General features: G+C 64.4%; 55 protein-coding genes and 1 tRNA gene (1 of these 56 running past the window's edge). 21 read left to right on the top strand and 35 right to left on the bottom strand.

All coding sequences use genetic code 11. The annotated features are described in order from the left end of the window. The first annotated feature begins 96 nt into the window (after nt 1–96). Entirely contained in the window at nt 97–774 is a 678-nt protein-coding gene (locus H0A72_RS06590; RefSeq protein WP_180154274.1) for a DUF2238 domain-containing protein, read from the top strand. A gap of 37 nt (nt 775–811) precedes the next feature. Then, entirely contained in the window at nt 812–1,567 is a 756-nt protein-coding gene (locus tag H0A72_RS06585) for an SDR family oxidoreductase (protein ID WP_180154273.1), read from the top strand. Here the strand turns inward: H0A72_RS06585 and H0A72_RS06580 are convergent. Genes H0A72_RS06580 through H0A72_RS06555 form a run of 6 tightly spaced genes read right to left on the bottom strand, consistent with a single transcriptional unit; the run spans nt 1,564 to nt 9,353 of the window. Continuing rightward, on the bottom strand, nt 1,564–2,928 hold the full coding sequence (locus H0A72_RS06580) for an MBL fold metallo-hydrolase RNA specificity domain-containing protein (protein ID WP_180154272.1): 1,365 nt from the start codon (nt 2,926–2,928) through the stop codon (nt 1,564–1,566). The two genes, H0A72_RS06585 and H0A72_RS06580, sit on opposite strands and share 4 nt — an antisense overlap. 16 nt (nt 2,929–2,944) lie before the next feature. Beyond that, complete coding sequence (locus H0A72_RS06575) at nt 2,945–5,347, bottom strand: phosphoketolase family protein (RefSeq protein ID WP_180154271.1); 2,403 nt, start codon at nt 5,345–5,347, stop codon at nt 2,945–2,947. A 12-nt stretch (nt 5,348–5,359) separates the two neighbouring features. After that, nucleotides 5,360–6,532, bottom strand: a complete 1,173-nt coding sequence (locus H0A72_RS06570; RefSeq protein WP_180154270.1) for an acetate/propionate family kinase — start codon at nt 6,530–6,532, stop codon at nt 5,360–5,362. 37 nt (nt 6,533–6,569) lie between these two features. After that, nucleotides 6,570–7,526, bottom strand: a complete 957-nt coding sequence (locus tag H0A72_RS06565) for a Bug family tripartite tricarboxylate transporter substrate binding protein (protein WP_180154269.1) — start codon at nt 7,524–7,526, stop codon at nt 6,570–6,572. 49 nt (nt 7,527–7,575) lie between these two features. After that, nucleotides 7,576–8,451 carry an endonuclease/exonuclease/phosphatase family protein gene (locus H0A72_RS06560; RefSeq protein ID WP_180154268.1) on the bottom strand — a complete coding sequence of 292 codons (876 nt, stop codon included), beginning with the start codon at nt 8,449–8,451 and terminating at the stop codon, nt 7,576–7,578. Next, nucleotides 8,448–9,353 (bottom strand): alpha/beta fold hydrolase, encoded by a 906-nt coding sequence (locus tag H0A72_RS06555; RefSeq protein WP_180154267.1) that lies wholly within the window; start codon nt 9,351–9,353, stop codon nt 8,448–8,450. The genes H0A72_RS06560 and H0A72_RS06555 overlap by 4 nt, the downstream gene beginning before the upstream one ends. Nucleotides 9,354–9,417: 64 nt before the next feature. Between H0A72_RS06555 and H0A72_RS06550 the strand changes: the two genes are divergently transcribed. Further along, nucleotides 9,418–10,770, top strand: a complete 1,353-nt coding sequence (locus H0A72_RS06550; RefSeq protein ID WP_180154266.1) for an FAD-dependent oxidoreductase — start codon at nt 9,418–9,420, stop codon at nt 10,768–10,770. Nucleotides 10,771–10,775: 5 nt separating this feature from the next. Beyond that, nucleotides 10,776–11,462 carry a GntR family transcriptional regulator gene (locus H0A72_RS06545; RefSeq protein ID WP_180154265.1) on the top strand — a complete coding sequence of 229 codons (687 nt, stop codon included), beginning with the start codon at nt 10,776–10,778 and terminating at the stop codon, nt 11,460–11,462. A gap of 18 nt (nt 11,463–11,480) precedes the next feature. On the opposite strand, the gene H0A72_RS06540 is transcribed toward H0A72_RS06545, so the two are convergent. Continuing rightward, nucleotides 11,481–12,404 (bottom strand): Bug family tripartite tricarboxylate transporter substrate binding protein, encoded by a 924-nt coding sequence (locus tag H0A72_RS06540; protein ID WP_180154473.1) that lies wholly within the window; start codon nt 12,402–12,404, stop codon nt 11,481–11,483. 79 nt (nt 12,405–12,483) lie between these two features. Continuing rightward, nucleotides 12,484–13,347, bottom strand: a complete 864-nt coding sequence (locus H0A72_RS06535; protein WP_180154264.1) for a MurR/RpiR family transcriptional regulator — start codon at nt 13,345–13,347, stop codon at nt 12,484–12,486. A 185-nt stretch (nt 13,348–13,532) separates the two neighbouring features. On the opposite strand from H0A72_RS06535, the gene H0A72_RS06530 reads away from it, so the two are divergent. Together H0A72_RS06530 and iolB are read left to right on the top strand one after the other, a co-directional pair. Continuing rightward, nucleotides 13,533–15,497, top strand: a complete 1,965-nt coding sequence (locus tag H0A72_RS06530; RefSeq protein ID WP_180154263.1) for a bifunctional 5-dehydro-2-deoxygluconokinase/5-dehydro-2-deoxyphosphogluconate aldolase — start codon at nt 13,533–13,535, stop codon at nt 15,495–15,497. A gap of 10 nt (nt 15,498–15,507) precedes the next feature. Then, a complete protein-coding gene (gene iolB, locus H0A72_RS06525; RefSeq protein WP_180154262.1) occupies nt 15,508–16,320 on the top strand; it encodes a 5-deoxy-glucuronate isomerase in 813 nt (270 codons plus the stop codon). Here iolB and H0A72_RS06520 read toward each other — a convergent pair. Genes H0A72_RS06520 through H0A72_RS06485 form a run of 8 tightly spaced genes read right to left on the bottom strand, consistent with a single transcriptional unit; the run spans nt 16,317 to nt 23,326 of the window. Then, nucleotides 16,317–17,177, bottom strand: a complete 861-nt coding sequence (locus H0A72_RS06520) for a M90 family metallopeptidase (RefSeq protein WP_180154261.1) — start codon at nt 17,175–17,177, stop codon at nt 16,317–16,319. The genes iolB and H0A72_RS06520 overlap by 4 nt on opposite strands. Nucleotides 17,178–17,232: 55 nt before the next feature. Further along, nucleotides 17,233–18,546: a four-carbon acid sugar kinase family protein gene (locus H0A72_RS06515; protein WP_180154260.1), complete on the bottom strand. Its 1,314-nt coding sequence runs from the start codon at nt 18,544–18,546 to the stop codon at nt 17,233–17,235. Nucleotides 18,547–18,550: 4 nt separating this feature from the next. Further along, nucleotides 18,551–19,819 carry a ribulose-bisphosphate carboxylase large subunit family protein gene (locus H0A72_RS06510; protein WP_180154259.1) on the bottom strand — a complete coding sequence of 423 codons (1,269 nt, stop codon included), beginning with the start codon at nt 19,817–19,819 and terminating at the stop codon, nt 18,551–18,553. Between the two features lie 27 nt (nt 19,820–19,846). Next, the gene (locus H0A72_RS06505) at nt 19,847–20,386 is read right to left on the bottom strand and encodes a VOC family protein (RefSeq protein WP_180154258.1); all 540 of its coding nucleotides are present in this window, start codon (nt 20,384–20,386) and stop codon (nt 19,847–19,849) included. A gap of 17 nt (nt 20,387–20,403) precedes the next feature. Continuing rightward, complete coding sequence (locus H0A72_RS06500) at nt 20,404–21,201, bottom strand: transporter substrate-binding domain-containing protein (RefSeq protein WP_180154257.1); 798 nt, start codon at nt 21,199–21,201, stop codon at nt 20,404–20,406. A 27-nt stretch (nt 21,202–21,228) separates the two neighbouring features. Beyond that, entirely contained in the window at nt 21,229–21,957 is a 729-nt protein-coding gene (locus H0A72_RS06495) for an amino acid ABC transporter ATP-binding protein (RefSeq protein ID WP_281389266.1), read from the bottom strand. Between the two features lie 16 nt (nt 21,958–21,973). After that, nucleotides 21,974–22,645, bottom strand: coding sequence for an amino acid ABC transporter permease (locus tag H0A72_RS06490; RefSeq protein WP_180154255.1), 672 nt, complete (start codon nt 22,643–22,645; stop codon nt 21,974–21,976). 3 nt (nt 22,646–22,648) lie between these two features. Next, complete coding sequence (locus H0A72_RS06485) at nt 22,649–23,326, bottom strand: amino acid ABC transporter permease (RefSeq protein WP_180154254.1); 678 nt, start codon at nt 23,324–23,326, stop codon at nt 22,649–22,651. 354 nt (nt 23,327–23,680) lie between these two features. On the opposite strand from H0A72_RS06485, the gene H0A72_RS06480 reads away from it, so the two are divergent. The 5 genes from H0A72_RS06480 (at nt 23,681) to H0A72_RS06460 (ending at nt 26,904) form a co-directional block, all read left to right on the top strand. Next, nucleotides 23,681–24,757, top strand: a complete 1,077-nt coding sequence (locus H0A72_RS06480) for a substrate-binding domain-containing protein (protein WP_180154253.1) — start codon at nt 23,681–23,683, stop codon at nt 24,755–24,757. A 123-nt stretch (nt 24,758–24,880) separates the two neighbouring features. Further along, the gene (locus H0A72_RS06475; protein WP_180154252.1) at nt 24,881–25,309 is read left to right on the top strand and encodes a VOC family protein; all 429 of its coding nucleotides are present in this window, start codon (nt 24,881–24,883) and stop codon (nt 25,307–25,309) included. An 18-nt stretch (nt 25,310–25,327) separates the two neighbouring features. Next, on the top strand, nt 25,328–26,197 hold the full coding sequence (locus H0A72_RS06470) for an alpha/beta hydrolase (RefSeq protein ID WP_180154251.1): 870 nt from the start codon (nt 25,328–25,330) through the stop codon (nt 26,195–26,197). A 106-nt stretch (nt 26,198–26,303) separates the two neighbouring features. Continuing rightward, on the top strand, nt 26,304–26,603 hold the full coding sequence (locus H0A72_RS06465) for a type II toxin-antitoxin system RelB/DinJ family antitoxin (RefSeq protein ID WP_180154250.1): 300 nt from the start codon (nt 26,304–26,306) through the stop codon (nt 26,601–26,603). Next, nucleotides 26,590–26,904 (top strand): type II toxin-antitoxin system mRNA interferase toxin, RelE/StbE family, encoded by a 315-nt coding sequence (locus tag H0A72_RS06460; RefSeq protein ID WP_180154249.1) that lies wholly within the window; start codon nt 26,590–26,592, stop codon nt 26,902–26,904. Before H0A72_RS06465 ends, H0A72_RS06460 begins: the two co-directional genes overlap by 14 nt. Here the strand turns inward: H0A72_RS06460 and H0A72_RS06455 are convergent. Beyond that, on the bottom strand, nt 26,876–27,853 hold the full coding sequence (locus H0A72_RS06455) for a tripartite tricarboxylate transporter substrate-binding protein (protein ID WP_180154248.1): 978 nt from the start codon (nt 27,851–27,853) through the stop codon (nt 26,876–26,878). The genes H0A72_RS06460 and H0A72_RS06455 overlap by 29 nt on opposite strands. Before the next feature lie 244 nt (nt 27,854–28,097). On the opposite strand from H0A72_RS06455, the gene H0A72_RS06450 reads away from it, so the two are divergent. After that, nucleotides 28,098–29,651 carry an AMP-binding protein gene (locus H0A72_RS06450; RefSeq protein ID WP_180154247.1) on the top strand — a complete coding sequence of 518 codons (1,554 nt, stop codon included), beginning with the start codon at nt 28,098–28,100 and terminating at the stop codon, nt 29,649–29,651. A gap of 40 nt (nt 29,652–29,691) precedes the next feature. On the opposite strand, the gene H0A72_RS06445 is transcribed toward H0A72_RS06450, so the two are convergent. Beyond that, nucleotides 29,692–30,600 carry a LysR family transcriptional regulator gene (locus H0A72_RS06445; RefSeq protein WP_180154246.1) on the bottom strand — a complete coding sequence of 303 codons (909 nt, stop codon included), beginning with the start codon at nt 30,598–30,600 and terminating at the stop codon, nt 29,692–29,694. A gap of 100 nt (nt 30,601–30,700) precedes the next feature. Between H0A72_RS06445 and H0A72_RS06440 the strand changes: the two genes are divergently transcribed. Next, the gene (locus H0A72_RS06440) at nt 30,701–31,864 is read left to right on the top strand and encodes an acyl-CoA dehydrogenase family protein (RefSeq protein ID WP_180154245.1); all 1,164 of its coding nucleotides are present in this window, start codon (nt 30,701–30,703) and stop codon (nt 31,862–31,864) included. A gap of 45 nt (nt 31,865–31,909) precedes the next feature. Here the strand turns inward: H0A72_RS06440 and H0A72_RS06435 are convergent, their stop codons facing one another. The 4 genes from H0A72_RS06435 to H0A72_RS06420 all read right to left on the bottom strand — a co-directional run bounded on the left by H0A72_RS06435 (nt 31,910) and on the right by H0A72_RS06420 (nt 35,312). Continuing rightward, the gene (locus H0A72_RS06435) at nt 31,910–32,761 is read right to left on the bottom strand and encodes an amidohydrolase family protein (RefSeq protein WP_180154244.1); all 852 of its coding nucleotides are present in this window, start codon (nt 32,759–32,761) and stop codon (nt 31,910–31,912) included. Further along, nucleotides 32,751–33,572, bottom strand: a complete 822-nt coding sequence (locus tag H0A72_RS06430) for an HpcH/HpaI aldolase family protein (protein WP_180154243.1) — start codon at nt 33,570–33,572, stop codon at nt 32,751–32,753. The genes H0A72_RS06435 and H0A72_RS06430 overlap by 11 nt, the downstream gene beginning before the upstream one ends. Further along, nucleotides 33,572–34,540, bottom strand: a complete 969-nt coding sequence (locus tag H0A72_RS06425; protein WP_180154242.1) for a Bug family tripartite tricarboxylate transporter substrate binding protein — start codon at nt 34,538–34,540, stop codon at nt 33,572–33,574. The genes H0A72_RS06430 and H0A72_RS06425 overlap by 1 nt, the downstream gene beginning before the upstream one ends. Before the next feature lie 64 nt (nt 34,541–34,604). Beyond that, on the bottom strand, nt 34,605–35,312 hold the full coding sequence (locus H0A72_RS06420; RefSeq protein WP_180154241.1) for a maleate cis-trans isomerase family protein: 708 nt from the start codon (nt 35,310–35,312) through the stop codon (nt 34,605–34,607). 248 nt (nt 35,313–35,560) lie between these two features. Here H0A72_RS06420 and H0A72_RS06415 point away from each other — a divergent pair, with 248 nt between their 5' ends. Next, the gene (locus H0A72_RS06415; RefSeq protein ID WP_180154240.1) at nt 35,561–36,340 is read left to right on the top strand and encodes an IclR family transcriptional regulator; all 780 of its coding nucleotides are present in this window, start codon (nt 35,561–35,563) and stop codon (nt 36,338–36,340) included. 7 nt (nt 36,341–36,347) lie between these two features. Here H0A72_RS06415 and H0A72_RS06410 read toward each other — a convergent pair whose 3' ends face one another. After that, nucleotides 36,348–36,920, bottom strand: a complete 573-nt coding sequence (locus tag H0A72_RS06410; RefSeq protein WP_180154239.1) for a carboxymuconolactone decarboxylase family protein — start codon at nt 36,918–36,920, stop codon at nt 36,348–36,350. 44 nt (nt 36,921–36,964) lie between these two features. Further along, nucleotides 36,965–37,987 carry a WD40/YVTN/BNR-like repeat-containing protein gene (locus H0A72_RS06405; RefSeq protein ID WP_180154238.1) on the bottom strand — a complete coding sequence of 341 codons (1,023 nt, stop codon included), beginning with the start codon at nt 37,985–37,987 and terminating at the stop codon, nt 36,965–36,967. A 209-nt stretch (nt 37,988–38,196) separates the two neighbouring features. On the opposite strand from H0A72_RS06405, the gene H0A72_RS06400 reads away from it, so the two are divergent. The 4 genes from H0A72_RS06400 (at nt 38,197) to H0A72_RS06385 (ending at nt 42,774) form a co-directional block, all read left to right on the top strand. Next, a complete protein-coding gene (locus H0A72_RS06400) occupies nt 38,197–39,168 on the top strand; it encodes a Bug family tripartite tricarboxylate transporter substrate binding protein (protein WP_180154237.1) in 972 nt (323 codons plus the stop codon). A gap of 33 nt (nt 39,169–39,201) precedes the next feature. Then, nucleotides 39,202–40,749, top strand: a complete 1,548-nt coding sequence (locus tag H0A72_RS06395; RefSeq protein ID WP_180154472.1) for an acetolactate synthase large subunit — start codon at nt 39,202–39,204, stop codon at nt 40,747–40,749. Between the two features lie 336 nt (nt 40,750–41,085). Beyond that, a complete protein-coding gene (locus H0A72_RS06390; RefSeq protein WP_180154236.1) occupies nt 41,086–41,631 on the top strand; it encodes a hypothetical protein in 546 nt (181 codons plus the stop codon). A gap of 78 nt (nt 41,632–41,709) precedes the next feature. After that, nucleotides 41,710–42,774 (top strand): sensor domain-containing diguanylate cyclase, encoded by a 1,065-nt coding sequence (locus tag H0A72_RS06385; protein WP_180154235.1) that lies wholly within the window; start codon nt 41,710–41,712, stop codon nt 42,772–42,774. Between the two features lie 88 nt (nt 42,775–42,862). On the opposite strand, the gene H0A72_RS06380 is transcribed toward H0A72_RS06385, so the two are convergent. The 4 genes from H0A72_RS06380 to H0A72_RS06365 form a co-directional block, all read right to left on the bottom strand. Then, a complete protein-coding gene (locus H0A72_RS06380; RefSeq protein ID WP_180154234.1) occupies nt 42,863–43,393 on the bottom strand; it encodes a hypothetical protein in 531 nt (176 codons plus the stop codon). Between the two features lie 89 nt (nt 43,394–43,482). Then, on the bottom strand, nt 43,483–43,887 hold the full coding sequence (locus H0A72_RS06375) for a PPC domain-containing DNA-binding protein (protein WP_180154233.1): 405 nt from the start codon (nt 43,885–43,887) through the stop codon (nt 43,483–43,485). After that, entirely contained in the window at nt 43,877–44,374 is a 498-nt protein-coding gene (locus H0A72_RS06370) for a PPC domain-containing DNA-binding protein (protein WP_180154232.1), read from the bottom strand. The genes H0A72_RS06375 and H0A72_RS06370 overlap by 11 nt, the downstream gene beginning before the upstream one ends. 159 nt (nt 44,375–44,533) lie before the next feature. Further along, nucleotides 44,534–46,393, bottom strand: coding sequence for a TRAP transporter large permease (locus tag H0A72_RS06365; protein ID WP_343060143.1), 1,860 nt, complete (start codon nt 46,391–46,393; stop codon nt 44,534–44,536). A 208-nt stretch (nt 46,394–46,601) separates the two neighbouring features. On the opposite strand from H0A72_RS06365, the gene H0A72_RS06360 reads away from it, so the two are divergent. Then, on the top strand, nt 46,602–47,384 hold the full coding sequence (locus H0A72_RS06360) for an IclR family transcriptional regulator (RefSeq protein ID WP_180154231.1): 783 nt from the start codon (nt 46,602–46,604) through the stop codon (nt 47,382–47,384). 15 nt (nt 47,385–47,399) lie between these two features. Here H0A72_RS06360 and H0A72_RS06355 read toward each other — a convergent pair whose 3' ends face one another. The 5 genes from H0A72_RS06355 to H0A72_RS06335 form a co-directional block, all read right to left on the bottom strand. Then, entirely contained in the window at nt 47,400–48,992 is a 1,593-nt protein-coding gene (locus H0A72_RS06355; RefSeq protein ID WP_180154230.1) for an acyl-CoA synthetase, read from the bottom strand. Continuing rightward, entirely contained in the window at nt 48,989–50,149 is a 1,161-nt protein-coding gene (locus tag H0A72_RS06350; protein WP_180154229.1) for an acetyl-CoA acetyltransferase, read from the bottom strand. The genes H0A72_RS06355 and H0A72_RS06350 overlap by 4 nt, the downstream gene beginning before the upstream one ends. Nucleotides 50,150–50,170: 21 nt before the next feature. Then, nucleotides 50,171–51,187: a TRAP transporter substrate-binding protein gene (locus H0A72_RS06345; protein WP_180154228.1), complete on the bottom strand. Its 1,017-nt coding sequence runs from the start codon at nt 51,185–51,187 to the stop codon at nt 50,171–50,173. A 66-nt stretch (nt 51,188–51,253) separates the two neighbouring features. Continuing rightward, nucleotides 51,254–52,051, bottom strand: coding sequence for an SDR family NAD(P)-dependent oxidoreductase (locus H0A72_RS06340; RefSeq protein ID WP_180154227.1), 798 nt, complete (start codon nt 52,049–52,051; stop codon nt 51,254–51,256). A gap of 78 nt (nt 52,052–52,129) precedes the next feature. Further along, a complete protein-coding gene (locus H0A72_RS06335) occupies nt 52,130–52,936 on the bottom strand; it encodes a phytanoyl-CoA dioxygenase family protein (protein WP_180154226.1) in 807 nt (268 codons plus the stop codon). 248 nt (nt 52,937–53,184) lie between these two features. Here H0A72_RS06335 and H0A72_RS06330 point away from each other — a divergent pair, with 248 nt between their 5' ends. Further along, nucleotides 53,185–53,859, top strand: coding sequence for a GntR family transcriptional regulator (locus H0A72_RS06330; RefSeq protein ID WP_246436865.1), 675 nt, complete (start codon nt 53,185–53,187; stop codon nt 53,857–53,859). A 125-nt stretch (nt 53,860–53,984) separates the two neighbouring features. Here the strand turns inward: H0A72_RS06330 and H0A72_RS06325 are convergent. Next, nucleotides 53,985–54,061, bottom strand: a tRNA-Pro gene (locus H0A72_RS06325). Nucleotides 54,062–54,114: 53 nt separating this feature from the next. Beyond that, the gene (locus H0A72_RS06320) at nt 54,115–55,080 is read right to left on the bottom strand and encodes a polyprenyl synthetase family protein (RefSeq protein WP_180154225.1); all 966 of its coding nucleotides are present in this window, start codon (nt 55,078–55,080) and stop codon (nt 54,115–54,117) included. Between the two features lie 151 nt (nt 55,081–55,231). Between H0A72_RS06320 and H0A72_RS06315 the strand changes: the two genes are divergently transcribed. Further along, nucleotides 55,232–55,837, top strand: the 5' portion of a protein-coding gene (locus H0A72_RS06315) for a DUF815 domain-containing protein (RefSeq protein ID WP_180154224.1). The gene runs 261 nt beyond the window's last position; only the first 606 of its 867 coding nucleotides appear in the window; it begins with the start codon at nt 55,232–55,234; its stop codon lies beyond the right edge, outside the window.

The raw sequence follows: 55,837 nt of genomic DNA, 5'->3' as shown, positions 1-55,837 counted from the left end.
TTGATTTTTTATAGCACCCGGTCCCGCGCGCCGATGTAAGCGCGGGTGTCAAAATCGCGCTTACTGCGACCGCCGCGCCGCCCTCTCCGACCGCCCATGAAACATTCCATCGCCCATCGCGTCCTGCGCTTCGCCGTCCCCGCCTACTTGATGCTGTGGGCCGCGCTGGCCGTGCACCCGTCCGACCGCCAGGCCTGGCTGCTCGAGAACGCGCTGGTGGCGGCGCTGTTCATCGCGCTATGGAGCGTGCGCCGGCTCTTCCGCTTCTCGGACCCGTCCCTGCTGCTGATCCTGTCGTTCCTGGCGCTGCACACCCTGGGCTCCCATTACACCTATTCCGAGGTGCCCTACGACGAATGGTGGCGGGCGCTCACCGGCCACACCCTGAACAGCGTCTTCGGCTGGGAACGCAATCATTTCGACCGCCTCGTCCATTTCGCATACGGGCTGCTGCTGGCCTACCCGATCCGCGAGTTCTTCCTGCGCATCGTGGAAGTGCGCGGTTTCTGGGCGTATTTTCTGCCGCTCGATTTCGCGCTCAGCACTTCGGCCCTGTATGAGCTGATCGAATGGGGCGCCGCGGAAATCTTCGGCGGCGACCTGGGCATGCACTACCTGGGCACGCAAGGCGACGTCTGGGACGCGCACAAGGACATGGCGCTCGCCGGCCTGGGCGCGCTGCTGGCCATCCTGATCATCGCGGCGCTCAATCGGGGCATGAAGCGCGACACCGCCTGGGAATGGTCGCATCGGCAGAAGCGGCGCGACGTATAATTCGCGCCAGCACCCAACCCTGTCGAGGACACGCCCCATGAACGGAGATAAATTCGCGCTGGTGACCGGCGCCGGCTCAGGCATAGGCAAGCGCATCGCGCTCGCCCTGATCGAGGACGGCTACACCGTCGCGCTGGCCGGCCGCCGGCGGGACGCCCTGGAAGCCACCGCGCAGGAAGGGCGCCGGCATGGCGACCGCGCGCTCGTCGTGCCCACCGACGTCAGCAGCCCCGAGGCGGTGGACCGCTTGTTCGACGAGATCCGCCGGAGCTTCGGGCGCCTGGACCTGCTGTTCAACAATGCCGGCATATTCGCGCGCCCCGCGTCGCTGGAAGACCTGGACTATCAGGATTGGAAGGCCGCGGTGGACATCAACCTGACCGGCGCCTTCCTGTGCATCCAGGGCGCCTTCCGCATCATGAAGACGCAGTCCCCGCAAGGCGGCCGCATCATCAACAACGGTTCCATTTCGGCCCACGCGCCGCGGCCCCATGCCGTGTCCTACACCGCGACCAAGCACGCCATCACGGGGCTCACCAAGGCCGCCTCGCTGGACGGCCGGGCCTACAACATCGCCTGCGGGCAGATAGACATCGGCAACGCCGCCAGCGAAATGACCGCCGTCATGAACCGCGGCGTCCTGCAAGCCGACGGCTCGACCAGGCCCGAACCCCTGATGGACACCGAGCACGTGGCCCGCGCCGTGCTTTACATGGCCAGCCTGCCGCTGGACGCCAACGTGCAATTCATGACCGTGATGGCGACCAAGATGCCCTATATCGGGCGCGGCTAAAGCCTTACGGTTTCAAGGTGCTCGACGACGCGGCTGGACCAGTCCAGCTCGTCCTGTATGCGCAGGCGCAGCGTATCGGCCGCCTCGGGTTCCCCGTGGACCAGGAAGGTCGTGCGCGGCGGTTTCTTGAAGCCGCGCAGCCAGCGCATGAGTTCGTCGGAATCCGCATGCGCCGACAGCATGGACAGATTGCTCAGTTCGGCGCGCACGGGCACGTACTCGCCGTGGATCTTTATGGTGTCGGCGCCGTGCAGCATTTTCGCGCCCCGGGTTCCCGCGGCCTGATAGCCGGAAAACAGTATCGTCGACCTGGGGTCGGGGGCATAGCGCTTCAAATGGTGCAGCACGCGCCCGCCCGTCGCCATGCCGCTGGCGGAGATGATCACCTTGGGCATGGGCGTCAGGTCCAGCTTCTTTGATTCTTCCGCGTCGCGGACGTAATGGGCCACCCCGTATGCCTCATCGCATGCGCGGATGTCCGGCCGGATGAGATCGCAGTGGCGCCGGTATATTTCCACCGCGTTCACCGACATGGGGCTGTCCAGGTAGATCGGCATGCCGGCGGGCAGGCGGCCGTCCTTCTTGAGCATGTACAAATACCAAAGCAGCAATTGCGCCCGCCCGACGGCAAAGGCGGGGATGATCACGCTGCCGCCGCGCTGCGCGGTCCGGTCGATGATGTCCGCCAGCTGGTCCATGGGGTCCACCGCCTCGTGGCGCCGGTCGCCGTACGTGGATTCGAGCAGCAGGTAGTCCGCCTGCCGTATGGGTTCCGGATCCGGCAGCAGAGGGTCGCCATAGCGGCCCAGGTCGCCCGAGAAAACGATGCGCGTGCCGCGCCAGTCGATCTCGACGATGGACGCCCCGAGAATATGCCCCGCCCGCGAGAACCGCGCATGCACGCCGGGGGCCACTTCGTATGGCGCGGCGAACTCCACGCTCTTGAAGCGCTCCATGGCGCGCTTGGCGTCCGCCACGGTGTAGAGCGGCAGGGCCGGCGTGTGCCGGGTCAGCCCGTGGCGGTTGGCGAAGTCGGCATCCGACTCTTGCAGATGGGCGCTGTCGGCGAGCAGGATGCGGGCCAGGTCGATGGTGGCCGCCGAGGCATACACATTGCCCTTGAAGCCTTCGCGCACCAGCCTGGGCAGGTAGCCCGAGTGGTCCAGGTGGGCGTGGCTGAGCAGGATGGCGTCGATCCCCGCGGGCTCGACGGGAAACGGCGCCCAGTTCCGCTGCCGCAGATTCTTCAGGCCCTGGAACATGCCGCAATCCAGCATGATGGTCGTTTCCCCATCGCTGAGCAAATGACGCGAGCCCGTCACCGTGCCGGCCGCGCCCAGGAACTTGAGTTCGAGATTCATGTTTTCCGCTTGTTCTTCAATACAAATCCTCCAGCCGGCCGCGGTTCCCCACCGCGCGCAGTTCGCTTTCCGCCAGGAAGTCCCCGGCATCGCCGCCGCCCAGTTCCGCCGCCGCAAGCGCGATGTGCGCCCAGGTGCAGCGGTTGGCGAACAGCATGCCGTCGACGTCCAGTGTACCGCCCCGGTTGACATACCCCAGCGCGCGCAGGCGGCGCGGCCCTTCGTCGATCCGGCGCAGCACGCCGAGCAGCGGCTCCGGGCGCGAATGCGTGACCAGCACCCTGGGGACGCCGGCGGGAAAGAGTTCGGCCAGCGCCGAGTCGCCCAGCACGTGGCGGCCTTCCAGCTCATCGCGCGGGACGCGCAGCCGGCCGGGCTCGATGATGCAGGTCACGGCGGCTTCGCAGCCCCGGTCGGCCAGGCGCCTGGCCGCGCGCAGGCACTCGCGCAGCTGGTAGGCGCCCACGGCCACCAGCTGCACCGTCGGCCGCGCCGAGGGCGGCCGCACATGGGCGGCCCCCGCCCGGCACGCGGCGCCGGCCTGTTCCGGGCTGAAATAATGGGGCGTGGCCTGCTTGGGCACGACCAGCGCGGCGATTACGCCGCGCGAGCGATAGACTTCCCGCAGGGCGGCGACGGCGCTGTTGGCGTCCACCGGAAACAGCACCCGCGAGGTGTCGGACATCTCGCCCAGCAGCGCTTCGCACAAGGTGGGATCCTGGTGGGACTGCTCGTTCTTGCCGTTCTCCCAGGTATGGGAGGTGAGCAGCAGCGGCACGCCCAGCCAGCGGGGATCGCGGCCGGCCTGGCGCTGGTGCCTGGCGAACAGGATGTCCTGGCGCATGGCGCCCAGCATCTTGACCGCGAAAGCCTCGTAGCTGACCGCCAGGTTCAGGCCCGCCTTGTTGCCCAGCACGGCGCCGATCACCGCTTCTTCGTTCAAGGCGGTGATCACCGCGCCGTCCAGCGCCTCGTTGCCGCCGGGCTCGGGACGGCTCGCCCTGTGCTTCAGTCGGGCAAGCGTTCCGTCCATGCGATTGCTGCTCAGCTCGTCGGGATTGCCCACCCTGACCCGCAAGCGCGGGTTGGCATCCACCACGTCGACGAAATAGGCGTCGATCGCCTGCATGGGCGACACCGTCGCCGTCTCGTCCAGGCTCCAGCGCGGCTCGGGCAAAGCGGGCAAGCCGACATCGCGCTCGGCAAGGGCGTGATGGCCTTCCCGGACCCGGCCCTGCGCCTGGTGGCACGAGAAGCGCCGCCGCGCTTCCTGGAGCTCGCCGGGCGGCACGAACAGCCGCGCCGCCCCTTGATTGAACTCGTCCCGCGCCGCATCGTCGCGGCGCGGATTGGCCCGCAAAGGCAGGTTGTGCGCGCGGTTGGTCCCGGCGCCCGGGAAGCCGTAGCCCTTGATGCAATTGGCGATGGCGTGCGGAATCCGGACGGGATAATCGAGCTCGTCGGCGGCCATGCCCTGGAAGGCGGCCAAACGGTCCTCCATGTCGATGATGGCCCAGGCGTAGGCGGCCGGGTCGTGCCCGTCGATCTCGAAGGGATCGAAGCCATTCAGCTCCAGATGCCGCAGCAGCCACTGGGCTCCGCCCTTCTGCGCAATGCTGGTGCGCTGGTCGATGCGGCGGCCGTTGAGCACCATGATCGGCATGACGGCGCCGCTGTCGGACGCGCGCCACCAGCGCGGCGACCAGTCGCTGCCCCGCTGCTCCTCGAAAGCCCCGTCGCTCAGGAACACGGCCAGGCTTTCCCCGGGCAAGGGCATGTGGACATATTGCACTTCCGCGAAACCCAGATAGCCGCCTTCGGATATGCCGCCCGCCGTATGCACGCCCACGTGGCTGCCCAGCGGCACGCCGGGCGAGCCATCGGGGCTGACGGCATAGGAATAGAAGTCCTGCGCGAGCCGGCTCAGGCCCGCGTCGCCGAACTCGTAACGCGGGCGCTGCTTGGCCGACAGGTTGTCGACCAAGGCGTTCAAGGCTTCGATGGCGGCCACGCAATGGCCCTGCCCCATCAACCAGGAACGCGTGGTCCCGGTCAGCACGTTCGCGGCCAAGTACCCGGCATACGCCGGCACCATGTTCAAGGCGCCCCCCGTGTGGCCTTGCGGGTCCGCCTTGAAGTCGGCCGCCTGCAGCGGCGCGCCCGACAGATCGACCCGATTGGCATAAGTCATGTGCACGACCAGCCACATGCCGGCGCTGGCCAGACGGTCCGCCGCCGCCAGCGCGGCGAACATGTCGTCGGCCCGTTCGCGGGAAGCGCCGGCGCGCCGGGCCACGAGCTCGAGCACGCGGGCGCGGGTGTCGTCGGCATGGCGGATCAGCCCATACCCCGCGCTCCATGCGGCGTAAGAAGGAAGATTCTTCAGGGTCCCCGTCAATGCGTCTGTGCTGGTGGACATAGCGACTCCTTGCTAAATGTGTTTGAGGGCCTCCCTGGCGATGACATACTCTTCATTCGTGGGAATGACGAACACCGCCACGGGGCTCGTGCCGGTCGAGATCCGGTGCGCGCCGCCCTGATTGAGCGCGTCGTCCAGCTCCACGCCCAGCCAGGCCAGGCGGCGGCAGACCTCCGCCCGCACCCAGGGCTGGTTTTCGCCGACGCCGGCGGTGAACACCAGGGCGTCCACGCCGCCGCTTGCGACGCACAGCCCGGCCATGCTCTCCGCGGCCCGGTAGGTGAAGTAGTCCAGGGCCAGGCGCGCGGCCGGCTGGTCGCTGCTCAGCAAGTCCCGTACATCGCCGCTGATGCCGGACAAGCCCAGCAGGCCCGACCGGTTGTAGAGGACGTCCTGGATCTCGTCGTGCGACATCCCCTGCTCCAGCATCCAGAGCACGACGCCCGGATCCAGCCGCCCCGGACGGGTGCTCATGGGCAGGCCGTCCAGCGCCGTGAAGCCCATGGTGGTCTCGACGCTCACGCCGCGCAGCAGGGCGCAGGCCGAAACCCCCGAGCCCATGTGCGCGGCGATCACGCGGCCCTGCCACACTTCGGGCATGCGGCGGGACAGATACCGGGCGATATAGTCGTAGGACAGGCCATGGAAGCCATAGCGGCGCACCCCCTGGTCATAGAAGGACTGGGGAATCGCGAACCGCTCGACGACGGCGTCGTTGCTGCGATGAAAGGCAGTGTCGAAACACGCGACCTGGACGATGCCGGGCCACCGCCGGCGGATGACGTGCACCGGCGCCAGGTTGTTGTGCTGATGCAGGGGCGCGAGCGGCGCAAGCGAATCCAGATAGGCGAGAATGCCGTCGTCGACCTTGACGCTGTCGTAGAAGCGCGGGCCGCCGTGCACGATGCGGTGGCCCACCGCCCGCGGCGCTTTTTCTATCTTGCCCGCCAGCCATTCGCCCAGGCAGGCCTGCGCCGACGCCAGGTCGCAAGCCCGTTCCAGCGGCAGGCGGCGCTCGATGAGCTTCACGCCGCCGCCGTCCCGGATGGCAAGCTCCGGCCGGCCGCCGCCTATGCCGGAGACCTGGCCGCGGTACATCAGCTCCAGCCCTTCGCAGCCGGCCAGCTCATAGAGCTGGAACTTCAGGCTGGAGCTGCCCGCATTGATGACGAGTAATGTATCCATGGAGCCGGCCCCCCTGCGGGGGCCTGGCCCCTCGAGTTCAATCGAGTTGTATTTTAGCTTTTTGGACCACGGGCCCCCATTTGGCGATTTCCGCCTGCATGAATGCGCCGAAGTCTTGCGCGGAGCGATTCTGCACGAAGGCGCCCATGCCTTCGAGCCGCTCCTTCACCGCCGGCAGCTGCAGCACCGCGTTCACTTCCCGGTTCAGCTTTTCGACGATCTCGTCCGGCGTATCCTTGGGGGCCAGCAGGCCGAACCACGCGACGGCCTCGAATTCCGGGTATCCGGATTCGGACATGGTCGGGATGCCGGGTTGGGCCGGGGCGCGCTCCTTGGTCGTCACCGCCAGCGCCTTCAGCTTCTTTTCAGCCAGGTGGGGCGTAACGGGCACGATGTTGTCGAACATCATGTCGACGCGCCCCGCGATCATGTCGATATGGGCGGCGGAACTGCCCTGGTAAGGCACGTGCAGGATGTCGAGATCCTCGAGGGACTTGAACAGCTCCCCGCTCAAGTGGTGCGAGGTGCCGACCCCCGACGAGGCAAAGGTGTACTTGCCCGGATCCTTCTTGACCAGGCCGATCAGTTCCTTGACGCTGTTCGCCGGCATGTCGGGGCGCGTGATCAGCACCAGGGGCGTCACCGTCATCAGCGCGACGGTCTTGAAATCCTTGCCCGGATCGAATGACAGCTTCCGCACGTGGCGGCTGATCGGAAGCGCGGCGGTCGCCACGGTGATCGTATAGCCGTCCGGCTTGGCGCGCGCGCCGATCTCAGAGCCGATATTGCCGCCCGCCCCCGCCTTGTTCTCGACGATCACGGGCTGCTTCAAACGCAACGCCAACTGTTCCCCCACCAAACGGGAAATCGTATCCGAGGCCTGCCCGGCCGGGAACGGCACAATGAACTTGATCGCCTGGGAAGGGTAATCCTGCGCCCAGGACGGCGCGGCCGCTGCGGCGCCGAGCGCCAGGCCGATGAGTATCTTTTTCATGCATGTCTCCTTGGTCTTGGTAATAGTCACTGCAAGCAAAGCATCGGCGTCAGGCATCCAGCGCCAGCAGTATCGGCTGGTGGTCGGAAGCCCGCGCATCGATATCCACGTCCACCCACTTCAGGCGGCTCGCCAGCCCGCCGGCAACGAAGAAGAAGTCCCGGCAATGAGGACCCTGCGGCCACTGCTCGGGATCGTCCCAGCCGCAGGTGGAAGCATGGGGTTCGGCAGGCCTGAGCCGCCGCCACGCATCCGCGAAGGCCCCGCCATGGCCCAAGGGCGGCAGCAGCAGCCCGGCATACTCCTCCGAATCGGGCAGGAAGTTGAAGTCGCCGCACAGCACCAGTTCGCCCGGGCGTTCGACCACGGCGTATGGGCCGGCTCCGCCGGCCTTGCGGGACGGCTGCATGGCTCTCGCGGCCACTTCCTCCTGCAACGCCCGTAGCTGCGCCAGTTGATGGACTCGGCATTCCTGTGAATTGAACTCCAGGTGGGTCGTCATGACGCGCAGCGCACCGCCGGGCGCCGCCACCACGACTTCCAGCGCCTGCCGCTGCATGCCTTTCATGCTCACGCCTTTTTGCGTCAGCAGATGGTTGAACACCTGGATGACCGGATATCGGCTCAGGACCATGCATCCGAACTGCCGCCGTTCCGGGCCCGGGTCGTCGGCAAAGGCAAGGTCGACCGCGGGCCGGAATACCGGCCGGTAGCCGGGCAGGAGCCCGTGCAGCGCGGCGGCCTGGTCGGCCTCGATCCCGTCCGTCAGGTCGGGGAAGCGGCGGGCGACTTCCTGCAGGCAAATGACGTCCGCGCCGCGGCCATCCGGGAAGCGCCGTTCCGCAATGACCCGGGCGATGCGTTCCAGGCTGTGGACGCCGTCCGGACCCCGGCCGGCCTGAATGTTCCAGCTCAGCAGATTCATCGCGGGCCCTTGAAGAATTCCAGTGCCTCGCCGATCAGCAGTTCGGGGAGTTCCTCGGCGATATAGTGCCCGCAAGGCAGCGCCCGCCCCTGGACATCGGGCGCGTAATCCTTCCAGCGCTCCAGCGGTCGAAGGCAGCGGTTCAGCCCGCCGAACTCGCCCCACAGCACTCTTAGCGGAATGCGCAGGATGCGCCCGGCGGCGCGGTCTTCGCGATCGTGTTCCAGATCGATGGTGGCCGACGCCCGATAGTCTTCGCACATGGCGTGGATGGCCGCCGGATTGCGCGCCGCCCGCACATACTCGGCCCAGGCCTCGGGCGCGAACGCCTTCAACCCGGCATGGCGCCCGCCCATGAAACTGCGCAGCATGAATTCGGGATCCGCGCCGATCAAGGTTTCGGGCAAGGGCGCTTTCTGGATGAGAAAGAACCAGTGCCAATACACCGTCGCGAAGACGAGGTCTGTTTGCTCGTACATGCTGAGCGTGGGGGCGATATCGAGCAGCATGAGCCGGCCGACGGCCTCGGGGTGGTCCAACGCCAGCCGATGCGCCACGCGGGCGCCTCGGTCGTGGGCGAGGATGTCGAAGCGCTCGTATCCCAGGCTGCGCATGAGCCGCCACTGGTCGGCGGCCATGGCGCGCTTGCCATAGAAATTGTGGCCGTCGCCCGACGGCTTGCCGGCGTCGCCATAACCGCGAAGATCGCTGGCGACCACGGTGAACCGCTGGGCGAGCGCGGGCGCGACCTTATGCCACATGGCATGGGTTTGGGGAAAACCGTGCAGCAGAAGCAAGGGAGGCCCTTCGCCGCCCAGAACGAAAGGGATGGCGAGTTCGCCGCAATCCGACTCGACCACGGCCTTGCGGCGTTGGAAAGATGGAAACAGTCCGGTTTGCATCAGCTCCTCTCAATATCGTATACTTGTATACAAGTATACCACTCAATTCTTTTCGGAGGCAAAAATGGCGGAATTTTCGTGCGATGTGGCGGTGATCGGGGGCGGCGTGACAGGCGTTGCGGCGGCCATTGCGGCGGCCCGGCAGGGGGCGGACGTCATCCTGCTGGAGCCGCGCCCTTTCGTGGGCGGCAACGCCACCACGGGGCTCTGCCTGCACAACTTCATTTCCCGCTACGGCAAGCAGGTGGTGTTCGGGCTGGCGCAGGAAATCGTCGATGAATTGATCGAAATGGGCGGAGCCGTCGGCCACATCCCCTATGAAGGCTTCACCAGCGCCGTCACCCCCGTCGACGGCAACTACTTTCGCATCAAAGTCACCGAAATGCTTGCCCGGGCGGGCGTGCGCATACTCTATGGCGCGACGGTGGTCGAGGCTTCATGCCGGGGCCGGCGCATCGCAAGCCTGAAATTCGGCGCCAAGGGCGGCCTTCACACATTGACGTCGCCCAACGTCATCGACGCCACCGGCGACGGCGACATCGCCGCCATGGCCGGCGTTCCGTTCCGCAAGGGCGACGGCCCGCGGGAGCGCATGCAGCCCATTTCCATGATCATGCATTTTCACAACGTCGATACTCGCCGCATCGCCCGGGAACTTGGCGAGGTCAACCCCGCCATGGCCACCCGTCCGGAAGGCGGCGAGCCCATACCCGTGTATTTCAATGGTTCGTTTTCCAAATGGAATGACGAGATCATGAAAGAAGGCCTTTTTCCGAACAAGGACCGCCACGTCTTCTTCAATACCGTCTGGCCGGACCAGATCAACGTCAACACGTCGGCCGTGCTCGACCTGGACGGCACCGACCCCACCGCGCTGTCCAGGGCGACCGTCGAACTGACCGGGCAGTGCGCGCGCATCGCCGATTTCCTCAAGCGGCACGTCCCCGGCTTTGAAAACAGCTACTGCGTTCCGGCCGCCTTCCCCGGGGTGCGCGAATCGCGCAACATCCAGGGCCGGTATCAATTGACCGACGACGACGTGCTGGAAGGCCGCAAGTTCGACGACACGATCGGCCAGGTCTGTTTCCCGGTCGACATCCACGCGCCGGAAAGCAGCCAGGCGATCTTTCACCAGATCGGCGGGGACGGCGCCTTCGACATTCCATATCGTTGTATGCTCCCGGCTGAGTTCGACAACCTCATCGTGGCCGGGCGCTGCGTGTCGGCGACGCATGTGGCGCATGGCGCCACCCGCAACATGGCGCCCTGCCTGGTCATGGGCGAAGCGGCCGGGATAGCGGCCGCCATGTCTTCGGCCGCGAAGCAGGATGCCGCCGACCTCGACGTCAAAGGCCTGCAGGCCCGGCTGCTCGAAAATCGGGTCTACCTCGGCGAGGCCCATACAACGCAAGGATAATCGTCATGTCGTTCAGTGCTTCTTCTTTCAATCCGCTATGGCTCAGCGTGGTCGAACCGCTGCGCCGCCGCATCGTGGAAGGAGAAATACTGCCCGGCCAGCCGCTGTCGGAAAACCTGCTGGCGGCAGAGTTCGGCGTCAGCCGGACGCCGGTGCGCGAAGCATTGCGCATACTGATGGAAGAAGGCCTGGTGGAAATGCTGCCGGGCCGCAAGCTCAGGGTAGTGGTGCCCAAGCCGGCCGACATCCACGAGGTCTACGATATTCGCTGGATCATCGAATCGGAAGCCATACGCCGCCTCACGGCCCGGCCCGAAAGGGCCGCGAGGGTGTGCCGGCAGCTCGACGTCCATTGCAAGAACGGCGACGACGCGCTGCGCCGGCAGGACCGCAAAGGCCTGGCGCTCGCGAACGAGCACTTTCATGAAGAAATCGTCCTGGCGCTGGACAACCGGCGCCTGCATGCGCAGTTCCGCACTATCTACAACATCATTTCCCTATACCGGCACCAAACCCTGCAAAGCGAAAGCTGGGCGGCGAAAGGGCACGACGATCACGCCAGGCTGGTCGGCCTGATACGCCAGGGAGACACCGAAGGCGCGCTGGCGCTGCTGCGCAGCCACCTTGAACTTGCCGAGAACGTGCTGGCCCGGCGGTTTGCCGCAAGAGACCAGGCCCCGCACGAGGCCTGATCCCCTTCCGCAACGGCGTCAATCGAGCTTGATGCCCGCCTTGCGGATCACCTCGCCCCACAACTTGCCCTCGCTCTTGGCGAAAGCCTCGAATTCGGCGGGCTCCATGGGCATGGGCTGGATGCCTAGCGCGTCGAACTTCTTGGCGATGACCTCGCTCCTGAGCGCCGTGTTCAGCGCGGTGCTCAGTTTCCGCACGACGTTCTCGGGCGTGTTCTTGGGCGACACGAAGCCTTGCCAGGCGTAGGCTTCGAAGCCCTTGACGCCGAGTTCGTCGAAGGTGGGGACGTCGGGCAGCACGTGCAGGCGCTTGGGCGTGGCCACGGCCAGCACCCGGAGCTTGCCGGACTGGATCATCTGGATGGACGGCGGCAGATCGACGAACATGGAATCCACCTGCCCGCTCATGAGGTCTTGCAGCGCCGGCGCGGAGCCCTTGTAGGGCACGTGAAGCAGGTTCACGCCTTCACGCTGGTTGAACAATTCCAGCGCCACATGCAGGGGCGAACCGTGCCCCGACGAGGCCGAGGTCGTCTTGCCGGGCTGTTTGCGCACGATCTCCATGAACTCCTGCAGGTTCTTGGCCGGGAAATTCGGGTTCACGGCCAGCACCAGCGGCATGCGCCCCAGGCCGCCGATGAAGGTGAAGTCTTTCTCGGGGTCGTAGCTCAGTTCTGAATACAGGGCGGGGTTGAAGGCCAGAGTGCCGGAATCCACCGTGCCGAAGGTGTAGCCATCGGGCGTGGAGCGGGCGATCTGGGTGGCGCCGATGATGCTGGCCGCGCCGGGCTTGTTGTCGATGACGACGGTCTGGCCCAGCAGCGGGCCCATCTCGGCGGCGAGATGGCGCGCCATGACATCGGTCGTGCCGCCGGCGGCGTACGGGACGATCCAGCGCATGGTGCGATCGGGAAAGTCCGCCGCGGCCGCCGATGCGTGCATGATTGCGCTTGCCGACAGCACGAAAATCAGCTTGGAAAATATCTTCTTCACAGTTGTCTCCAATGAAAGTCTTGGGGTATCAAAAAATGGACTGTCCGTCGTCGGGCGGCAGCTTGGCGTGCCCCTCGAGACGATAGGCCAGGGCAATGAACAGGGCTTGGGCGAGGCAGATGGTGGAGGTCAGCGTCCTGAAGGCGAAAGCCGTCTGCTCGCGGGTGAACAGCTTGACGTCGGCCAGCGCGCAGATGGGCGCGAGCGGGGTATCGGTGATCAGCAGCGCCCTGGCGCCGCGCGCGCGGGCCTGCTCCAGGCAGTGGCGGGTTTCCGGCGCGTAGGGCGCGGCGCTGATGGCCAGCAAGGTGTCGCCGGCTTCCATGGCGCGCACCACGCGGGCGGGATCGCCGCCCACGCCGGAAACGAAATGGGCGCGCTTGTCCAGGTTCTGCAATGCGTAGGCGAGGTAGGACGCCACGGACAGCGACCGGCCCATCCCCACCACATAGATGTCGCGCGTCGCGGCCAGCAGGTCGACGGCTTGTTCGAAGGCCTGGGCGTCGAAATCGGCCGACAGTGAATCGAGGCCGGCCTTGCTGGCCTGGATGAATGAATGCGCCAGGGCGGCGCTGGAATCGGGCCGGCCTTTTGCCGCTTCCCGGCGTATGCGCTCCGCATAGGTCGCGGAAGAGGCGTCGTCGACCCGCAGGGAATCGCGGAACACCGCCTGCAGTTCGCTGTAGCCGGAAAACCCGAAACGCTGCGCGAAGCGCACGACGGCGGACGGATGCACGGAACACGCCGTGGCCACGTCCTGGACACGCTGGAACGCCACATCGGACTGATGGCATTCGAGGTAGACGGCGATGCGCTGCAATTGCTTGGAGAGGTCCTGAAACTGTTCAGCGACCGTCTCCAGGAACTTGCGCAGATCGGCATTCGGCTTCATTGGGGCCCCACCCTGGTGTTGATGACGGCACGCACGTCCTTGGTGCGCTCCATCGCATTGTATCGAGATTACAATAATAATTCTATTTTTTTATGAAATAGAAAAATATTTGAAAAATAGCGGGAAAGACCGTAAAGTAGTCCCGCATGCCGCCTTGCCGGCGCTCTTCTCTTGAATTCTTCGCCATGACTCACGCAAACCCAACCGGGCGCGACCGCCCTTTCGATCTGATCTGCCTGGGCCGGCTGGCCGTGGACCTGTATGCCCAGCAGGTGGGCGCCCGCCTCGAAGACGCCGCCAGCTTCGCCAAATACCTGGGCGGATCGTCCGGCAACATCGCCTTCGGTACGGCGCGCCTGGGCTTGCGCTCCTCGATGCTGACGCGCGTGGGAGACGACCACATGGGCAGCTTTCTGATCGAAACCCTGCAAAAAGAGGGGTGCGACACCAGCCACATCGCCGTCGATCCCGAGCGCCTGACCGCCCTGGTTCTATTGGGCATCAAGGACAGGGCAACCTTTCCGCTGATCTTCTACCGCGAAAACTGCGCGGACATGGCCGTCTCGCCCGAGGACTTCGACGAACCCTACATCGCCTCGGCCCGCGCGCTGCTCGTCACCGGCACCCATTTGTCCACGCCGGCGGTTCTCGAAACCAGCCTGGCCGCCCTGGGCCTGGCCCGCAAGAATCAGGTCAGGACGGTGCTGGACATCGACTACCGGCCCGTGCTGTGGGGCCTTACCGGGCAAGCCGACGGGGAAAACCGTTATGTGCCCAGCGCAAAGGTCTCGTCGGACCTGCAAAAAGTGCTGCCTCTCTTCGACTTGATCGTGGGCACCGAGGAAGAATTCATGATCGCCGGAGGCGCTCCGGACGTCCTGGCCTCTTTGCGCAAGGTGCGCTCGCTGACGGACGCGGTTCTCGTGCTGAAACGCGGCGAACTCGGCTGCAGCGTCTTCACGTCGGACATCCCGTCCGAGTTGCCCGCCCCCTACCCCACGTTCAAGGTCAGCGTTTTCAATGTGCTGGGCGCCGGCGACGCCTTCATGTCCGGATTGCTCAAAGGCTGGCTGGATGGAAAGCCCTGGGAGGAATCCTGCCGCATCGCCAATGCCTGCGGCGCCCTGGTCGTCTCGCGCCACGGATGCGCCCCGGCCATGCCGACGCTTGCCGAACTCGATTACTTCTTCAACGAGGCCGACCTGGCCCGGCCGCTCGAACACGATCGCAAGCTGCAGCGGCTGCATCGCTGCAGCGCCGCACAGAAGCAATGGAAAGACCTCGCGGTCTTCGCGTTCGACCACCGCAGCCAGATGATCGACCTGGCCCGGCATTGCGGGGCGGATCCGGCGCGCATACCGGAACTGAAGCGGCTTTTCGTGGAAGCGGTGAGCCAGACGGAACAAAGCCTGCGCCATGGGGGGCGGTCCGACGTCGACGTCGGCATACTGGCGGACGAGCGCTACGGGCAAGACGCGCTGAACGCCGCGACCGGCAGAGGCTGGTGGATAGGCCGCCCCGTGGAACTGCCGGGGTCGTTGCCCCTGCGATTCGAATATGGGCGCAGCGTGGGAAGCAACCTGCTTTCGTGGCCCAGGGAACACATCGTCAAATGCCTGGTCGCCTACGACACGGAGCACCCGGCGGACATCCGGGACGAACAGGAAGCCCAGGTGCAGAGCCTGTTCGAAGCCGCCCAGGCCAGCGGCCACGACCTGCTGCTCGAGGTCATCCCGCCCGCCGATGCGCGCAGCGACCCGGACACCCAGGTCCTGCGCGCCATCGAGCGCCTTTATGCGCTGGGCATACAGCCCGAATGGTGGAAGATCGGCGCGTTGCGCGAGCGGAGCAGCTGGCATCGCCTCGACGCCTTGATCCAGGAAAATGACGCCTACTGCAAAGGCGTGGTGCTCCTGGGCCTGGCCGCCCCGCTGGAGGAGGTCGCCGCCGGGTTCGGCCTGGCGGCGTCCAGCCGCAGCTGCAAGGGCTTCACCGTCGGGCGCAGCATTTTCCATGGGCCCAGCGAAGACTGGCTGGCCGGCCGGATCGACGACCGCGAGCTGCTGCGGCGCGTGCGCGGCAATTTCGAAACACTGATCGCGGCCTGGACCTCGGCGCGCCGCCAAGCCGTCCGCCAAGCCGCCGCATAAGGAAACCGTCATGACCACACTTAAAGTTCCGGCAAGCCCCGGCGCCCTGATCACCGACATCCCCCTGGGAACGGGCGGGCTGCGCTATGTCGGCTTTTCCGCGCACCGCTTGGCGGAAAACGAGACGCTCGCGCTGGCCAGCGGCGATGACGAGCTGTGCGTCGTCATCCTGGCCGGCAAAGCGTCGGCGCAGGCCGGCGGCGCGGGCGGCGACATGCAATGGGCGGCGGTGGGCGAGCGCGCAAGCGTGTTCGAGGAAAAGTCGCCCCATGCCTTCTATCTGCCCGCGCATTCCACTCTCGCCCTCACCGGCCTGGAGGCGGCCGAGATCGCCGTGGCCCGCGCGCCCGGCGGCCCTCGGGCGCTGCCGACGAGGCTGATCGACCCCGCAAGCATGAAGCGGTCCGTGCGCGGCTCCGGCAGCAATACCCGCTATGTCTGCGACATCCTTCCCGAAACCGAGCCGGCAAACAGCCTGCTGGTGGTCGAGGTGATCACGCCCCCCGGCAACTCATCGAGCTATCCGCCGCACAAGCACGATTCGAACGCCATCCCCCGGGAAAGCCAGCTGGAGGAAACCTACTACCATCGGTTGAATCCGCCGCAGGGCTTCGCCTTCCAGCGGGTGTATACGGACGAGCGCGATCTGGACGAAACGCTGTGCGTGGAGGACCATGACGTCGTCAAAGTGCCGCGCGGCTACCATCCGGTGGTGGTGCCGCACGGGTACACCTCGTATTATCTGAACGTGATGGCGGGCCCCGTCCGCGCGTGGCATTTCCATAATGATCCGCGGCACGAATGGATGCTGCGGAAGGGTTAGAGCCTGTCGACGTTGACGGGCCCCAGCAGCCGCCTCAGCGGATCCTGCCGGTAATAGGCCTGCAACAACCCATACCAGCCCGGAAAAGCCTTCGCCAACGGCAAGGGATCCACGAAGAAGGCCTCCGAACTGACGGCGAAGAACTCCGCCGGATCGGTCGCCGCGTAAGGGTCCAGCGGCAAAGAGCCATACCAGGGGTCGGCCTCCTCCGACTCCGGGTCGACATCCCGCGGAATCGCGTCCTCGACCTCCGTCACCATCCGCTCGAAGCGCTCGAAAGTGGACGTCAGGACGCCGCGCCATTGCCGCGTCCTGAGCTGCGGATGCGCGTCCAGCACGGGGATGCCGTCGGCTTCCCCGCCGTACAGGTCCAGCTTGTGCGCGAACTCATGGATGACCACGTTCGCCGCCTGCGGCATGCCGGGGCAGCTGTCTTCCCAGGACAGAATCACCGGCCCGCCGTCCCAGGCCTCGCCGGCCGCCTCCTGGATGTATTCATGGACCACCCCGCTGTCGTCGACCTCGGTGCGCGGGATGAGGAAGCCGCCGGGATATACGATGATCTCGGTCCAGCCTTCGTAAAGCACCGGGTCCAGTTCCAGAATGGGCAGCGCGGCCTGGATGGCGATGGACAGCATGATGTCGTCATCCAGCACCATGCCCTGGGCGCCGCTGAACGACTTGCTGGCCAGCAGCCATGCCGCGCGCGCGCGCAAGGCTTCGTCCTCGCGGTCGTCCAGGCCGTCCAGGAAGGCCAGGCTGGTTCGCGCGCGCCGCCAGCCGAGCGGTGAAATACGGGTGAGCGTTTCCGCCACCCGTGAAGGCCGGGCGCCCCGCCCGGCGAGCCATCTGAACATGCCTTGAACCCGTGAAAAGCGAACAATCCTGTGTGAGCCAGGACATTGTATCGGTTCAGCCGGGCGCCAGCAGCTTCTCGAATATCGACGGCGACCCCATCTGCCCCCCTTTGAGCATGATCTCCACGCCGTCCAGGCCGGGATCGTCGGCATGCACGCGGCACAGCGCCACCCCCGGATCCAGCTGCCCCAGATAGGACAGCCCCCAGCCATCCAGCGCTTTCACGGCATAGCTGGAGGTGTCCCCCCCCGCCACGCCCACGCGCCGGGGCCGGCCGGCTTCCAGGACCCGCGCGATGAACGCCGCGCAGGCTTTGGCCAGATCGGCGGCGGACGTGACGGCCTCGGACGCTTCGTCGGTCAGGTAGGCCAGCACATTGGCGCCCCCGGACAATGCGGAGGCAATGCGGGCAAGCGCGGCGCCGTCTCCTTCGCCCCGCATGAGGATCCGGGGCGACAAGGGAATGCGCTCATAGGAGTTCGCGGCTTGTATCTGCCTGGCCGTCAGCGGCGAGCGGCTGCCGGAAAACACGAAGACGGGCGTCGTCGCCGCCGGCAGCGCGGCGGGGCGGGCCCGGGAAGACGTATCGGTTTCCCCCGACGCGCGCCAATGCGCGATCAGCGCCTGAGCCACGCTGCTGGGCCCCGCCGCCAGGACCGTCCGGCCGGCGGCGCGCCGCCAGATCGCCCGCCCCACCGAAGCCAGCTGGCCCGCCTGCGCCACGTCGAACAGTACGCCGTCGGGCTGTGCCGCGGCCTCGTCGTCCAGGATGCGGTCGAAGGCCTGCGCCGGCAGATCGTAGCTCGGGTATGGAATCAGGCCCAGCCTCGGCAGCCCTTGGCGCGCCAGGTGCAGGCGCAGATCGGCCTCATGCATGGGCGTGACGGGGTGGCGGCTCATGGTGGGGTGGCGGTCCAGCCGATAGACTTCCCCGCCCGACTGGAAGGCGGCGAACAGATTGCCGAACACGCAGTACCTGCCCAGGCTGGGCTGGCCGCCCACGATGGGCACGAAAGAAGAGACGTCCAGCCGCCGGCGCAGGCTGCGCAACGCAACGCCTATGCTGCCGATATCGGGCGAGCTGTCGAAGGTGGAGCAGGTCTTGTAATGGATGACCGGCGCGCCAAGGCCCGCGAAGAATCTTCCGACCGGCTCCAGCTCGGCCTCTTGCTCGGCGGCGCCCATCGAGCGCGACGCCCCCGCGATGCCCAGGCAATCCAGGAGGCCGGCGCAAGCCAATTGGGCGGGCGTGGGCGGCCCCATGAAGAGCACCGTCTTCAGCCCCGCGCTCGCCAGCGTCGCCAGGGTGTCCGTGGCGCCGGTGAAGTCATCGCCGTAGAACGCGAACCTGAGATCGGATCCGGCCATGGGCTCAACGCGATCCGAAGAATTCGAGCGCGCGGCGCAACTCTTGCGCGTCGCGGGCGTAGTCGGGCAGGCTGATGCCCGCCCGCGCGGCCGCCCAGGCCTGGCGCAGGCTGGCGACGCCGGCCTCGGGCCCGTCCGGGTGGGCCAATATGCCGCCGCCGGACATGAACAGCAGGTCGTCGGTCCGGACGGCGCCGTAAGTGGCCGGCACGGTGCCCGCCCATTGCCCCGACGAGAATGCCGGCAGGACCTGGTCGTCCAGCCCCGGCGCGAGCGGCGCGAGGCAATCGCGCGCCGACTCCACGACCTCGTCGTCGCTCTGTGAGAACTTGCCCTGCAAGCCGTGCACGTGCATGTGGTCCACCCCCGCCAGGCGCCATAGCAGTTGGTAGGCCTGGAACGATATGCCCAGTTGCGGATGCCGCGACAGGGCGCCATAGCCGTTGCGATGCCCATGCAGGGCCAGCGGGGTGGCGCGGCGCAAGGTCTGCACGGCGGAATACCCGCAGGCGTTCAGGCTGGCCATGACGCAGTTGCCCCCCTCCCGCTCCACCAGCTCGGCGTGGCGCAGCATGGCCTCCGTTTCATCGGTGATGTTGAAGGCCATCATGACGACCTTGCCCGTGCGCTGCCGGTGGTCCCGGATCACCCTCATCACGGCGGGCACGCGCTCCGCCAGCGGAGCATGGACGGGATTCGCGCAGACCTCGTCGTCCTTGATGAAATCGACCCCGGCCTTGCACAGCCTGTCGACCAGCGCCGCCGTCTGCCCGGCGGACAGGCCCACGTTGGGCTTGATGATGGTGCCCACCAGCGGCCCGGCGGCGACACCCGTTGCCCGGCGCGTCCCCGCGATGCCCGCCCGCGGCATGTCGAAACGCTTGCGGTAGCCGGGGGTGATGCGCAAGGCCTCGAGCCGCAACCCCGTGGTCTCGCCCAGGTCATACAGGTTGCCGGCGACGGTGGAGGCAAGGGTGGGAAGGTTGGCGCCGACGTTGTCGGCCGGAAAAGAGATCCGGACCCGCGCGCGCCGCCAGGGGCCCGCCCGCCCCTGGCGTTCGAGCCAGGCATTGGGCAATGAAGGGCGGTCGACCGCTTCGAGCTCGTCCACGCCTTCCACGACTGCGCGGGCGCGCTCTCGCAGTTCGTCGGTCTCGCCCTGGACCCGGGTAAAGGTCCCGCAGGATTGCTCGCCGGCCATGACGTCGGCCACGCGCTCCGGATCCAGCGGAGTTTCAATCAGGTAAGTCGCTTGGAAACGATCGGCGGACATGGGGCACCTTCGATGCTTGGGGTTGAATCACAGAGTCTTCAGGTCCGGAAACCGGCGGACGGGTTCGCTGCCGTCCCAGCCTTGCGACTCGGACCGGATCAGGTCGAAGAGCCTGCCTTTCGGCCCCGCGACTTCCGACAGCTCGATGACCGTGCCCGGGTGATACTCGGTATCGAAATAGACGAAGCGCCCGCGCTCGCCCACCTCGCCGCTCATGACGGGCTTGAAGCCCTGCCCCAGCAGCCTTTCCATGTCGGCGTCGTACTGTTCGGTCCAGTAGGCCACGTGCTGCAGCCCGGTATTGCCGGCCTGCAGGAAGTCGCGGTACATGGACGGCACGTCGTTGCGGCATTGGATCAGCTCCACCTGCACGAAGCCCGAATTGGCCAGCGCCACCGAGTTATGGGGTTCGTAGCGCTCGCCCCGGTACCGGTAGTTTTCGATGGGAACCCTGGGGTTGTAGTACCAGGGCCCCACGCCGAGGCTGCGGCTCCAGTAGTCCATCGCAGCCTCGATATCGTTGACGACATATCCCAATTGGCGAATTTCACCAAAAAACTTGCTCATTCCCGCTCCCGCAGATACTAGTTGGCGCCGCTGATGATTTCGTCCGGAATCGGCACACCGGCATACTTCAGATGGATTTCATTCAGCTTCCCGTTCTTCAGGTTGGTGCGTATCCAGCCATTCACCCATTCCTTGAGCGCCGGTTCGTTCTTGCGCATGGCGATGCCCAGGCGATACGACTGAATGACGAACTTGACTTCGAATTCGCGGGCCGGATTGCGCTTGCCGATGGCGTGGATGATGGGCGGCGTGATGGCCACGATATCGGTCTGCCCGGTGGCCGCGGCGGTGATCGAGGCCGCTTCGTCGTCGAAACGGACCACCTTGGCGCCCGGCGCGCCTTCCGACACCAGCTTGTCTTGCGGCCCGCCGCGCGTGACCGCCACCGCCTTGCCGTTCAGGTCGTCCATGCCCTTGATCGCCAGGCTCTTGGGCGCGCCGACCGCGGCCTGGATCGCGCCGTAGGGGATGGAAAAGTCGACGGCCTTGGCGCGTTCCGGCGTGATGGACAACGACGAGATGATCAGGTCGGCCTTGTTCGACAAAAGATTGGGAATGCGGGCCGAATTGGTCGTCTGGACGATTTCCAGCTCGACGCCCAGGTCCTTGGCGAGCAGTTTCGCCGCCTCGACGTCCGACCCCACCGGCTGCATCTTTTCGTCGATGTAGCCGTAGAACGGCGCGCCCAGGTCGATGCCCACCCGTATCTTGTTGGCCGCGCGGATGTCGGACAGGGCGTCCGCCGAGGCGGCGCCGGAAAAGACGCCCAGGCAGGCCGCCATGGCGGTGAAATACAGTGCTTTCTTCAGTTTCATAGTTGTCTCCGTGGATGACGGGGGGGATCAAAGCCCGTACGCCATGAATTCCTTCAGCTCGGGCGTTTGCGGGTTCTTCAGCATGGATCCGGGCCCCGTCTCCCAGACCTTGCCTTCGTGCATGAAAATAATGGTGTCGGCCACCCTTGCGGCGAACTCCATTTCGTGGGTGACCAGGACCATGGTCATGCCCTCGGAGGCGAGCTGTTCGATGACGCGCAGAACCTCGCCCGTGAGCTGCGGGTCGAGCGCCGAGGTCACCTCGTCGAACAGCATGACCTTGGGCTCCATGGCGAGGGACCGCGCGATCGCCACCCGCTGCTGCTGCCCGCCGGACAGCTGCTCCGGATAGGCCTGGGCCTTGTCCAGCAGGCCGACCTGGCTGAGCGTGCGATGGCTCAGCTCCCGGGCCTCGTCCTTGCTTTTCTTCTTGACCGCGCGCGGCGCGAGCATCACGTTCTGCTCGACCGTGAGATGCGGAAAGAGGTTGTAGCTCTGGAACACGATGCCGACGTCCATGCGCAGCCGCCGCAATTCGATTCCCGGGTCGCTGACCCGATGGCCGCAGACCTCGATATGGCCTTTGTCTATGATTTCGAGGCGATCGATGCAGCGCAGCGCGGTGCTCTTTCCGGAGCCGCTCTTGCCGATGATCGCCACGACCTGGCCCTTGGGCACCGAAAAGGACACGCCCTTCAGGACGGCGTTGGAGCCGAAGCTTTTATGGACATCGTTGAGTTCGACCACGATCGACATTTCTTTTCCTTTCATGTCATGTGCTGGGCTGCGGACGCGCGCCGTACTGCAGGCGCCCTTCGAGCTTCCGGCTCCAGGCGGACAGCGGATAGCACATCGCAAAATAAATGGCGGCGATGAGGAGATAGATCAGGAAAGGCTGGAAAATCGAGTTGTTGATCAGCTGCCCCGCCCGGACGAGTTCGACGAAACCGACGATGGAAGCCAGCGACGTGTTCTTCACGATCTGCACCATGAACCCGACCGTGGGCGGCGTTGCGATCCGCACGGCCTGCGGCAGTATGACCAGGCGCAGGCGCTGCACCCGCGTGAGCGCCAGGCATTCCGCGGCCTCCCATTGGGTCTTGGCCACGGACTCGATGCAGCCCCGCCATATCTCGCCCAGGTAGGCGCTGACATACACGATCATCGATACGCTGGCGGCGGTCAGGCCCGACAGCTTCAACCCTGCGATGCTCAGGCCGAAATACGATACGAAGAGCAATACCAGCAAGGGCGTGCCTTGTATGATCTGCACATAGGCATACGACACCCAGCGCAAGGGCCGCAGCGGGCTGATGCGGCACAGCGCGACCAGGCCGCCCGCCAGGCCGCCGCCCAGGAAGGAGATCAAGGACAGGCACACCGTCCAGACCGCGCCGTTCAGCAGGAAATAAAGATGCTCCAGGGAAAATCCGCCGGCTACCATGGCTTACCTCGCAAGCTTGCGCCGCCGCGCGAACACCATCTGCCCGAACGCCCACAATGCGATGCGCATGAGCAGGGACAGCGCCAGATAAGCCACCGCCACCAGGATGTACGCCTCGAAGGGCCGGAAGGTGTCCGCCTGGACCCGGCTGGCGATGGCGGTCAGTTCTTCGACCGATATTTGCGAAGCGATGGACGACGCCAGCATCAGCAGCACGAACTGGCTGGTGAGCGCCGGATAGACTTTTTCCATGGCGGGCCACAGGACGACGTGCCAATACACTTGCGCCTTGCTGAGGCCCAGGCATTCCGCCGCTTCGATCTGCCCCTCGTTGATGGAATCCATGCCGGCGCGGACGATTTCGCAGGTGTAGGCGGCCACGTTGATGATCAGGGACACGAGCGCCGCCCCGAAGGCGGACACCTTCCAGCCCAGGCTGGCCAGCCCGAAGAACACCAGGAAGATCTGGACCAGCAGCGGCGTGTTCCGGATGATCTCGACATAGGCGCCGCAAGCCTTGGACAGCCACCGGCGCGGGCTGCGCCGGCCAATGGCGCACAGTATGCCCAGGCACAAGCCCGCCAAGGTGGCTGGAAAAGAAAGCTGTATGGTGATCCAGGCCCCTTCTAGGAACTGCGGCCATTCCGCCACCACACTGGAAAAGTCGAACTCGTAGATCATCGCGCGCCGCCCGGCATGGCCACAAAGAACCCTGCGCCCCGAACCCGGCCGACCGATGCGCCACGCTTGCCGGCGGCTGTCGTCATGTTGTCTCCCTGCCCATGCGTTTTTCATTGACTTGTAGGGGCATGGTAGCTGCGGCGCCGGGAATTTGTCCAGCAAGAAAAATGATGGTTTTTGATGTTTATATTGGAAGAGCCCAGGCCATATCTCGAAGTGACAACTGGATAATTCTCTGAGATACTGAATGCGCGAGGAATGCAGTGATTTGTTTTGATGTAAATAAATTATCAATCATCGTGTGCCGGCCGGCGTGTGGGCGGAGCCGGCCGACTCTTTCCAACGGTTCTCACTGTGCCAACAAGCAATACGAATAGAACAGGCGACGGGCGCGGCGCGTCCAGGCTCAGGCGCGCGGGCATCGCCGACGTCGCGGCGCGTTCCGGGGTCTCGACCGCCACGGTCGATCGCGTGCTGAACCATCGTCCGGGGGTCAGGCCGGCCACGATCCAGACCGTGCTCAAGGCCGCCGCCGACCTGGGCTATCTGCCGCAGAACGACCTGTACAAGGCCTTGCGCCCCCAGCCCATGCGGCTGACCTTCCTGTTGCCCGCCGGCACCAATCGCTTCCTGAACATGCTGGGCGATTACGTCGAGATCGCGCGCGAGCAACTGGAACCGTTCAACGTCCAGTGCCGCTGCCGCTACATAGAAGGCTTCAACCCCCAGGCCCTGGTCGACAGCCTGCTGCGCGAAGGCAAACGGGCCGACGGCATTGCGTTCATGGCGCTGGAACACCCTCTGGTGCGCGAAGCCGTCAATACGCTGGCCGAGAAAAACGTGCACACGCTGACGCTCATCTCCGACTTGTCCAGCTCGCGCCGCGCGGCCTACGTCGGGCTGGACAACCGGGCCGCGGGCCGCAGCGCCGGCCTGCTGCTCGGCCGCTTCATCGGCCCGCGCCCCGGCAAAGTCGCGATGATCGCCGGCAGCCGCCACTACCGCGGCCACGAAGAGCGCGAAATGGGTTTCCAGCACATACTGGAGGAGAAATTCCCTGCGCTGCAGGTCGTGGGCCTGCGCGAAGGCCACGACGACGCGGAAACCAACTACCGGCAAACTCGGCAGCTGCTGGACCAGTACCGCGACCTGGTCGGCATCTACAACATAGGGGGCGCGTCGGACGGCGTCGCGCGGGCGTTGAAGGAGGCCGGGCGCGACCAAAGCACCGTGTTCATCGGCCACGGCCTGACGCCCGACACCCGCGCGCTGCTGGTGGACGGATCGCTGGACGCGATCCTGAACCAGAACATGCATTCCACCGTGCTGAACAGCGTGCGCATCTTCGCGAACCTGCGCGAAGGGCGCGAAGCCATGGCGGGCGTCGAGCCCATGCAGATCAGCATCGTGCTCAGCGAGAACCTGCCCTGAATCCGGCCTTGCCCGGCGCGTCGGCTGTGCGCGGCGAGCGTTTGAGTTTGATACAAACGCAGCCGAAAAACCGGCGCCGATTGAAGTATCCTGACAGCCTGATCACTCGAAGAGAGGCACTCGATGGAAGCTCAGGCACTGCACCGCGGACGGCTGATCGACCACATCCAGTTGGTCGTCAAAGACCTGGCCAAAAGCCAGGCCTTCTATGAATCGATCATCGGCGTCCTGCGCATCCCCATGGGCGGCGCAGGCGACGGCTACTTCTGGGTGGACGAACTCTTCGTCAGCGCCGTCGACAGCCCCGCCGCGCAAGGCCACCTGACCGGCCGGCATCATCTCGCCTTCCAGGCCGACAGCACGGAAATGGTCGACGCCTTCCATCGCGCCGCGCTGGAAAGCGGCGGCACCGACAACGGCGCGCCGGGCTATCGCGAATACCATCCCGGCTACTACGCCGCTTTCGTCCTGGATCCCGACGGCAACAACATCGAAGCCGTCTATCACGGCCCCGCCCGGCGCAGCGCGGCATCGGTCGAAATACGCTTCTGACGCTCATGGGATTGCGCCATGCGACCGAGCCGCCACGCACTCCTCGCCGCCATCATGGCCTTGCTGCTCGCGGCGGGCGCAGCGGCCTACGTCTGGCTGGACCGCTGGCAGCGCGGCGCGATTTTTTCGATCGAACTCGGCGAAGCCCGCTGGGCGCGCGAACCCCTGGCCGGCACCGAAATCTTCGACCTGCCGCTGGCCGCCGGCCAGACCGTGCGCGCCTGGTACCTGCCCGGGCCCGCAGCCGACGCGCCCACCGTGCTGTACCTGCATGGATCCCGCTGGAACCTGAACAGCAGCGTCTTTCGCATGGAACGCTGGGCCGACATGGGATATTCGATGCTGGCCATCGATTATCGTGGCTTCGGCGAATCGACCCCGCTGCTTCCGTCGCAGGCCAGCGCCGTGCAGGACGCCCGGATCGCGCTGCGTGAACTGGCACGCCGCCAGCCGGACCCCGCACGCCGCTTCGTCTACGGGCACAGCCTGGGCGGCGCGGTGGCCGTGGCGCTGGCCGCCGATGCGGAGCCGGACAGCTTCGCCGGGCTGATACTCGAATCCACCTTCACCAGCATCCGCGACATGATCGCCGCCAGCCGATGGCGCGACATCCCCGGCCTGCATTGGATCATCACCCAGCCTTTCGACTCGCTGTCGAGCATCCGCCGGGTACGCCAGCCTATCCTGTTCATACACGGCACCGCCGACAGCGTGGTGCCCCCCGCCATGAGCGACGCCCTGTATGAAGCCGCCGGCCAGCGCGAAGGCGGCAGGCAGGCGCTGGCCAAGATCGAGGCCGCGTCGCACTCGGGCGCCAGCCGCAGCCCGGAATACGCTGAAGCGGTGCGGGAGTTCATTGGCGGGGTCATGCGGCACCGAGAAGGCTAGCGTGCTGTTTGGCACGTGCGCAGGACGCCGCATGGACGGCAGCTCTTGCGCGTATCTCGTTTGAGATACACAATGGAAGCCAAAACCCACTTCAGGAGAAACGACGATGGCCGCTCAGTCATCTATGCTGCACGTTCGTGTAGACGCCAAGCTCAAGGCCGACGCCGCCGAGAAACTGGCCAATTTCGGTTTATCCGTCTCGGATGCCGTACGCATCCTGCTGACCCGCGTGGCCAAGGAAGGCGGCCTGCCCGCAGGCCTGACTCTCGATCCGGAGGCGCACGACGCATGGTTCGCTGCGAAGGTTCGCGACGCGTTGGCAAACACTCAACCGGACATACCGCATCGGCAGGTTATGGACGAAGCGCAGGCACTGATAGAGCGAAAGCGCCGTGCCAGAACTTGAATGGACCGAACTGGCCCGCGCCGACCTGCTGGCGATTGTCGATTACATCTCCGACGACAACCCGGATGCCGCGCAACGTCTAAAAGACGACATAGAGGCCAAGACCGCAAAGCTGTCCGAATACCCCAAGCTTTACCGCCCTGGCCGTATCCTCGGAACACGGGAACTGGTCGTGTGGGCAAACTACGTCATTGTGTACTCAGAAGACCCTTTCGTTGTGCGTATCTTGCGAGTGCTCCATGCCGCGCAACAATGGCCGCCGGCCGCAGCGGTCAGTTCTTCAAACCCAGCTTCGCAATGATCGGCCCGTATCGCCGCGCCTCGTCATCGATGCGGGCCTTCAGATCCGCCGACGCGCCTTGCAGCGGCGTGAACGACAGCTCCTCCAGGCGTTTGCTGACCTGGGGATCGTTGATCGCGGCACTCACCGCTTTGGCCAGGCGATCCACGATCGCCTGGGGCGTGCCTTTCGGCACGGCGATGCCCGCCCAGCTGCCGCTGCTGAAGCCTTGGTGGCCCAGTTCGGATATGGTGGGCACGTCGGGAAGCGACGGGGCGCGGCTTTCGCCGGTCACGGCAAGGGCGCGGATTTTCCCCGACTGGATGAACGGCAGCGCCGGCGCCACGGCCACGATGCCCAGCTGCACCTGCCCGCTGGCCAGGTCGTTCAAGGCATTGCTGCCGCCGCGATAGGGAATATGCGTGGCGGGAAAATCGAAGAGCTCCCGGATTTCCTCGAAGGTCAGATGCATGGACGTGCCCACGCCGGGCGTCGCATAGTTGATCCGATCCGGATGCGCCTTGGCGTAGTTCACCAAGTCCTTGAAATCCTTCACGGGCAGGCTGTTGTTCATCAGCACCACATGGGGCGCAATGCTGATGGGCGCGACGGGGATGAAGCTGCCCACGGGGTCATAGGCGAGGTTGCTGGTCAGCTCCTTGGCAATCGCAAGGTTGCCGCCGTACTGAAGCAGCGTGTATCCATCGGGCTTCGCGTTGGCGACCTTGGCGCCTCCCACGTTGCCCCCGCCGCCGCTGACGTTCTCGACGATGATTTCCTGGCCCAGGTTTTTACTCATCGAAGATGCGACCAAGCGCCCCAGGAAATCGAATTGCCCTCCCGCGCTGAACGGCACGACCAGGGTGATGGGGCGGGCCGGATATTCCGCCTGCGCCGCAGCCTGGGAGGATATGGCCGCCACGGACACGGCCGCGGCGGCGAGACGGATGATGAACATTAGGGGCTTCACTGGAATCTCCTGTCATATGGAATTCTTTCGTCGGCGTATGCGGGTGACACCGAGTGGAGACTTTATAGCCCGCCGCTTCCAGCGGGCCGATTACCCAAGCGGTGGATGCGATAACTCAAAAGCATGAGCCCGCCCCCTTTCCATCCGCCCATGACGCAGCGTTATAGAAAGCGACCGGCCCGTTATACAGCAAACGCGCCCAGCCATTCACCATAGGGCTTCCTTTACTGCGAGGTCTATGTTCATGAATCAGGGACGTTTCATCAGTCGCGCCGCCCGTTACTGGGCCGACAAGCCGGCGATCATCTTCGGTCAACACCGCATCAGTTTCCAGGCGCTCGAGGCGCGGTCGAACCGCTTGGCGAATGCCCTGCTGGGCATGGGCCTGAATACCGGGGACCGTGTCGCCATCCAGGCATGGAACCGGCCGGAGATCATCGAACTCGAGTGCGCCTTGTACAAGGCCGGCCTGGTCAGGGTCGGGCTGAACGCGCGGCTTTCTTCCGCCGAATTGTGCGACACCGTCAACAACGCCGAGGCGCGGATCCTGCTGGTCGACGAGTCGCACCGGGATGCCGCCATGGCGCTTGCCCAAGACATGCCCAGCCTGGAGGCCATACTGTCCATCGGCGGCGGCTTCGGCCGGGAGAGCGAATACGAGGCGCTGCTCGGCAAGGCGTCCGACGCCCCCGTGGACCGGGACATGCGGGCCGACGACCTGGCCGTGCTGCATTTCACCTCCGGGTCCACGGGCAAGCTCAAGGCTGCGATGCAGACCGTGGGAAACCGCCTCGCCTCCCTGCGCAAGGTGGCCATGGGCAGGATGCGGGCGGATCCCGGCGAAGTCCTGGCCCTGGCCGGGCCGATCACGCACGCCAGCGGAATGTTCATGCAGCCCTTCCTGTTTCAGGGCGGCACCATCCTGCTGCACGAGCGTTTCGAGCCGGACGCCTTTCTGGCCTCCATACAAGAGCATCGCGCCGCATTCACCTTCATGGTGCCGACGATGGTGAACATGGTGGTGGCCCTGCCGTCCCTGAGGAAATATGACCTTGGCTCGCTGCGCCAGCTTTCCTACGGGGGCGCCCCGATGGCGCCGGCCCGCGTCCGCGAGGCCTGGCACGCCCTCGGCCCCATACTGTGCCAAGGCTACGGCGCGGGCGAAACGACCGGCGGCATGATCATGCTCACCTCGCAAGACCACCGCGCCGCGATCGAAGGCCGCCCGGAACGCCTGATGTCCTGCGGGCGCGCCTTCGGCGAAACGGAAGTGGTGCTGCGCGACGACGAAGGCCGGCCCGTGCCCCCGGGGGAAGTCGGCGAGATCACGGTGCGGGGTCCGGACGTCTTCGCCGGGTACTGGCGCGAGCCGGAGCTGAGCAAGCAGGCCTTGCGTGCCGGGTGGTGCCATACCGGCGACCTGGCCCGCATGGACGACGAAGGCTATATCTATATCGTCGACCGCAAGAAAGACATGATCATTTCCGGCGGCTTCAACGTCTATCCCACCGAGGTCGAGCAGGCGCTGTACCAGCACCCGGCCGTCTATGAAGCCTGCGTCTTCGGCATCCCCGACGAAATATGGGGCGAATCCGTGAAAGCGGCCGTCGTGCTCAAGCCCGGCGCCCAGGCGGACGAAGCCGGCCTGGCCGCCCACTGCAAAGCCCTGCTGGCCGACTTCAAGAAGCCGCGCTCCATCGACATTCTCGGCGAGCTGCCCAAGAACGCCAATGGAAAGATATCCCGCAAGGCCTTGAAGGATCCTTACTGGGCGGGACATGAGCGCATGGTCGTCTGATTCCGATGCGCCGGCGGGCGGGAGCGCGCGCCGGCGCCCATCAGCGGGTGGCGGGAGAACCCAGCGGCTTGTGCTCGCGCAGCAGCTCGATGAACCTCAGGACCAGCGGCGACAGGTAGGCGCCCTTCCGGGTCGTGATGCCGACCACCCGCTTCCATCGGGCCTCGTCCAGGGGAATCGCCCGCAAGCCCTTGCTTTCCGGACGGTTCAGCCAGGACTCGGTGGCCACCGTGAGCAGATCGGTGCTGTAGACCATGCGGATCAGCGCCGTGCTGGACGAATTGGATTCCACCACCACATTGGGCGCGGCCAGGCCGTGCTCGATGAAACGCGCGTCCACCCAGCGGCGCGCCACGATCTGGTCGCGCGGCAGAATCCACGAAGCGCCCTCCAGGCAGGCAAACCGCAGCTTGGGGTGAAAAAACAGGGGGTGGCCTTCCCGCGCCACGATGTACAGATCGTCCTGGAACAGCGGCTCCTGCTCGAATTCGTCGTACTGCAGGGCATGCTGGCCGCTGATGCAAAGGTCCAGATCGCCCAGCCTCAGGGCCGAGAACAGGTAATCGTTCAAGCCCATGGAAACCTGCACGCGCGCCGCCGGCCTTTGGCGCAGCAGCGACTCGAAGGTACGCGCGAAGTAATCGGTATAGATCGACGGCACGCCGACCCGAAGCAGCCCTATGGTTCCAAAATGCAGGTCCTGAGCCTCGCGCACGGCCTCATCCAGCGCCAGCTGGACCTGGTTCGCCCGATCGAAGAACGCCCGGCCCACCGCCGTCAGCACCATGCCTTTCGGCGTGCGCTCGAACAGTTGCAAACCCAGTTCGCGCTCCAGTCTTTGTATGCCTTTGGTGAGCGCCGGCTGGGTCTGCCCCAACCGTTCGGACGCGCGCCCCATGTGGCCGGTATCGGCCACCGCAAGAAAGTAATTCAAGTCCTCGAGCCGCATTGCATTCCCCTGGGTTATTGAAATCCGCCACGGAATAATCCTGATCGCTGCGCGGCGGTGGCAACATTGCCTTTCGATCATAGAAGGAATGGATTCCACCATGCACGCCCCTCAAACGACACCGCCGCTGAATCAGATTCGAGCCGTTCTGCAGCGCTATCTTACCGAAGAGCTCATTCCCTACGAACGCGCCAACGGCTTCACCTACGAGGACCGGTTCTCGAAGGAGACGGTAAGGCAAATATGGCGTCGCTCGCGCGAACTGGGGCTTTATGGCCTGCAAGTGCCGTCCGAACTGGGCGGCATGGGCATGTCGGTCGAGGATCTTTGCGTGCTGAAGGACGACGCGGCCGCCTCGGGCGCCATCCTCTTTCCGCATGTGCTGGGCGACTGGGGCGGGCCGTCGCGCATCGGCAGCCTGGTGAAGCACGCCACGGCCGACCAGATGGAGCGCTTCATCCTGCCCGTCATCCGCGGCGAAAAAGGCACGTGCTTCGCCATGACGGAACCGCAGTCGGGATCGGACGCGGGCAGCATCGGCACGCGCGCGGTCGCCGACGGAGACGACTACGTCATCAATGGCTGCAAACACTATATCAGCGCATCCCCCTTCGCCGATTTTGCGATCGTCATGTGCGTGACCGACCCGGACAAGGGAACGGACGGGATCTCGGCGATCCTGGTGGAGCTGGACCGCCCCGGCGTCACCCTGAGCTATGACTGCCTGCCCATGACCGGACAGCATGTGGATGCGGACATCCATTTCGACAACGTGCGCGTGCCCCGGTCCAATCTCCTGGGCGAGGAAGGCCGGGGGTTCAAGACGGCCATGGGCCGGATCAGCGTGAACCGCCTGCTGCATTGCCCGACCATGATCGGGCTTGCGCGCCAAGCCTACGGCATGGCCATAGACTATGCCGGCAAGCGCCGGCAATTCGGCGGGCCGATCAGCCGCTTCCAGGCCATCCAGCACATGCTCGCCGACATGGCGACGGGCCTGTACGCCTGCACCAGCATGGTGGCCGCCGCGGCGCGCCAGGCGGATGCGGGGCGAGACATCCGCAAAGAGGCGTCGATGTGCAAGCTTTTCGTGTCCGAAAAATGCTTCGAGATCGCGGACAAGGCCATGCAGATCCATGGCAATGTGGGCGTCACCAAGAACCATCCCGTCGAATTCATCTTCCGGCGCCTGCGGCTCTACCGCATCGTCACCGGCACCAGCGAGATCCAGCGCAACACCATCGCGAAAGCCATCCTGTCCTGAGGCCGCGCCCCGAGCAGCCAGCCCGGAAGGGCCGGCGCTTTTCCTTCAGAATCGATACAGCCGCGCCGGGTTGTCCGACAGAATCCTTTGGCGCATGGCGGGATCCGGCACCCATGCGCCCAGCAGATTGAACAGCTCGACGGAGCTGTTTTCGCCGAAGGACAGATGCGGGTAGTCGCTGCCCCAGATCAGGCGATCGGGCGCGGCGTCCAGCGCCGCATGCACCATGGGCGCCACGTCGCTGAACCCCGGCGCGGTCGAGATGCGGTAGATGCCGGTGATCTTCAGATAGCAGTTGCCGTTCCGCGCCAGGTCGAGCACCTGCCGGAAGCCCGCCGCATCGGCGCCGTCGCGCGCCTTTTGCATCCCCAGGTGGGCAATCGAATACGGCAGGCGCAAGGCGCGCAGCACGGGCAGCAGCTCTATCGTCAGCCAGTCGGGCAACAGGAAGTCCAGGTGCCAGCCGAGTTCGGCGCAGCGCGCGGCCAAGCGCTCGATGCGGGGCGCCAGGGTGGCGCCGAAGCCCGGCTGCGCCGGCATGATGGGGCGGACGTTGATGCGGACACCGCACACGCCCGTCGCGTCCAGCGCGCCCAGCGTGGCGTCGGATTCGTTTTCATCGACGTCGACGATGCCCCGGCACGGCAGCGCCATCTGCTTCATCGCGTCGAGCATGCAGCGGTTGTCTCGCCCATAGGCGCTGGGCTGCACGAACACGAACCGGGTCAGGCCCAGGCGGCGGGCCAGCTCCAGGTAGTCTTCGAGCGGCGCATGCGGAGGATCGTAGCGCAGCTCGGTGCCGTAGCCATATTGGCCGGCGGGGCCGAATACATGGAAATGGCTGTCGCAGGCTTTGGGCGGCGCAGTGAAAGCCGGCTTGCCATCGCTATCGTGCATCGTTCGCTTCCTTGTCGAGTTCCGCGGCCGCCCGGCGCAATTGTTCGGCGTCCTTGCCGGCCGCCTGCATCAGGTAGGTGACGTCGCTGCCGGCGATGATCATGCGCGCGCCCATCGCGAACAGGTCGCTTTGCAGCGCCAGGTCGGATCGTATGCCCCCGATCCCGAGAAACTTGCCATGCTCGCGACAGGCGTTCGCGGCCTGCGCGTATGCCTCGCGCAGGCGGGGGTGCCTCAGCTGGCCGGGTATGCCCATTTCCGTGCAAAGATCATTGGACCCGATCAGCAGCATGTCTATGCCCGGCACCGCCGCGATGGCGCTTGCGTTGGCGATGCCCTCGGGCGTTTCGAGCATGGCGATCAGCAGGGATTCGCGGTTGCCCGTCTCGATCACTTCCGCCAGCGGCCTGGAGGCGTATGCAAGGGCGGGCCCGCTGCCCATGACGGAGCGATGGCCCAGCGGCGGATACTTGGAAGCCGCCACCAGCGCGCGCGCCTGTTCCGCCGTCGAGACGTGCGGCACGATGACGCCCTGCGCGCCGCCGTCCAGGGCGCGCGAGACATGCTGTGCGGCATGGTCCGGAACCCGGACCAAAGGCGTGATGCCGCAGCCCAGGGCGGCGATGCATATGGACGAAACGGCGTCGAATTCGATGGGGCTGTGCTCCATGTCGAGATAGATGCTGTCGAACCCGCAGGCCGCCGCCATCGGAGCGATGTCGGGCGTGCGCGCCTGCCTGATCCCCATGCAGAGCACCAGGCCCCCTTCCCGCATGGTTCTTGAAATGCGATTCTGTTCCCAAGCCATCATCAATCCACCTTCACATTCGCTCGCTTGATGACATCCGCCCAGAGCGCGGTTTCCGCCGCGACGCGCTGAGTGAATTCCCGCCTGCCCGTGGCCTCGGGCGCCACGCCCGCCCCTTCGAACACCTTGCGCAATTCCGCCGACTGCGTGGCTTTGACGATGCCGCCCTGAAGCTTTTCCAGGATGGCATCCGGCACGCCCGCGGGCGCCATGACCCCGAACCAGTACATGACCCCGTAGTCGGGATAGCCGGCCTCCGCGAACGTGGGAACCTCCGGAAACATGGGATGGCGCTTCTTGCCGCTCAAGGCGAGGCCTTGCACGCGCTTGTCCTTGATGTACTGGACGGTGGACCCGACGCTGCCGATGGCGATGTCGACGCGCCCCGCGACCACGTCCAGCATGGCGGCGGCGATGCCTTTGTAGGGTACGTGCACCAGCTTGGCGCCGGCATCCAGCAGGAAGGCCTCCATGGCCAGATGCGCCGACGATCCCAGGCCGCCCGACCCGAAGGTCATCGATTCAGGCTGGGCTTTGGCGGCGGCGATCACCGACTTCAAGTCTTTTGCGGGCAAAGCCGTGCTTCCCACCAGAACCGCCGGCGCCTCGGCAAGCTGGGCGACTTGGACGATGTCCTTCTTGGGGTCGTAGGGCAATGTCTTGTAGAGCGCCGCGGACACGGCGAATGAGTTGTCGGTCACCATGAAGGTGTAGCCGTCCGCCGCCGCCTTGGCCACGACGTCGGTGCCGATGGTGCTCCCGGCGCCGCCCCGGTTCTCCACCACGAATTGCTGGCCGAACTGGGTGCTGAGTTCGCGGCTCATGGCCCGCGCCGCCGTATCGGTGAACGAACCGGCGGTGAACGGAACGATGATGCGCACCGGGTGCTCCGGCCAGCTCGTTCCCGATTGCGCGTAAGCCTGGACGGAACAGGTCAGAATGGCCAGAGCGGCGGCCAGCTTCTTGTACATGGAATTCTCCTCTGAAAATAATCCAACATGGTGATAATTATTTTAATTTTAATTTACATCAAATTCAGCTCCGGCGCAGCAAGGCTGCGCGGTCCGCCTGCAGGGCGGTCGCCTTGATCGACGACATCACGGGCCGTCCGAACTCGGCGGACAGGCCGTCCAGCACGCCCAGGGTCGGCAGCTGGGAACACGCGATGAACATCGCGTCACAGGAGGCGGTCATGGTCTTGCGTGCCAGGGCGGCCACCTCGTCTTCGGTGATGCGACCCAACGCATCGACGTCCGGCGCGTTGAAGCTGGCCAGCTCCTGGACCTCGATGTCGTCTTCATCCAGGAATTTCATCAACGCGCGGTTCACGGTCTCGCTATAGGGCGACACGAGCGCAATGCGGCGCGCGCCCAGTTCGCGCAAGGCCAGCACCATGGAGCGGGCCGTCGTGACGACGGCGGTTCCGGTCACGGATTCCAGATCCCTTGCAAGCCGCGCTTCGCCCTCGGGCCCGGCGACGAAGCCGGCCGCGGTGCAGCCATAGGCGACGACGTCCAGGCCTTTGCTCATGCCCGCCGCCAGGTCCAGCGTGTTCCGGACATACTCCGGCAAGACCTCGGGCGTGATCAGTCCCTTGCCGCGCGGGATGCGCAGGACCTCGACCTCCGACCCGGCCGGCAGCCAGCCGGCGATTTCCCGGGCCATGGTGGTGTTGTTCATCGGGACGATCAGCCCCACTTTCCATCCCGTTTTTTGCGCCGTGGCGCCCTCTTGCTCGGTCATGCCGGTCTGCCTCTTTTCTAGTTCATTAAATTCTCTTGCCATACGATAATTATTTTAATCTTAAACCTGTCCCCGCGTGCCCGCCGGCGCGCGGGCGCCGGCGGCGGCGCGAGTCGCAAGGCCTTTCGGATATGAAGTAATCTATCGGGCGGGCCGCAAGACGCCGGAGCGGCGCCGAGAGGCTGTTCGGCGGGGTGCCTGTGCCCCGCTTCGGCGTTTTTTTTGAATGGACGGATTTGACGAGAGCGATGAGCAGCCTGGACAAGATGCTGAACCTGCTGGATGTGTTCACGCCCGCGGCGCCGGTTTGGGCCACTGAAGACCTGATACGGTACGCGGGCATTCCCGCGTCGACCTGTTACCGGTATATCAAGTCGCTGCATCAGGCGGGGCTGCTTGCGCGCGTGGCCAACGGCTCATATGTGCTGGGGCCGCGCATCATGGAAATGGACCGCACCATCCGGCTGTGCGACCCCGTCTACATCGCCGGAACGCCGGTGATCCAAAAACTGACGGCGGACAGCGGCTTCAGCTCATTGCTCTGTATCCTGTTCAGCGACAGCATCATGTGCGTGCAGCAATCGCTGGCCCCCAACGCGCCGTCCGCCTTGTTCACGCGGGGCCAGCGCAGGCCCCTGGTCGCCGGCGCGTCGGCCAAGATCATTCTCGCCTATCTGCCCGTGCACCAGTTGCGCAGCATCTTCGCCAAGCATCGCAAAAGCATCGCCAGCGTGGGGCTGGGCGCCGACTGGGACGGCTTTCGGCTGACCCTCAAGCAGATCCGCCAGCAGGGCTATGCCAGAAGCTTCGGCGAATACAACCCCGGGATTCTTTCCGTGGCCGCCCCGCTGTTCAACCGCGCCGGAGACGTGCTGGGCAGCCTTGCGCTGGCGGCATCCGCCTGCACGACCAGCGAAACCGCCTTCGCGGCCGCCATACCGCTCGTGCTGGAGGCCGGCCGGCAGGTGAGCGAGCGGATATCCACATCGGCCAACGTGGTGGACCTGCCCGCGCGCGCGGTGGGCTGAGCCGCCGTCAACCCGCGCCGCGCATCGGTTTCAACGGCGGCGCCATGCCGTCGGGCAAGGGCGGTTCGGCGGTATTGAGCACCATGGCCAGCAAGGTGTAGTAGCCGCAGATCGCCAGCAGATCCAGCACGCCGCGTTTGCCATAGCGCGCCTCCACGCGGCCGTAGGCCTCGCGCCCCGGCGCGCCCAGGCGCTGCGTCTCGGTGCAGAACTCGTAGACGTCCCGCAGCTCTTCCGGCATGGGCGCCGGACGCTCGTTGCGTGCCACCGCATCCATGATCTCCGCGCTCAGCGTGGTCGTGCCGGCGGCGATGCGGCGATGCGCCATCCATTCATACTGGCAGTCCCAGGCCCTGGCGGTGATCAATATGCCCAGCTCGACCACCTCGGCCGGCAGGCCGGTGCCGAAGCGCAGGTGCTCGCCGACCTTCTGCAAGCAGCCGGCGAGCTCGGGATTGTGCAGCAGGGCGATGAACGGCCCCTTGACCTCGCCGCGCGGACCGGCGGCTATCTCGGCCGCGACTTCGCGCTGCTTGTCTGACATGGCTTCGGGTGGAATCCGGGGAAAGCGTTCGCTCATTGTCTGTTCCTTGATTGATTCATGCCGGCCGCCTTTCGGCCGCCTCATTTGCGTACCGTGATCGAATGGGCCGGCCGCCCTTCGGGAATTTCCGCCCAGCGCCAGTGCAGGGCCCGCAGCTCGCCGAATTCATGCGGCATGCGTTCCCAGCTGTCGCCGCCGTCCCGGCTGCGAAACAGCTGCCCCAGATTCGTGCACGTGAACAGCAGCATCGGATCATGGGGATGCGTCGCCACGCACCACACCGTGCTGTTCAGTTTGCCCGGCAAAGGGACTTCGCGCCAGCTGTCCCCGTAATCGTCGCTGCGCAGCAGCTTGCCGTCATTTCCGGGCGGCCCGTTTCCGTTGGTAAGAAACACGATACGGTCGGTGTCGGCCCTGGGCACCACCGCGCGCGTATATTGCCAGGGCGAATCCAGCTTCTGGAAGGCCCAGGTTTCGCCGCCGTCGTCGCTGCGATGCAGGCCTTGATTGGTGGTCGCGAACATGATGCGGCGGCCATTTTCACGACGGATGATCGCCAGCCCATGGACGTCCAGAGAAATCAGTCCTTCCGTGCGGGCTTCCCAGCTCCTGCCGCGGTCCGTGCTGCGGAAAATGCCGCCGATCTCTATCGCCGCCCACACGATGTCGCGGTCCAGCGGGTCCACGAGGATTTGCGTCACCCGGGTCGGCCCCTGGTTGATGGGGGAAAAATCGGCCATGCCCGGCGCGGGCACGCCGACCCAGCTGGCGCCCCCGTCCTCGGAGCGATAAAGCTCGGCCGGACGCCCGCCGGCGAACAGCAGGTCCGGATCATCGGGGTGCTGGACCACCGACCATACGTCTTTCAAAGGAGAAGCCACCGGCGTCCAGCGCGTGGTGGTTTCATCCCATCGGAACAAACCCATGTCCGTGCCCGCCCACAACACCGTCGGCTGCGCCGCGTGACTGCTGTATGACCAGACTCGCGCCTCCAGGTACATGCCTGAATGGCTGTTGGGATGCACCCACGTTTGCCCCAGATCGTCGCTGAACCAGGCCGAATGGCCGGCGGTGCCGGCATAGGCCTCTATGCGCCTTCCCATCGTTTCTCCCTGTTGATGCCTGCGCGGAGCACCCGCGCAAAGGCCGAAATATACAATAAATCTTACTATATGGTAATATTTTTATATTGATTCAAATCAATTCTGTGCCGACCATCCGCAGCAAGGATGAGGCTCGCGGCAGCGGCACACGACAAGAAATAGATTCATTTCCTCTATTCAATAATATTTCCTTAAAAACGGGAGACCAGATGAAGAAACTCGCCTGTGGACTTGCACTCGCCGCCGGCGTGGCCGCGCTGCTGCCGGCCGGCCCGGCCGGCGCCGCCTATCCCGAACGGCCCATACGCGTCATGATCGGCTTTCCTCCCGGCGGAGCCATCGACACCATCGGCCGCCTGATCGCCCCCCGCCTCAGCGAGCGGCTGGGCCAATCGGTGGTCATAGAAAACAAGGCGGGCGCGGGCGGCATCATCGCGCTGCAACAGCTGCTGAAATCAGAGCCGGACGGATACACCGTGCTCATGGGCACGATGGGCAACCTGAGCATATCGCCCGGGCTGGTCAAGGACTTCAACGCCGACATGGAAAAAGACGTGGCCGCGGTGACGATAGTCGGCGCTTCCGGCATGGTGCTGTATGCCAATCCGAAGTCGCCGTTCAAGTCCGTTCCCGAAATGATCCGCTACGCGAAAGCGCATCCCGAGAAGATCAATTTCTCATCCAGCGGCAACGGCGGGCTGCCGCACATGGCCGGCGAACTCTTCAAGACCGCAACCGGCACCAAACTGACCCACATTCCCTACAGCGGCAGCAATCCCGCCGTCAAGGACGTCGTGGGCGGCCAGGTGGACGTCACCTTCGAAGCCACCGCCATCGGCCTGCCTTTCGTCCAGTCCGGCCAACTGCTGGCGCTGGGCACCACCGGGAAAGAACGCTCGCCCGTCATGCCCGGCGTGCCCACCATCGGCGAAAGCGTCCCCGGCTATGAAGTGACCAACTGGTATGGCGTCATCGTGCCCGGCGCGACGCCCGCGGAGCGCATCGCAACGCTGCAGAAAGCGTTCGCCGACGTGCTGGCCGAACCGGAAATCAAGGACAGGCTTGCGAGCCTGGGCGTCACTCCCGACGGGCGCTCGCCGCAAGAGGCCGCTGCCTACATGAACGCAGAGCGAAAGCGCTGGATGAAAGTGATCAAGGAAAACAACATCAGCACGCAGTAAAAGAAGAGTCCACGAATGAGCCTGCCCCCTACGATGAACGGCGCGGAGTCCCTGGTCCGGACCCTGCTCGCGTCGGAAATCGACATCTGCTTCGCCAATCCCGGCACCTCCGAAATGCACTTCGTCGCCGCCCTGGACCGCGTGCCGGGCATGCGCTGCGTGCTCGGCCTGTTTGAAGGCGTCGTGACCGGCGCAGCGGACGGCTACGGCCGCATGGCGGGCAAGCCCGCCTCGACTTTGCTGCACCTGGGCCCGGGCCTGGCCAACGGCATCGCCAACCTGCACAACGCCCGCAAGGCGCGCACCCCGATCCTGAACATCGTGGGCGAACACGCCAGCGACCATCTCCAGCACGAAAGCCCTTTGCGCAGCGACCTGCCCGCCACGGCCGCCCTGATTTCAGACTGGCACAGAGTCGGCGGCCGGCGGACGATCGCCCGTGACACGGCGGAGGCCGTCACCGCCGCCCGCTCGCACGACGGCCAGATCGCCACCCTGATCCTGCCCGCCGACACCGCCTGGGCGCCCGGCGACGAGCCTCGCGCCGCGCGGCCGCCGGCGGCGCTGCAACGCGCCGAGGCCGGCGCCATGGCGCGCGCCGTGCAGGCGCTGCGTTCGGGCAAGCGCGTCGGCCTGCTCGTGAGCGGGCCCGCCGTGGAAGCCGACGGGCTGCGCCTGCTGTCGCGCTTTGGCGGGCTGGCCAACCTGCGGCTGTTCGCCCAGCAGTCCAATCGCCGCTTCGCCCGCGGGCGGGGCCATCTCGTCGTTCCCCGCATACCGTTCAATGTGGACCAGGCCGTGCAGATGCTGCGCGACATCGAAGCGCTGGTTCTGGTCGGCAGCCATCCCCCCGCCGCCTTCTTCGGCTATCCCGACAAGCCGCGCCTGCTGATGCCGCCCGGCTGCGAGCTCATTCCGCTCCTTGCGCCCGGCGGCGACGCCCTGCACACGCTGGCGTGGCTGGCCGACGAACTCGGATGCCCGGCCCGGCACCGCCCGGCCGCCGAGGCGCCGGCGCCCGAGATGCCCGCAAGCAACCGGCTCGACCCCGACACCATCATGCAGGCCATGGCGACCCTCTTGCCCGAAAACGCCGTCGTCGTCGATGAATCGGTCTCGTCCGGCCGTTCGCTCTTCAAATTCACCGACGGCGCCGCCCCGCACGATTATCTGCAGATCACGGGCGGCGCGATCGGCTCGGGCCTGCCCATGGCCACCGGCGCGGCCGTCGCCTGCCCCGGACGCAAAGTGGTCTGTTTCGAAGGAGACGGCAGCGGCATGTACACCCTGCAAGCGCTCTGGACGCAAGCCCGGGAACAGCTGGACGTCGTCACCATCATCCTGGCCAACCGCAGCTACCGGATCCTGCATGGCGAACTGAAAGGCGTCGGCATCGACAACCCGGGGGAACAAGCGCACCGCATGCTGGACCTGGAGCGCCCGACGCTCGACTGGGTGTCGCTCGCCCGCGGCCACGGCGTTCCGGCCGTGAGCGTGGATACCGTCGGCGGCTTCGCGCGGGCCTTCCGGAACGCCTGCGCGCAAGAGGGGCCGTCGCTGATCGAGGCGCTCCTGCCTTGACGCCGCCCGACAGGCCCTGAACCGGCCGCCAAGCCCAGAGCCCGTCTACGTGAACAGGCCCTGGCGAAAAGGCCCTTGGAAACAAGGGCTTTTTTTCCGCCACTGCCGCGCATCCATGGAATCTTATTCTGTTTAATTAAAAACATGACTTGAATCATGTGGGATGCAAAAAATCCTCTGTATCTTCACGCTTCCAAAAGACTGTTCGGATCTTTTGCGATCGACCGTTGCCATTATCCGGCCTCGCCCAAAATGGGCGAAAACACATAGCCAACCGGTTCAGGCTGCCTATCTTTTTAGGTATCATGCGCTCGTCATTTTTGAATAGGCTTGATCATGTCGATAAGCAGAATCTTTAATCATTCTACGTTCGCCAATAGCACGCTGATGGGGTTGGCGGCATTGATCGGCGGATTTTCCATCGCGTTTTTCACGCTGGATAATCAGGGCGCAGTATATATTACGCAGGACAGCATCGCCACGGGCCCCGACTCGGTAATGGGCTTGGCCACGCTGGTCGTGACGCTGTTTTCGCTCCTTTGCTCTTTTATCTGCTTCATGGGCGATTATGTGAATTATCGCGGCTGGTCTCCGGTTCCGCGGGCGTCGATGCTGCGGCAAGGACTGATTATCGCAGCCAGGTACGGCCTCACCGTGTTCGTCGTGATGATATCTTTTGGCGTGCTGTGGCAAAGGTTTTTTGAAGCACTGCAGGTTTCCGCCTTGTTTGGAGCGGGCTTTATCGCCATATTATCCGGCATGGCCGGCTTTTATATCGCCCTGTCCTTGAAAGGCGAATACCGGAATTATGTCTATCGCTCCATAACGCCCCGGCCGGCGCAATTGCATGCTCTTGCTTCTTGCAAACCGATTTATCGTTGAGGACTCAAGGTGACCATGCGCAGCAGGGCGAAAGACGGACTGACATCCAATTCCAAGGACCTGGAAAATCTGGCGTGCTTGAAAAACCAGATAAAGGTTTTGCGGCTGGTCGCCGCGAAAAGGCCGCTGGACGAATCATTGACCGCGCTGTGCGACTTCGTGGAAAAACAGATTCCCGGCTCCGTATGCTCGGTGCTGACACTGGACGGCACAGGCACCGCGATCGGCCGCTCGATCGCCCCGCACCTGCCGCGCAGCTACAGCGAAAACCTGATCGGCGTGAAAATCGGCCCCAAGGTCGGTTCCTGTGGCGCGGCGATGGCGCTGAACAAGCCCATCATCGTCAATGACATCGCCAGCCACCCCAACTGGGTGGACTTCAAAGCGCCGGCCCTGTCTTGCGGGCTGCGCGCCTGTTGGTCCTATCCGTTCAGCGACAGCACCGCAACCGTGCGAGGGGCTTTTGCAATCTACAGCGACTCCCCCCGCAGCCCCTGTGCCTACGAGAAGGTGATCCTGGCCGTGGCGGGCGAAATCGCCGCCATCGCCATCGAGCTCAGCCAGGTGCAGGCGGATCTTTACTTCCGGGCGAACTACGATCAGCTCACGGCGCTGCTGAACCGGCACGCCCTGTTCTCGCGGCTGAAGCATATCGTGAAAAGCCACAGCCGGCGCCGGACGAAATTTGCCGTGCTGCTGCTGGATCTCGACCGGTTCAAGCACCTTAACGATACCTATGGCCATTTGGGCGGGGACGCCATACTGAAGGAAGTCGGCAACCGGCTGCAGCATTGCGTCCGGTCCAGCGACGTGGTGGCGCGCCTTGGCGGCGACGAGTTCGCCGTCGTGCTGGACGGCATCAACAACCTGGCGGAGGCCGAAAACATTGCCCAGAAGATATTGCAGGTCATCGCATACCCTTTGAAGCTCGAAGACCAGCAGCTAAACCTGACGGCGAGCATGGGCGTGACGACTTTCCCGGACGATGCAACGACCGTCAAGCAGCTGATCGGCAACGCCGACCAGGCCCTATACAGCGCAAAGGACAATGGCAGGAATCAGTATGCCTGTTTCAGCCGGTCCATGCAGCCGAACGCCTGCGCCAGGCCGGGCTTGCCGAACGATGCGCGCAGCGCCGCCTGAGCCCCCAGCGCCTGTCAGCGTCACAAGGCGGGCGGCACTGGCCGGCCATTGCGGGCAGGCCGGCCACGGACGAGGCCCCGATGCCCGATCAGCCTTCCTTGCCGGCGCCTTTCATTCCCATGCCGATCAGCTGATTCATCTGCTCCGCCAGGTGCAGCAACTGCTTCGCGCTGTCCCGCGTGAACTCCCGCAATTCCTGGCCTATGCAATCGGGGCGAAGCCGCCAGCCGCCCGCGTCGCTTTCCACATACCCTCGCTCGCTCAACCGCTGCAGCTTGCGGCGTATGGTTTCGCGCGGCAGACGCGAGATCTGCTCCAGGTCGCGCAACCGCATGGGCTTGAACGTTTCGATCACGAGCGGCCCGGCGCCGGAGGCGGGGGCTGCGGCGCCGGGCAAGGGCAGATTGGGCGCGACATTCAAATGCGAAAGCAAGCCAAGGATGATCAAGGACTCGAAATCGAGATCCAGCATCCGGGCCGACCGCAGCATGTGATCGACGATGAAGCGGTTCATGGTCAGGGAAATCAATGGGAACACGTGCTCGAAAGCCGTATCGAACGGGTTGATTTCCCGTCCGCCGCTGCTGTTTTCGATCGCTTCGCCGCTGTGGTCCGCCATGGCCTGCCCTGCTGAGGTGATTGCGTGATGATTCAGGGTAACCCGGATCGCGGCAATTGCATAAGCCTAGGGCCAGCGACGCCTACCTTTTAGCGTTGACAGTCCTTAGGGCCGGCCGGCAGCCACTCCTGTACGACGAGCTCGACCGTGACGCACGTGGGGCTGCCTCCTTTGAGGAAGGTTCCCGCGTGCACGACCCCCTTGTTGTCGGCGATGACGCCGTGCAGGCTGACGTCCAGGCGGCCCGTCCGGGGATCCACGGCTACGTTCCCGTCCAGGGTCAACAGCTCGACGGCGTAGCCCTCGACATGCCGCCGCTCATTGCCCACCCTGATTTCACTGCGGAACAGGCTCCCCAACCCGCCGCGAACGACGGCCTCGCGGACATTGTGCTTCAGGCACAGTTGCTCCACGGACTCGACCAGGTCGTCATTGGTGCACAGCCGGGCGTTGAAAACCCTGCCGAAGCTGCCGCGTACGAGTTTAGCGTCCATCTGCGCATGCCTCCCGAACCGGATGGAACACATGCAGGCGGCTCGTCCGATCGAGCGCGCTGACGAAACCGGACCGCCGCGTAGCCACGCCGCGCAAGCTCAGGCCCTTGTTTCCCACGCGGCAGCGTGGCAGGTTCAGATGGCCGCCGTGCAGCTTTCCGCTCGCTTCCGATATGAAACCGTGGCAATGAATGATGGCTGCGCCATCGGCATTCCGGCCGACCACGGCATTCGCGCCGATCAGGGTGACGCGGTTCAGCACGATGCCTTCGCCGTAAGCAACCAGCGTGCGCCCGGTGGGCTCCGGCGGCGCCACGTGGTAGACTGCCTCGTCCAGCTCACCCGACTGGCATTCGAGCTGGGCGTAGGAAATGCCTTCCAAAGCCAGCACGCTCAGAATCGACGGCCCAAGCCAGGCGCCTGCCGGGATTTCAATCTTGAAATCGTGGACGGTGTCGTCTTCCACGACCAGAATCCTGCTTGTCATCAGGTTCTCCTCCTAGAAAGCCACTTTTGGTGGCGGAAACGCGGCGCGCTTTCGCTGCGTCGCATGCATGCATTGGCGGCGGCAACGGCATGTGAAGGAAGCGAGCGGTTTTTGACCGCTCGCCGTCATGGCCGCTTTTGCCGCCGGTACGGCCCGGCGCTACAAGGCGAACGTGGAAATACCCGGCACCAGCGCAATGATGACCAACCCGAGCAGCAAGGCGCCCAGATAGGGCAATATGGCTCCCATGACTTCATCGGGCGGTTCCCCGCCTATCCGGCAGGCAACATAGAAGCCGACCCCGATGGGCGGCATCATCAGACCGATATTCATGGCGGTTACGGCAACCATTGCATAATGGACTTCATTGATGCCCAGGTTGCGGGCGATCGGAAACAGGATCGGAGCCAGCAGCAACAGCGCCGGCAGGCCTTCCAGCACGCATCCGAGCACCAGAAACACGACGATGGTGACCGCCATATAGGCGATCCATCCGCCGGGAAGGTTGGCCAGGAAGGTGGAAAGCCCCTGGATGACGCCGCTTTGCGTGATGGCCCAGGCCATGGCCGACGCCGTGCCGAGGATGAGCAGTATCGTGCCGCTCAGCGAGGCCGTTTCGACCAGCATGCCGTAGGTCTTGCGCACGCCGATGCCCCCGTAGAGCACCTGCCCGACGACCAGGGTGTACAGCACCGCGATGGTGGACACTTCGGTTGCCGTAGCCATGCCGCTGCCCACGGCGCCGCGAATGAGAAACGGCAGCAGCAGCGCCGGGGCCGCGATCACGGACAGCTTCACCGCCTGGCGCAGGCCCGCGCGCTTGACGTTGTGCACGTCTTCATGCCTTGCCTTCCATCGGGCCAGCAGCAGCAGGACCATCAGCAACACCAGGGCGACCACGAAGCCCGCTTGGAACAGCGCGGCGATCGACACGCCCGCCACAGAGCCCAGAACGATCAAAACGATGCTCGGCGGCACGGTGTCGGCCATCGCCGCCCCCGTGCCCAGCAGCGCGATCATCTCCTTGGGCTTGTTGCCCCGGCGCTTCATCTCCGGGAACAAGGCGGGAGCGACCGTGGCCATGTCGGATACCTTCGAGCCCGAAATGCCGGATACGATGAACAAGGACCCCAGCAAGACGTAAGACATGCCGGCCTTCACGTGGCCCAGCAAGGCCGCCAGAAAATCCACGATGGCCTTGCCCATTCCCGTGGCATCCAGAATGCACCCCAGCATCACGAAAATCGGCACGGAAACCAGAATGACGCTCGACATGCCCTCGTCCATGCGGCTGACGACGACCATCAATGGCACATAGCTGGAAAACGTCAGGAAGCCTATGGTGCCCAGCCCAAAACAGAACGCGATCGGCACCCCGGCAGCCAGGCACAGGGCGACGAGGCCGATCAGGAAAATGATCAGCCCCAGGCTGGTTATTTCATGAAACAGCGGTTCCAGAAGAAACAGCAGCCCCGCCGCCGCGGCGACCAGGACCGACGTGATGACAAGCTGGCGCAATCCCACCGTGCGCATCGCATAGCCGATGACCGTAAGCAGCATCAAGCTGATGCCGACGGGTATGGCGGCCACCCGGTAAGTGTTGGGAATTCCCAAGGCAGGCGAGGTAATGAACCATTCCTCCTGGGCGTATTCGATCGAAGGGGAAACGAGCGCTCCCAGGCAGATGGCCACCATGATGATCGCGAACGCCTGTATATAGCCGCGCAAGGCGGGCGACGCTTTTTCCAGGAATACCGTCAGGCGCAGATGTTCATTTCGGCGCATGGCAATGACACAGCCCAGCATGGCAAGCCATAAAAACGCAATGGAGATGAATTCATCGGCCCAGACGATGGACAACGAAAACACGTAACGGGAAAACGAGCTGACGAGCATCAGCACCATGATGCCCGCAAGCAACGCCGCCGACGCGGCTTCTAGGGGCGCCCATAGGTTCGGCGCCTTGCGCTCGCACCGAGCGTCTTTGGGGGCCTGTAGCACGAGAGTATCGGAACTCACTTTTGTCTCCTGTCTGTTTTATCAGCAAGCCGGCCGTCTTGGCTCGCCGCGCATTGGCATGGTTTTATTTTTGTAAGTAGAGTTAGGAAAATTTATAATATGGACTTCGGTATTCAATAATATCCTTTAGCTATCAACATACCTTGCGAATTATCCCTACATAGGTCAAATTTCGGGTTTATTTAATAAACCCAATCGGAGACGCAAAATGAACAAGACGACCCAAAAGACGACGCAGGTCGCCGGGGCCCAGACACTCAGGCGTGGCCTCGCCATCCTGCGTGTTCTTACTCGCGTTGATCCGAAAGGTTTGCGCATGAGCGAAATCATCCAGAAACTCGGCCTCAATAAAGCGACTTCCGTGCGCCTGACCCTTACCCTTACGGAAGAAGGCTTTCTCGTCCACGACCCCGCAACCGGGCGTTATCGCCTGGGGCCGGAAGTCTATGCCGCCGGCCTGGTCGCGGAACCCAATTACCAGCTTCCCAAAAAAGCCGCTCCCGTCCTAAGAGCCCTGGCCGACCAATCCGGCGACACAGCCTTCCTGACGGTGCTGCATGGGCTCGACACCATTTGCCTGCTGCGCGAAGAAGGCAGCTTTCCCATTCGAAACCAGCTGGTCAAACCCGGAGACCACTGGCCTCTCGGCGTCGGGGCGGGAAGCTGCGCCATGCTTTCCATGCTGCCCGACGAAGAGATCGCCCAAGTGCTCGCCTACAATGCCGCTCAGCGGGCGAGCAACTTCCCGCGCTTCACCGACGAAGCCATCTGGGAGCTCGTCCACGACACCCGCCATCATGGCTACTGCTTGCAGCCCGGGCTGGTCCTCGAGGACAGCTGGGCGATCGCCGTCGGCATACCGGATCAACGCGGCCGCCCGGTCGCGTCGATCAGCATCGCCGCCATTCGTTCACGCCTGGGCCATCCCCGCGCGCAGCAACTGGGCCAGACCTTGCTGGAACACGGGAAAACACTGGCCGGCACACAGTGACCCCGAGCATGCGCGTCAGGCCTGTTCAAGCTCGATCTCCCCGCTCTCCTGCAAAAGGCGCTTGACGTCCTTCTTGGTGATTTTCCCGTAGCCCGACTTGGGCAGGGCATCCCAGAAAACGAAACGCTTGGGCCAGCGATACTTGGCGCACTTGCCGTCGAGATGGGCAAAGAGTTCGTCGGGACTGGTGTGGTCGTGGCCCTTGCGCAGCACCACGACGGCCACGCCGACTTCCCCCCATTGCTCGTCACGCACCCCGACGACGGCCACCTCTTCCACGGCCGGATGCGTCAGAATCACTTCCTCGACCTCCCGCGGGTAGACATTGGAGCCGCCGGAAATGTACATATCGGACTGGCGGCCCGTGATATACAAAAAGCCTTTGTCGTCGAGGCGACCGATGTCGCCCGTATGGAACCAGCCTCCGCGGAAGGCGCTTTCATTGGCTTGCTCGTTGTTGTAGTACCCGGCAAAGACCGCGGGACCGCGGCAGCAGATCTCGCCGATCTCGCCCGGGGGCAGCGGCGTCAGATCGTCGTCCAGAATGGCGATTTCCATGCCCACCCGAGGGCGCCCGCATGAACCGACGGGGTAGCCGGGGTCTGGGTCGTCGGGGGTGTGCAAATAAGGCGGCAGCACGGTGATGCACCCGGTGACCTCGCCCAGGCCGAAGTACTGGACCAGCACCTTGCCCAGCTTCTTCAAGGCGTATTTCTGATCCGCGCGATACATGGGCGCCCCCGCGTAGACGATGTATCGGACGCTTGAATGGTCGTAGGCGTCGACCGCCGGATGCTCGACCAGCAGCTTGACGATGGTCGGCACGGTAAACAGGTTCGTGACTCGATGCTGCTCGACCAGCCTCCATACTTCTCCGGGATCCAGCCTTTCGCTCGTTGGCAGCACGGTGGCCGCTCCGCGGGCGACATTGAGCAAAGCATGGATTCCCGCGCCATGCGAGAGCGGGGCGACAGCGATCGAACAGTCTTTTTCCGTGGTGCCGGGAATCAAATCGGCCAGGTGGTTCGTTACGACGAAAGCCATCTGCCCGTGCGTCAGGACGGCGGCCTTGGGCTTGCCCGTGGTGCCGGAGGTGTAGAAGAACCATAAAGGGTCGCCGTATCCCACGGTGGCCGAGGGAAAACGCTGGCCCATATGCTGATCGACGAGCGCCTGATACGACAGCTGTCCGGGCTCGGCATGCCCGATCGCCACCAAATGCTCCAATCGGCCGGACGCGGCGCGGCATGCCCGCGCATGGTCCTGGAAAACGCCCTCGAAGATCATCGCCCGCGCACCGCTGGACTCGGCCAGGTAGGCCACCTCGCCGGGGGTGAGCCGGTAGTTGGTCGGCACCCATACGCACCCGAGTCTGAACGCCACCCAGCAGCTCTCGAAGAGCTCCAGCGTGTTGCGGGACTGGACCAGGATTCGATCGCCCTTCTTCAGCCCGAGCCTGGTCAGCGCGTGGGCCATGGCATCGACCCTTTGGTCGATCTCCCGCCAGTTCCAGCGCGCCTCGCCGTGGATCACGGCCGGGAGCGTCGGGAACAGGGTTGCGGTCTGCCTCAAGAGCTGAGAAAGATTCATGACTTGCGCGGCATTCATATCGCCTCCAGAATGCTGACGTAGTTCGCCACCGCGGCACCGCCCATATTGAAAACAGCGCCTATATCGGGGTTCTTGACCTGCATGTCCCCGGCTTCGTCGGCCAGCTGCATCACCGCCATGACATGGCCGGACACCCCCGTCGCCCCTATCGGATGGCCGCGCGACTTCAAGCCCCCCGAAGGGTTCACCGGCAAGGGCCCGTCCATCGCGGTCAGCCCTTCGTGGACGACGCGGGCCCCCTGGCCATGGGGCGCCAGGCCCATGGCCTCGTATTCGAGCAGCTCGGCGATGGTGAAGCAGTCGTGGGTTTCCACGAAGCTCAGGTTCTTCAGCGTGATGCCCGCGCTCTCCAGGCCCATGCGCCAGGCTTTTTCCGCGCCCAGGAAGCGGGTTGGATCACGCATCGACAAAGGCAGATAGTCATTGACCTGTGTCCGCGACAGCCAGCGCACCGATACGCTGCCGGAATTGGGCTCGCTCGAAATGACCAGCGCCGCGGCGCCGTCGGAGACCAAAGAGCAGTCCGAGCGCTTCAAGGGCCCCGCTACCATGGGATTCTTGTCCGAGGGCTGGCGGCAGAAGTCGAAACCCAGGTCGCGCCGCATGTGCGCATAGGGGTTCCGGGTGCCGTTCAAGTGATTCTTCGCCGCAATCCGCGCCAATGCGTCCGACTGGTCGCCGAAACGCTTGAAGTACTGGGTGGCTATCTCGCCGAAGATGCCCGCGAACCCGCCCTCTTTGCCCCCCTCTTCTTCGACGTAGGAGCACTTGAGCAGTATTTCGCCGACTTTCGGCCCGGGCTGGGTCGTCATGCGCTCGAAACCAACGACCAGAGCGTTCCGGATGCGCCCCGCCTCGATGGCGTCCAGCGCCGCCCAGATGGCCGCGCTACCCGTGGCGCATGCGTTTTCGCACCGCAGCGCGGGCACGTGCCTCAGCTCGGGCATGGCCACCGCCACCATGGACGCCGAAAAATCCTGAGGCAGGAAGCCTCCGTTGAACGTTCCTACGAATATCCCCTCGATATCCGCAAGATCCATCCCCGCTCGCGACACGGCGGGCAAGGCGCTTTGGCGGATCAAGTCTTGTGTGGTGACGGAATCGAGTTTGCCGAACGGCGTGTGACCCCAACCTACGATATAAGGCACATTCATTTATTTTCCCGTGTGAAAATATCAAGAAAGCTTTCCTACGGAAGCCTCAAGCTGCGCCCACGCTTCGTTGCCGAACTTCTGTTTCCATTCCGCATAGAATCCGCCTTTGCCCAGCGCCTCGCGGAACGCCGCGGGATCGGGCTGCGTGAATTTCATGCCCTGTTTTTCCAGCGCGGCCTTCAGGTCGACCGCGGCCTTTTCGCTGTCGACGCGCTGGCGCAGGCCCGCCTCGTTGAAGCGGGACATCACGATTTGCTGGGCGTCCTTCGGCATGCGGCCGAAGAACCGCTTGTTGGCGAGCATCCAGTACCCATCCCATACATGGCTCGTCATTGCACAGTAGGGCTGAACCTCGTAGAGCTTGCCTGTTTCGATGATGGGGAAGGGGTTCTCTTGCGCATCGACCACTTTGGTTTGCAGGGCGCTATACAGCTCGCTGAAGTTGATCGGGGTCGGCGACGCGTTCAGCGACTTGAAAAGAGAGAGCAGCAAAGGGCTCACGGGAACGCGAATCTTCAAGCCGCCCAGGTCGGCGGGCGTATTCACCGGCGCATGCGACGTAATGTGCCGGAAACCGTTGTCCCACACTTTCTCGTACACGACCAGATTGGATTTTTCGATCTGGCCGCGGATGAAGCCGCCCAGATTGCCGTCCATCCCCTTCCAGACCTCGGGGTAATTCAGGAACGCGAACCCCACGCTGTTCAATGAGGCGAGAGGAACCAGGTTCGCCAGGATCACCCCCGGCAGGCACAGCATTTCCAGCCCGCCCGAACGGATCTGGCTCAGCATGTCGGTGTCCGAGCCAAGCTGGCCGTTCGGAAAGACCCGCACATTGACCTCCCCGCCCGTGTCCTGCTTGATGGCTTCCGCGGCTTCCTGCATGCGGATGTAGATCGAATGCGTCATCGGCACGTTCACCGCCGCCTTGATGTCGAACTTGCGGTTCTGGGACCATGCGATCGCCGGCGCCCCCAGGCCGATGGAACCCAGCGACAGCGCCGCGGCTTTCAATAGATTGCGTCGTGAAACAGTCATTTTTCGTCTCCGTTTTATCTTTCTGCGTTGGATGGCCTCCTCGCTCGGAGGAGGGTGCGCGGCAGCCTAGGCGCTGCGCGCGGTCAGTGCTCCGTCAACGACCAGGTGCGTGCCGCTGATGTAACGAGCTTCGTCCGATGCCAGGAACAATGCCGCGTATGCGGTATCCCAGCCGTCGCCCATGCGCCCCATGGGCACGGACTGGTCCCGCTGCGAGATCATGGAGTCGATGTCGCCGCCGTAGTTCTTGACCAGGGGCTCCCTGATCAGCGGGGTGTTCATCAGCCCGGGCAATACGCAATTGACGCGTATGCCGTCCGCGGCGTACTGGACCGCCATGTTCGACGTCATGGCCAGCAGCGCCGCCTTCGTCGCCGAATAGGCCAGGTAGGGAAAGCCGATCCAGCGGATCCCGGCGATGGAGCCTATATTGACTATGGACCCGCTCTTTTGCTTGAGCATCTGGGGGATGACGTGCTTGCACGTCAGGAAAACGCTGGTTTGATTGACCGCGACCACGCGATTCCAGCTTTCTTCGCTTGCCTCGACCGGCCCGCCCGTTTCCACGATGCCCACGTTGTTGTGCAGAACATCGATCCGGCCGAAAACCTCCTGGCATTTTTCCGCCATGCCCTGCACATCGGCGCTGCTGGAGACGTCGGCCTGATGCGCCACGCATATTCCGCCCTCGTCCGTGATCAGCTTTGCGGTTTCTTCCGCCGCTTCGAGGCGGTAGTCGACCGCGAATACCTTTGCTCCTTCACGGGCGTACAGCACGGCCGCCGCCTTGCCGTTGCCCCAGCCCGGGCCCGAAGACCCGGCGCCCGTCACCAAAACCACCTTGCCCTTCATGCGCTCTGCCATAGTTCCACTCACGAATCCCGCGGGGCGCGTGAGGCGCCCCAAGATGCTTTTACGATTGATTGCCGGCCTTGCGGCCGCTTATGCCGCCACGGCCGCCGCGGTCGTCTGCTTGGCAAATTCCTTGAGCACCCCTGCCGGCGCCGCCGCGACCGGGGTGAAGTCGGTGTGAGCGATGAACTCGGGGCGGGTAGGCTTGCGAATGGCGTTCGAAAGCGCGGAAAGCGTGAGATACACGATACGGCGCGGATAAGGCGTTATGTTGCCCGCGGATCCGTGGACGATGTTTGCATGGAACATCAGCATCGAGCCCGCCTTGCCGGTGGGGGTGACGATGCCGTTTTTTTCGACCAGCTCGGTGACTTTTTCGTTGTCCAGCGTCCATAACGGATACGAAGTGGTCTCGAGATCGTGCTTGGAATCGATCGCACCCAGTTTATGGCTGCGCGGAACGATCATCAGCGGCCCATTGATGGGCAATACGTCATCGAGGAAAACCGCGATGTTCATGGCGCGCGGCTCGGGCATGCCGTCGTCTTTGTTCCAGGTGGGGAAATCCTGATGCCACTGCCATACTTCGCCGGTGAATGCCGCCTTGGCGTTGATCTTGAACTGATGGATGTAGACTTCTTCTTCGAACAGCTGGACCAAGGGGTCCACCAAGCGCTCGTCCGATGCCAGCAGCCTGCATGCCTCGCTATATGTGTGGCAGGCGAACGCCGTGCGAGGCGTTCCGTCGCGCTCGCGCCATACCTCCGGACGCTGCTGGCTCAGGGCCTCGGCCGAGGCGGCCTTCAGGGCGGCGACCTCGTCCGCGGCAAAACAGTCCGGCAGAAATACGTAGCCCAGCTCGTCGAACTGAGCCAGCTGTTGTTGGGTAAGCTTCATGATTGTCTCCTTGCTGGTATGGAACTGAATTTGGAATTCCAATTTTCGTTTTGAAGTATCCTATCAGTTCATTTTGTGTAACGTCAATTACCATATTTCCATTGCAGGAATGCTATCGATTATATTTTTTTCTTTAAAATCAAATATATAAACTTTATACCCACGATTAATCAGAAGATTTATGGTTTATTATTTGATCCTGACTTGAAATACGGAGAATGATCTTGGTAACCGGAATTCAGAATTCCATGGAAACGAACACGCATTACATCGAGAAAGTGTACGAACGCCTCCTCGAGGCCATCACGCGCGGAGAGCTGAAACCCGGGGAACGGGTGCGGCAGGCGGTGTTGGCGGAGCGCCTCGGGGTCTCGCGCCAACCCATAAGCCATGCCCTGCAGCTGCTGCGGCACCAGGGGCTGTTGCGGGATGCGGGCAAACAAGGGGTGGAAGTCACGCCCGTCAATGACGAATACATCTTCCACCTGTATCAGGCAAGGGTGTCTCTGGAGCCTCTGGCCGCGTCGTTGAGCGCCGAAAGAATCAAGAACCGGCAGGCCCCCGAAGCCAGGGTCGAGGCCATGCGGACGGCGCTGGAGATCGGGCACGAAAATCTTTCCAGCGGCGCTCCGGTGTACTTGATGGTCAAAGCCGATTCGCGCTTCCACATGAGCATCTACCAGCTGAGCGGCAACAGCGCGGTGAGCGCCATGATGGCCGGGCAATGGCCTCATCTGATGCGGTCTATGCTCATGGTGCTGGATCACCCGGCCGTTCCCACCCGGGCATGGGAAGAACACGCGACGATCGCACGCCACATACTCAACGGATCAGCCGCCGCGGCGGCCGAAGCCGCGACCCAGCACGTCGAAAGGGCGAGGCTGGAACTGATCGACCGGCTCAAGAACACGAGCCGGTCGTAGCAAAGCGCAAGCGGCCGGCTTCAGCATGGCGCCGGCCCTGGCGTTCCGTCACGGAAATACGCATGCGATTCGGCCCGCAGGCCAAAAAAAAGCCCTTGAAAACAAGGGCTTTTTCCACTGCATATTGGTCGGGGCGAGAGGATTCGAACCTCCGACTCCTACGTCCCGAACGTAGTACTCTACCAGGCTGAGCTACGCCCCGATTTCTTGGCGCTCGCTGACGGCGGCCTGTGAGGGCTGCCGGCAACTCGGGATTCAATGATCGCGGTTTACCGCGAAAGAACAAAATTCTAACAAAGATTCTTGATGAACGGAAATCGGGAAGCCGGCAAGGGCTTCGCGCGCCAGTTTCGCCTCGGCGACGGCGGCGTCCCGCGTGTATTCCAGGGCCCTGGTTTCCCGTATGGCGTGGGCGACGGCGGCGAAATCGGCCTCGCCCGTGCGTATGGCGTTCTGGATCAATTGCTTCTGGCCCGGCGTGCCGACTTCCATGACGCGGATGAGCGGCATGGTGGGCTTGCCTTCGCGCAGGTCGTCGCCCACGTTCTTGCCCAGCGCCTCGGCGTCGCCGCTGTAGTCCAGGACGTCGTCGATCAGCTGGAAGGCGGTGCCGATGTGGCGCCCGTATGCCGCGGCGGCCGCTTCCTGCTCGCCGGTGGCGCCGGCGATGATGGCGCCGACCTGGGTCGCGGCTTCGAACAGCTTGGCGGTCTTGTAGCGCACCACCTGCAGATAGCGCTCCAGCGAGACGTCGGGATCATGGACGTTGAGCAGCTGCAGGACCTCGCCTTCGGCGATGACGGTGGTGGCGCCGGACAGCACGGTCATGGCGGGCATGGAATCCGATTCCACCATCATTTCGAACGAGCGGGAATACAGGTAATCGCCCACCAGCACGCTGGCGGCGTTGCCGAACACGGCGTTGGCGGTGCTGCGGCCGCGCCGCAAGTCGGACTCGTCGACCACGTCGTCGTGCAGCAGCGTGGCGGTGTGGATGAATTCCACCACGGCCGCCAGCAGGTGATGGTTGCTGCCTTGATAGCCCAGCGCCTTGGCCACCATGAGCAGCATGGCCGGGCGCATGCGCTTGCCGCCGGCTCCAACGATGTAATCGCCTATCGTGCGTATGAGCACCACTTCTGAATTCAATCGAGCGCGGATGACGGCGTCGACGGCCTTCATGTCGTCTGCAATGGGGGCGAGTAACTCGGAAAGGTTCAAAGCGTGATCCGGACGGTGTAATGGGTAGCCAAGATTATACGTGACCCGCAATGGCGGGCGCGCGGGCCGGGGTGATGCGGAAAGCCGGATCGCGCGCGCCAAATTGGCGATAATGCTGGTTTCCCCATACCTCACTGCTTTGGAGACAATTGTGACTGCCTACGATTTAAGCACGCTGATCGGTCGCGCCGAGCGGGTCCTGGCGCAACTGGAAGCGTGGCTCCCGCCCGCCCCGCCGGAAATAGACTGGACCGCCCATGCCTTCCGCTGGCGCAAGCGCGGCGCCCGGGGCTGGCTCGACGCAGTGCGCAACGTATCCACGATCCAGCAGGAAGACCTTCAGCACATCGAGCGCCAAAAAGCGATCATCGACCGCAACACCCGGCACTTCCTCGACAAGAAGCCGGCGAACAACGTGCTGATGACGGGCGCGCGGGGCACGGGCAAGAGCTCGCTGGTCAAGGCCATGCTGGCGAGCTATGCCGACCGGGGCCTGCGCCTGATCGAAGTCGACAAGTCCGACATGGCCGACCTGGGCGACATCGTCGACCTGGTCAGCGGGCGCCCGGAACGCTTCATCATCTTCTGCGACGACCTGTCCTTCGAGGAAGGCGAAGCCGGCTACAAAGCGCTCAAATCCGTGCTGGACGGCTCGGTCAGCGCATCGGGCGACAATGTGCTGATCTACGCCACGTCCAACCGCCGCCATCTCATGCCCGAATACATGAGCGAGAACCTCAGCGCCAAGCACCAGAGC

The organism is Parapusillimonas granuli (assembly GCF_013416525.1).
In the GTDB taxonomy this organism is placed as follows: Bacteria; Pseudomonadota; Gammaproteobacteria; order Burkholderiales; family Burkholderiaceae_B; genus Parapusillimonas; species Parapusillimonas granuli.
Note: the sequence above shows the minus strand (reverse complement) of the source record. Positions and strands in the feature narration are given on the sequence as shown.

Coding starts and splice junctions, on each gene's coding strand:
- H0A72_RS06520 (WP_180154261.1), bottom strand. CDS start 17,177: ATGTTCAGATGGCTCGCCGGGCGGGGCGCCCGGCCTTCACGGGTGGCG.
- H0A72_RS06575 (WP_180154271.1), bottom strand. CDS start 5,347: ATGTCCACCAGCACAGACGCATTGACGGGGACCCTGAAGAATCTTCCT.
- H0A72_RS06425 (WP_180154242.1), bottom strand. CDS start 34,540: ATGTACAAGAAGCTGGCCGCCGCTCTGGCCATTCTGACCTGTTCCGTC.
- H0A72_RS06485 (WP_180154254.1), bottom strand. CDS start 23,326: ATGATCTACGAGTTCGACTTTTCCAGTGTGGTGGCGGAATGGCCGCAG.
- H0A72_RS06345 (WP_180154228.1), bottom strand. CDS start 51,187: ATGACTGTTTCACGACGCAATCTATTGAAAGCCGCGGCGCTGTCGCTG.
- H0A72_RS06330 (WP_246436865.1), top strand. CDS start 53,185: ATGGAAACGAACACGCATTACATCGAGAAAGTGTACGAACGCCTCCTC.
- H0A72_RS06470 (WP_180154251.1), top strand. CDS start 25,328: ATGCGACCGAGCCGCCACGCACTCCTCGCCGCCATCATGGCCTTGCTG.
- H0A72_RS06420 (WP_180154241.1), bottom strand. CDS start 35,312: ATGACCGAGCAAGAGGGCGCCACGGCGCAAAAAACGGGATGGAAAGTG.
- H0A72_RS06475 (WP_180154252.1), top strand. CDS start 24,881: ATGGAAGCTCAGGCACTGCACCGCGGACGGCTGATCGACCACATCCAG.
- H0A72_RS06490 (WP_180154255.1), bottom strand. CDS start 22,645: ATGGTAGCCGGCGGATTTTCCCTGGAGCATCTTTATTTCCTGCTGAAC.
- H0A72_RS06430 (WP_180154243.1), bottom strand. CDS start 33,572: ATGATGGCTTGGGAACAGAATCGCATTTCAAGAACCATGCGGGAAGGG.
- H0A72_RS06370 (WP_180154232.1), bottom strand. CDS start 44,374: ATGACAAGCAGGATTCTGGTCGTGGAAGACGACACCGTCCACGATTTC.
- H0A72_RS06435 (WP_180154244.1), bottom strand. CDS start 32,761: ATGCACGATAGCGATGGCAAGCCGGCTTTCACTGCGCCGCCCAAAGCC.
- H0A72_RS06565 (WP_180154269.1), bottom strand. CDS start 7,526: ATGAAAAAGATACTCATCGGCCTGGCGCTCGGCGCCGCAGCGGCCGCG.
- H0A72_RS06410 (WP_180154239.1), bottom strand. CDS start 36,920: ATGAGCGAACGCTTTCCCCGGATTCCACCCGAAGCCATGTCAGACAAG.
- H0A72_RS06580 (WP_180154272.1), bottom strand. CDS start 2,928: ATGAATCTCGAACTCAAGTTCCTGGGCGCGGCCGGCACGGTGACGGGC.
- H0A72_RS06535 (WP_180154264.1), bottom strand. CDS start 13,347: ATGAAGCCGAATGCCGATCTGCGCAAGTTCCTGGAGACGGTCGCTGAA.
- H0A72_RS06415 (WP_180154240.1), top strand. CDS start 35,561: ATGAGCAGCCTGGACAAGATGCTGAACCTGCTGGATGTGTTCACGCCC.
- H0A72_RS06555 (WP_180154267.1), bottom strand. CDS start 9,353: ATGCAAACCGGACTGTTTCCATCTTTCCAACGCCGCAAGGCCGTGGTC.
- H0A72_RS06590 (WP_180154274.1), top strand. CDS start 97: ATGAAACATTCCATCGCCCATCGCGTCCTGCGCTTCGCCGTCCCCGCC.
- H0A72_RS06360 (WP_180154231.1), top strand. CDS start 46,602: ATGAACAAGACGACCCAAAAGACGACGCAGGTCGCCGGGGCCCAGACA.
- H0A72_RS06400 (WP_180154237.1), top strand. CDS start 38,197: ATGAAGAAACTCGCCTGTGGACTTGCACTCGCCGCCGGCGTGGCCGCG.
- H0A72_RS06350 (WP_180154229.1), bottom strand. CDS start 50,149: ATGAATGTGCCTTATATCGTAGGTTGGGGTCACACGCCGTTCGGCAAA.
- H0A72_RS06505 (WP_180154258.1), bottom strand. CDS start 20,386: ATGAGCAAGTTTTTTGGTGAAATTCGCCAATTGGGATATGTCGTCAAC.
- H0A72_RS06395 (WP_180154472.1), top strand. CDS start 39,202: ATGAACGGCGCGGAGTCCCTGGTCCGGACCCTGCTCGCGTCGGAAATC.
- H0A72_RS06340 (WP_180154227.1), bottom strand. CDS start 52,051: ATGGCAGAGCGCATGAAGGGCAAGGTGGTTTTGGTGACGGGCGCCGGG.
- H0A72_RS06500 (WP_180154257.1), bottom strand. CDS start 21,201: ATGAAACTGAAGAAAGCACTGTATTTCACCGCCATGGCGGCCTGCCTG.
- H0A72_RS06560 (WP_180154268.1), bottom strand. CDS start 8,451: ATGAATCTGCTGAGCTGGAACATTCAGGCCGGCCGGGGTCCGGACGGC.
- H0A72_RS06545 (WP_180154265.1), top strand. CDS start 10,776: ATGTCGTTCAGTGCTTCTTCTTTCAATCCGCTATGGCTCAGCGTGGTC.
- H0A72_RS06390 (WP_180154236.1), top strand. CDS start 41,086: ATGTCGATAAGCAGAATCTTTAATCATTCTACGTTCGCCAATAGCACG.
- H0A72_RS06465 (WP_180154250.1), top strand. CDS start 26,304: ATGGCCGCTCAGTCATCTATGCTGCACGTTCGTGTAGACGCCAAGCTC.
- H0A72_RS06445 (WP_180154246.1), bottom strand. CDS start 30,600: ATGCGGCTCGAGGACTTGAATTACTTTCTTGCGGTGGCCGATACCGGC.
- H0A72_RS06550 (WP_180154266.1), top strand. CDS start 9,418: ATGGCGGAATTTTCGTGCGATGTGGCGGTGATCGGGGGCGGCGTGACA.
- H0A72_RS06335 (WP_180154226.1), bottom strand. CDS start 52,936: ATGAAGCTTACCCAACAACAGCTGGCTCAGTTCGACGAGCTGGGCTAC.
- H0A72_RS06375 (WP_180154233.1), bottom strand. CDS start 43,887: ATGGACGCTAAACTCGTACGCGGCAGCTTCGGCAGGGTTTTCAACGCC.
- H0A72_RS06450 (WP_180154247.1), top strand. CDS start 28,098: ATGAATCAGGGACGTTTCATCAGTCGCGCCGCCCGTTACTGGGCCGAC.
- H0A72_RS06530 (WP_180154263.1), top strand. CDS start 13,533: ATGACTCACGCAAACCCAACCGGGCGCGACCGCCCTTTCGATCTGATC.
- H0A72_RS06540 (WP_180154473.1), bottom strand. CDS start 12,404: ATGCACGCATCGGCGGCCGCGGCGGACTTTCCCGATCGCACCATGCGC.
- H0A72_RS06570 (WP_180154270.1), bottom strand. CDS start 6,532: ATGGATACATTACTCGTCATCAATGCGGGCAGCTCCAGCCTGAAGTTC.
- H0A72_RS06355 (WP_180154230.1), bottom strand. CDS start 48,992: ATGAATGCCGCGCAAGTCATGAATCTTTCTCAGCTCTTGAGGCAGACC.
- H0A72_RS06510 (WP_180154259.1), bottom strand. CDS start 19,819: ATGTCCGCCGATCGTTTCCAAGCGACTTACCTGATTGAAACTCCGCTG.
- H0A72_RS06405 (WP_180154238.1), bottom strand. CDS start 37,987: ATGGGAAGGCGCATAGAGGCCTATGCCGGCACCGCCGGCCATTCGGCC.
- H0A72_RS06440 (WP_180154245.1), top strand. CDS start 30,701: ATGCACGCCCCTCAAACGACACCGCCGCTGAATCAGATTCGAGCCGTT.
- H0A72_RS06380 (WP_180154234.1), bottom strand. CDS start 43,393: ATGGCGGACCACAGCGGCGAAGCGATCGAAAACAGCAGCGGCGGACGG.
- iolB (WP_180154262.1), top strand. CDS start 15,508: ATGACCACACTTAAAGTTCCGGCAAGCCCCGGCGCCCTGATCACCGAC.
- H0A72_RS06495 (WP_281389266.1), bottom strand. CDS start 21,957: ATGTCGATCGTGGTCGAACTCAACGATGTCCATAAAAGCTTCGGCTCC.
- H0A72_RS06515 (WP_180154260.1), bottom strand. CDS start 18,546: ATGGCCGGATCCGATCTCAGGTTCGCGTTCTACGGCGATGACTTCACC.
- H0A72_RS06585 (WP_180154273.1), top strand. CDS start 812: ATGAACGGAGATAAATTCGCGCTGGTGACCGGCGCCGGCTCAGGCATA.